The sequence below is a fragment of the Acinetobacter johnsonii CIP 64.6 genome (genome assembly GCF_000368045.1).
Classification (GTDB): domain Bacteria; phylum Pseudomonadota; class Gammaproteobacteria; order Pseudomonadales; family Moraxellaceae; genus Acinetobacter; species Acinetobacter johnsonii.
In genome coordinates this window covers 523,621-576,877 of sequence record NZ_KB849235.1, presented here as the reverse complement: position 1 = coordinate 576,877, position 53,257 = coordinate 523,621, and the positions used below count along the sequence as shown (strand labels likewise).

At 41.9% G+C, this 53,257-nt stretch carries 46 protein-coding genes, 7 tRNA genes and 1 pseudogene; 32 read left to right on the top strand and 22 right to left on the bottom strand.

Annotation, left to right across the window (positions count from 1 at the left end; genetic code table 11):
• The 7 genes from F986_RS08605 to F986_RS08575 all read left to right on the top strand — a co-directional run.
• The coding region (locus tag F986_RS08605; protein ID WP_004694082.1) for a glycoside hydrolase family protein at window positions 1–1,162 on the top strand (1,162 nt) is incomplete at its 5' end.
• Window positions 1,163–1,264: 102 nt separating this feature from the next.
• Window positions 1,265–1,690 (top strand): NlpC/P60 family protein, encoded by a 426-nt coding sequence (locus F986_RS08600; protein WP_004694080.1) that lies wholly within the window; start codon window positions 1,265–1,267, stop codon window positions 1,688–1,690.
• Between the two features lies 1 nt (window position 1,691).
• The gene (locus F986_RS08595; RefSeq protein ID WP_004694078.1) at window positions 1,692–4,235 is read left to right on the top strand and encodes a phage tail protein; all 2,544 of its coding nucleotides are present in this window, start codon (window positions 1,692–1,694) and stop codon (window positions 4,233–4,235) included.
• Window positions 4,236–4,294: 59 nt separating this feature from the next.
• Window positions 4,295–4,576, top strand: a complete 282-nt coding sequence (locus F986_RS08590; protein ID WP_004694076.1) for a holin — start codon at window positions 4,295–4,297, stop codon at window positions 4,574–4,576.
• Complete coding sequence (locus F986_RS08585; protein ID WP_004694074.1) at window positions 4,566–5,075, top strand: lysozyme; 510 nt, start codon at window positions 4,566–4,568, stop codon at window positions 5,073–5,075. Before F986_RS08590 ends, F986_RS08585 begins: the two co-directional genes overlap by 11 nt.
• The gene (locus F986_RS08580; protein ID WP_004694072.1) at window positions 5,076–5,372 is read left to right on the top strand and encodes a ubiquitination-like system serine protease family protein; all 297 of its coding nucleotides are present in this window, start codon (window positions 5,076–5,078) and stop codon (window positions 5,370–5,372) included.
• Window positions 5,372–5,869 (top strand): hypothetical protein, encoded by a 498-nt coding sequence (locus tag F986_RS08575; protein ID WP_004694070.1) that lies wholly within the window; start codon window positions 5,372–5,374, stop codon window positions 5,867–5,869. The genes F986_RS08580 and F986_RS08575 overlap by 1 nt, the downstream gene beginning before the upstream one ends.
• 112 nt (window positions 5,870–5,981) lie before the next feature.
• On the opposite strand, the gene F986_RS08570 is transcribed toward F986_RS08575, so the two are convergent.
• The 3 genes from F986_RS08570 to F986_RS08565 are packed head-to-tail and all read right to left on the bottom strand — an operon-like array spanning window position 5,982 to window position 8,160.
• Window positions 5,982–6,797 carry a hypothetical protein gene (locus tag F986_RS08570; RefSeq protein WP_004694068.1) on the bottom strand — a complete coding sequence of 272 codons (816 nt, stop codon included), beginning with the start codon at window positions 6,795–6,797 and terminating at the stop codon, window positions 5,982–5,984.
• On the bottom strand, window positions 6,788–6,940 hold the full coding sequence (locus F986_RS18235; protein WP_004694066.1) for a hypothetical protein: 153 nt from the start codon (window positions 6,938–6,940) through the stop codon (window positions 6,788–6,790). Before F986_RS18235 ends, F986_RS08570 begins: the two co-directional genes overlap by 10 nt.
• A gap of 2 nt (window positions 6,941–6,942) precedes the next feature.
• Window positions 6,943–8,160: a tyrosine-type recombinase/integrase gene (locus F986_RS08565; protein ID WP_004694063.1), complete on the bottom strand. Its 1,218-nt coding sequence runs from the start codon at window positions 8,158–8,160 to the stop codon at window positions 6,943–6,945.
• Between the two features lie 155 nt (window positions 8,161–8,315).
• Here F986_RS08565 and surE point away from each other — a divergent pair, with 155 nt between their 5' ends.
• The 3 genes from surE to F986_RS08550 all read left to right on the top strand — a co-directional run bounded on the left by surE (window position 8,316) and on the right by F986_RS08550 (window position 11,083).
• Window positions 8,316–9,086: a 5'/3'-nucleotidase SurE gene (gene surE, locus F986_RS08560; RefSeq protein WP_004694062.1), complete on the top strand. Its 771-nt coding sequence runs from the start codon at window positions 8,316–8,318 to the stop codon at window positions 9,084–9,086.
• A 153-nt stretch (window positions 9,087–9,239) separates the two neighbouring features.
• Window positions 9,240–10,058, top strand: a complete 819-nt coding sequence (locus F986_RS08555) for a peptidoglycan DD-metalloendopeptidase family protein (RefSeq protein ID WP_004694060.1) — start codon at window positions 9,240–9,242, stop codon at window positions 10,056–10,058.
• 95 nt (window positions 10,059–10,153) lie between these two features.
• A complete protein-coding gene (locus F986_RS08550) occupies window positions 10,154–11,083 on the top strand; it encodes a LysR family transcriptional regulator (protein WP_004694059.1) in 930 nt (309 codons plus the stop codon).
• A 208-nt stretch (window positions 11,084–11,291) separates the two neighbouring features.
• On the opposite strand, the gene rsmI is transcribed toward F986_RS08550, so the two are convergent.
• Window positions 11,292–12,137 (bottom strand): 16S rRNA (cytidine(1402)-2'-O)-methyltransferase, encoded by an 846-nt coding sequence (gene rsmI / locus F986_RS08545; protein WP_004694056.1) that lies wholly within the window; start codon window positions 12,135–12,137, stop codon window positions 11,292–11,294.
• Window positions 12,138–12,469: 332 nt separating this feature from the next.
• On the opposite strand from rsmI, the gene F986_RS08540 reads away from it, so the two are divergent.
• From F986_RS08540 to F986_RS08530, 3 genes are read left to right on the top strand one after another with little or no spacing between them, the layout of a single operon-like run.
• Complete coding sequence (locus tag F986_RS08540; protein WP_004694055.1) at window positions 12,470–12,877, top strand: YraN family protein; 408 nt, start codon at window positions 12,470–12,472, stop codon at window positions 12,875–12,877.
• Between the two features lie 60 nt (window positions 12,878–12,937).
• A complete protein-coding gene (locus F986_RS08535; protein ID WP_004694053.1) occupies window positions 12,938–13,621 on the top strand; it encodes a BON domain-containing protein in 684 nt (227 codons plus the stop codon).
• Window positions 13,611–14,495: an alpha/beta hydrolase gene (locus tag F986_RS08530; protein ID WP_004694051.1), complete on the top strand. Its 885-nt coding sequence runs from the start codon at window positions 13,611–13,613 to the stop codon at window positions 14,493–14,495. The genes F986_RS08535 and F986_RS08530 overlap by 11 nt, the downstream gene beginning before the upstream one ends.
• Window positions 14,496–14,537: 42 nt before the next feature.
• On the opposite strand, the gene nudC is transcribed toward F986_RS08530, so the two are convergent.
• From nudC to dnaQ, 3 genes are all read right to left on the bottom strand, one after another.
• Window positions 14,538–15,314 carry an NAD(+) diphosphatase gene (gene nudC, locus F986_RS08525; RefSeq protein WP_004694048.1) on the bottom strand — a complete coding sequence of 259 codons (777 nt, stop codon included), beginning with the start codon at window positions 15,312–15,314 and terminating at the stop codon, window positions 14,538–14,540.
• The gene (locus tag F986_RS08520) at window positions 15,314–16,957 is read right to left on the bottom strand and encodes a hypothetical protein (RefSeq protein WP_004694047.1); all 1,644 of its coding nucleotides are present in this window, start codon (window positions 16,955–16,957) and stop codon (window positions 15,314–15,316) included. Before F986_RS08520 ends, nudC begins: the two co-directional genes overlap by 1 nt.
• A gap of 126 nt (window positions 16,958–17,083) precedes the next feature.
• A complete protein-coding gene (dnaQ, locus tag F986_RS08515; protein ID WP_004694045.1) occupies window positions 17,084–18,505 on the bottom strand; it encodes a DNA polymerase III subunit epsilon in 1,422 nt (473 codons plus the stop codon).
• Between the two features lie 209 nt (window positions 18,506–18,714).
• On the opposite strand from dnaQ, the gene F986_RS08510 reads away from it, so the two are divergent.
• The 6 genes from F986_RS08510 (at window position 18,715) to F986_RS08485 (ending at window position 28,883) form a co-directional block, all read left to right on the top strand.
• Window positions 18,715–21,984: a LysM peptidoglycan-binding domain-containing protein gene (locus tag F986_RS08510; protein WP_004694043.1), complete on the top strand. Its 3,270-nt coding sequence runs from the start codon at window positions 18,715–18,717 to the stop codon at window positions 21,982–21,984.
• Between the two features lie 35 nt (window positions 21,985–22,019).
• Window positions 22,020–23,861 carry an extracellular solute-binding protein gene (locus F986_RS08505; RefSeq protein WP_004694041.1) on the top strand — a complete coding sequence of 614 codons (1,842 nt, stop codon included), beginning with the start codon at window positions 22,020–22,022 and terminating at the stop codon, window positions 23,859–23,861.
• Window positions 23,862–23,879: 18 nt separating this feature from the next.
• Window positions 23,880–24,941, top strand: a complete 1,062-nt coding sequence (gene yejB, locus F986_RS08500; RefSeq protein WP_004694039.1) for a microcin C ABC transporter permease YejB — start codon at window positions 23,880–23,882, stop codon at window positions 24,939–24,941.
• Window positions 24,941–25,954 (top strand): ABC transporter permease, encoded by a 1,014-nt coding sequence (locus F986_RS08495; RefSeq protein WP_004694038.1) that lies wholly within the window; start codon window positions 24,941–24,943, stop codon window positions 25,952–25,954. Before yejB ends, F986_RS08495 begins: the two co-directional genes overlap by 1 nt.
• Window positions 25,929–27,518, top strand: coding sequence for an ABC transporter ATP-binding protein (locus tag F986_RS08490; RefSeq protein ID WP_004694036.1), 1,590 nt, complete (start codon window positions 25,929–25,931; stop codon window positions 27,516–27,518). Before F986_RS08495 ends, F986_RS08490 begins: the two co-directional genes overlap by 26 nt.
• A gap of 120 nt (window positions 27,519–27,638) precedes the next feature.
• Window positions 27,639–28,883, top strand: coding sequence for an NADH:flavin oxidoreductase/NADH oxidase family protein (locus tag F986_RS08485; protein WP_004694034.1), 1,245 nt, complete (start codon window positions 27,639–27,641; stop codon window positions 28,881–28,883).
• Between the two features lie 7 nt (window positions 28,884–28,890).
• On the opposite strand, the gene F986_RS08480 is transcribed toward F986_RS08485, so the two are convergent.
• The gene (locus tag F986_RS08480) at window positions 28,891–29,556 is read right to left on the bottom strand and encodes a glutathione binding-like protein (protein WP_004694032.1); all 666 of its coding nucleotides are present in this window, start codon (window positions 29,554–29,556) and stop codon (window positions 28,891–28,893) included.
• Between the two features lie 65 nt (window positions 29,557–29,621).
• On the opposite strand from F986_RS08480, the gene F986_RS08475 reads away from it, so the two are divergent.
• Complete coding sequence (locus F986_RS08475) at window positions 29,622–30,230, top strand: YiiX family permuted papain-like enzyme (protein ID WP_004694031.1); 609 nt, start codon at window positions 29,622–29,624, stop codon at window positions 30,228–30,230.
• Between the two features lie 76 nt (window positions 30,231–30,306).
• Here F986_RS08475 and F986_RS08470 read toward each other — a convergent pair.
• From F986_RS08470 to pyrC, 12 genes are all read right to left on the bottom strand, one after another.
• A tRNA-Glu gene (locus F986_RS08470) sits at window positions 30,307–30,382 on the bottom strand.
• Between the two features lie 47 nt (window positions 30,383–30,429).
• Window positions 30,430–30,505, bottom strand: a tRNA-Glu gene (locus F986_RS08465).
• 24 nt (window positions 30,506–30,529) lie between these two features.
• Window positions 30,530–30,605 (bottom strand) — tRNA-Glu (locus F986_RS08460).
• A gap of 24 nt (window positions 30,606–30,629) precedes the next feature.
• Window positions 30,630–30,705: transfer RNA gene (locus F986_RS08455), tRNA-Glu, on the bottom strand.
• Window positions 30,706–30,837: 132 nt separating this feature from the next.
• Window positions 30,838–31,743 (bottom strand): alpha/beta fold hydrolase domain-containing protein, encoded by a 906-nt coding sequence (locus tag F986_RS08450; protein WP_026056442.1) that lies wholly within the window; start codon window positions 31,741–31,743, stop codon window positions 30,838–30,840.
• A gap of 80 nt (window positions 31,744–31,823) precedes the next feature.
• Window positions 31,824–33,236: an amino acid permease gene (locus F986_RS08445; protein ID WP_004694026.1), complete on the bottom strand. Its 1,413-nt coding sequence runs from the start codon at window positions 33,234–33,236 to the stop codon at window positions 31,824–31,826.
• Between the two features lie 109 nt (window positions 33,237–33,345).
• Window positions 33,346–33,421, bottom strand: a tRNA-Glu gene (locus F986_RS08440).
• Between the two features lie 175 nt (window positions 33,422–33,596).
• Complete coding sequence (locus tag F986_RS08435) at window positions 33,597–35,027, bottom strand: amino acid permease (protein ID WP_004694024.1); 1,431 nt, start codon at window positions 35,025–35,027, stop codon at window positions 33,597–33,599.
• Window positions 35,028–35,152: 125 nt separating this feature from the next.
• Complete coding sequence (locus F986_RS18400) at window positions 35,153–35,305, bottom strand: hypothetical protein (RefSeq protein WP_004694022.1); 153 nt, start codon at window positions 35,303–35,305, stop codon at window positions 35,153–35,155.
• 125 nt (window positions 35,306–35,430) lie between these two features.
• Window positions 35,431–35,506 (bottom strand) — tRNA-Glu (locus tag F986_RS08430).
• A 20-nt stretch (window positions 35,507–35,526) separates the two neighbouring features.
• On the bottom strand, window positions 35,527–36,186 hold the full coding sequence (gene rnt / locus F986_RS08425; RefSeq protein ID WP_080593174.1) for a ribonuclease T: 660 nt from the start codon (window positions 36,184–36,186) through the stop codon (window positions 35,527–35,529).
• The gene (gene pyrC, locus F986_RS08420) at window positions 36,171–37,205 is read right to left on the bottom strand and encodes a dihydroorotase (RefSeq protein ID WP_010326368.1); all 1,035 of its coding nucleotides are present in this window, start codon (window positions 37,203–37,205) and stop codon (window positions 36,171–36,173) included. Before pyrC ends, rnt begins: the two co-directional genes overlap by 16 nt.
• 151 nt (window positions 37,206–37,356) lie before the next feature.
• On the opposite strand from pyrC, the gene F986_RS08415 reads away from it, so the two are divergent.
• Window positions 37,357–38,619: a GGDEF domain-containing protein gene (locus F986_RS08415; RefSeq protein WP_004694015.1), complete on the top strand. Its 1,263-nt coding sequence runs from the start codon at window positions 37,357–37,359 to the stop codon at window positions 38,617–38,619.
• Window positions 38,620–38,675: 56 nt separating this feature from the next.
• On the opposite strand, the gene argG is transcribed toward F986_RS08415, so the two are convergent.
• Window positions 38,676–40,019, bottom strand: coding sequence for an argininosuccinate synthase (gene argG, locus F986_RS08410; RefSeq protein ID WP_004694013.1), 1,344 nt, complete (start codon window positions 40,017–40,019; stop codon window positions 38,676–38,678).
• A gap of 615 nt (window positions 40,020–40,634) precedes the next feature.
• On the opposite strand from argG, the gene lldP reads away from it, so the two are divergent.
• From lldP to F986_RS08350, 11 genes are all read left to right on the top strand, one after another.
• Window positions 40,635–42,302 carry an L-lactate permease gene (gene lldP / locus F986_RS08405; protein ID WP_171057618.1) on the top strand — a complete coding sequence of 556 codons (1,668 nt, stop codon included), beginning with the start codon at window positions 40,635–40,637 and terminating at the stop codon, window positions 42,300–42,302.
• Window positions 42,303–42,334: 32 nt separating this feature from the next.
• A complete protein-coding gene (gene lldR, locus F986_RS08400; protein ID WP_004694009.1) occupies window positions 42,335–43,078 on the top strand; it encodes a transcriptional regulator LldR in 744 nt (247 codons plus the stop codon).
• A 2-nt stretch (window positions 43,079–43,080) separates the two neighbouring features.
• A complete protein-coding gene (gene lldD / locus F986_RS08395; protein WP_004694007.1) occupies window positions 43,081–44,235 on the top strand; it encodes an FMN-dependent L-lactate dehydrogenase LldD in 1,155 nt (384 codons plus the stop codon).
• A 332-nt stretch (window positions 44,236–44,567) separates the two neighbouring features.
• The gene (dld, locus tag F986_RS08390; RefSeq protein ID WP_004694004.1) at window positions 44,568–46,265 is read left to right on the top strand and encodes a D-lactate dehydrogenase; all 1,698 of its coding nucleotides are present in this window, start codon (window positions 44,568–44,570) and stop codon (window positions 46,263–46,265) included.
• 190 nt (window positions 46,266–46,455) lie between these two features.
• On the top strand, window positions 46,456–48,492 hold the full coding sequence (locus F986_RS08385) for an NADPH-dependent 2,4-dienoyl-CoA reductase (protein WP_004694003.1): 2,037 nt from the start codon (window positions 46,456–46,458) through the stop codon (window positions 48,490–48,492).
• Window positions 48,493–48,579: 87 nt separating this feature from the next.
• Window positions 48,580–48,670, top strand: a tRNA-Ser gene (locus F986_RS08380).
• Window positions 48,671–49,089: 419 nt separating this feature from the next.
• Window positions 49,090–49,719, top strand: a complete 630-nt coding sequence (locus F986_RS18695; protein ID WP_080593173.1) for a LysR family transcriptional regulator — start codon at window positions 49,090–49,092, stop codon at window positions 49,717–49,719.
• The gene (locus F986_RS18690; RefSeq protein WP_080593172.1) at window positions 49,677–50,036 is read left to right on the top strand and encodes a LysR substrate-binding domain-containing protein; all 360 of its coding nucleotides are present in this window, start codon (window positions 49,677–49,679) and stop codon (window positions 50,034–50,036) included. Before F986_RS18695 ends, F986_RS18690 begins: the two co-directional genes overlap by 43 nt.
• 372 nt (window positions 50,037–50,408) lie before the next feature.
• Window positions 50,409–51,161 carry a TorF family putative porin gene (locus F986_RS08360; protein ID WP_004693997.1) on the top strand — a complete coding sequence of 251 codons (753 nt, stop codon included), beginning with the start codon at window positions 50,409–50,411 and terminating at the stop codon, window positions 51,159–51,161.
• Window positions 51,162–51,494: 333 nt separating this feature from the next.
• Complete coding sequence (locus F986_RS08355; RefSeq protein WP_004693995.1) at window positions 51,495–52,754, top strand: Zn-dependent hydrolase; 1,260 nt, start codon at window positions 51,495–51,497, stop codon at window positions 52,752–52,754.
• Window positions 52,755–52,835: 81 nt separating this feature from the next.
• Window positions 52,836–53,078, top strand: a complete 243-nt coding sequence (locus F986_RS08350) for a hypothetical protein (RefSeq protein ID WP_004693994.1) — start codon at window positions 52,836–52,838, stop codon at window positions 53,076–53,078.
• Here the strand turns inward: F986_RS08350 and F986_RS17850 are convergent.
• Window positions 53,046–53,257: pseudogene (locus tag F986_RS17850) on the bottom strand (IS5/IS1182 family transposase); the annotation flags it as partial. The gene F986_RS08350 and the pseudogene F986_RS17850 sit on opposite strands and share 33 nt — an antisense overlap.

The window sequence follows — 53,257 nt, the reverse complement described above, 5'->3', positions numbered from 1 at the left end:
CTACACAGCAACAGAAGACTGCTTAATCGGTGTCCAGTCTGTGCATAATGTCAGCGAAGGCTATGATGGTTTAGATGATTATGTAGTGTTGAAAGGTGGAAAAGCAAAGTCTGATAATGCTGATTTTAAAGAATTTGAAAATACAGCATCGGTAAAATGGTTTGATGAAGAAGGGTTTTTAATATCGTATTTCGGTGATAATGATGTTGGTCAAAATCTTTTGTTAGCATACTCTAAAGATGGTATTAATTTTAAAGAGTTTTTAAAGTTTGTGCCTGATAATCTTCATACAATTAGAGACCCATCGATAATTCATCATAAAAATGGCTGGTGGTATGTAGTGCATACAAACACACCTTACGGTCAATCAATTAGCTCTGAAAAGTTCAATATTATTAAGTCACGAGACTTAATACATTGGTATAACGTTGCTCGAATCGGTTTCGATAACGTTAAAAACTGGGCGCCCGAATTTTTTGTCGACAGCGACGGCAGTGTACATATAATCGGTTCGATAAATATGTCATCTGGAGCTGAAAAATTTCAACCTTACATTTTTTCAGCGTTAGATGATGACCTGTCAAGCTGGTCTGATGGTGTTAAGATTCAAGGGGCTTTTAATAGTGCAACTACATCAACTTCTGATTCATGGATTGACGGCTTCATGTTCAAAATCGGCTCAAAATATCATTTTATTATTAAAGATGAAGCTGTCGGACACCGCTGGTTATCAATTTTCACATCATCAAGCTTGAAGACAGGTTTTGATACAATATTGAAAGACGGTAGTGCGTCATGGGGGAGTGTTTCGCAAAAAGTTGAGGCACCTTGTGTTATGGCGCTAGAAAACGGCAATTACCGAATCTATGCCGATGGTCTGCCACAAGACCAAGGCGGGCTGGGCCAATTTCTGATGTATCAAGATTTTGATAGTTCTTTTAATCCAATTTCAAGCGATATAACGAAAATCACATCTGACAGCCCAATGCGCCATGGAACAGTTTTAAGAGTGAAAGGTATACAGAAATATCTATCACAGTCTGAATTTGTCGCTGAAAATGTTTCAGATAGTGCAGTTCCAACAAATATTGAATCTGTGCTAGAGGAAATGCGAGAAATGAAAAAATCTTTAATTAAAGCTGGCTTGATGAAATTATCTTAATCACACAACAAACAACCCGAAGCCGAAGCTGTTGTCTGAAACGAAGATGATGTAAAAGGCCGCATTTAAGCGGTTTTTTATTGCCAAAATTTAGGTGAGTCTATGCAGAAAAACGATCTTGCTGTTGCTGAAGCCCTAACTTGGCTTGGCACCCCATACCATCATCAAGGGCGGGTAAAAGGCGTGGGTGTGGATTGTGGCACTTTGATCTGTGAAGTCTATGAAAAAGTGGGCTTGATGGATCACTTAGATCCGCGGCCATATCCACCAGATTGGCACATGCACCAGCTTGGCCAACGATATTTAGAGCACGTTTTATCAGTGTGTTATGAAGTCGATGAGCCACAGCCTGGTGACATTGTTCTTTATCATTTTGGCAAGTGCATCAGTCATGGTGCAATTGTCGTTGAATGGCCTACGATTATTCACTCCTATATTCATCAAGGAGTAATACTCCAAGATGGCACAAAAGGAAGTCTAGCTCGCAGAATTGCGGGCTTTTATCGTATGAAGAGGCTAAAAGAATAGTATGGGTGGAATATTTGGAAGCACAACGATCAGTACGTCTGATAAGCGCATCAATTCGATGCGCATTCAGCAATCTGCATACGGTCTGACACAGCCATTGGTGTATGGCAAAAATCGCGTTGCAGCCAATATGTTTTGGTATGGTGATTTTAAATCTACTGCCCATACAACGACCACTAAATCTGGTGGTAAAGGTGGTAAAACTAAGACCAAAAACACAACATATACCTATTCAGCATCTTTGATGCTTGGTCTATGTGAAAACAAAATCAAAGACATCGGCATTATCTGGCGTGATAAAGAACAGATCGTCACAGGTAATATGCCGATTATTATTGGTTATAAACGACAAGGATTTAATTCATTAAAACCGATTATTGAATATCGAATTCAGACACCAATCGAGCAATTAGGCTTTGAATTGTTTGATGGCGACCATAATCCTGTTTGGGGTTATTTAGCATCAAAACATCCAGATGAAGCGGTGCATTATCCATTCCTTGGGTATGTGGCGTGTGCTAATTATGATTTGGGTGGTAGTGCAGCATTATCGAATCATAATTTTGAAGTGATCAGCGATATTACCTTTTCAGAAACGATTCATGATGCGAATCCAGCTGACGTGATTGAAGATTTCATCACCAATCCACGTTATGGCGCAGCACCAAGTCTAAACATGGCTGATTTATCCGAATTTCGGACGTATTGTGCAGCCACCAATTTGTTGATCAGTCCTGCTTTGACTGAACAGCGTGAAGCATTTGAAATCATCAGTGAAATTGTGGAAGCTGTGAATTGTGCAGTGGTACCAAGCCCAGATGGTTTGAAAATCCGTTCATACGGTGACAGTGCAGTGACAGGAAATGGCGTGACATTTACGCCAAATCTTGAGCCAGTTTACCACCTGACTGATGACGATTTCTTGGGTGAAGATCAGCCAATTCGCGTGCGTCGTAGCCGTGACACAGATGCATACAATCATTGCCAAATTGAATACGCGAATCGCTTCAACCAGTACAACACTGAAACGGTTGAAGCCAAGGACCAAGCAAATATTGAAATGTTTGGGCTGCGTACACAAGATCCAGTCAAATTTGACTTTTTCTGCGAACCGAAAATTGCCCGTCATGCCGTGCAATTGCTATTACAGCGACGACTCTATGTACGAAATGAGTATGAGTTTGAATTGGGGTGGAAATACTGCCGACTTGAGCCGATGGACATTGTGACCATTACAGATGAATCATTGGGATTAAATCAGTTTCCTGTTCGAATCACACGAGTTGAAGAAGATGAAGAAGGTGTGCTTTCGATTACCGCTGAAGAACTGGCAGTCGGGTCACGTTCAGCAGTTGAGTATGATCTGCAATCATCAAACGGGTACCAAGGTGGCAATGAAGAACCAGGCAACGTCAATGCACCAGCAATTTTTGAGCCTCCTTTAGAATTGACAGGTGGTAAAAATCAAATCTGGGTCGCTGCGTCAGGTGGAATCAATTGGGGTGGGTGTAACGTCTGGACAAGTTTGGACAATACAACATACGAAATGATCGGGACCATTTATGGTTCAGCGCGTTACGGTACATTAGTTTCAGCCATTGATGCAGATGATACCGAGATGCAGATTCAGTTGAATACATCCAGCCAGATGTTCAGTGGTACGGCTGAAGATGCTGAAGTTGATGCAACACTGTGTAAAGTCGGTGATGAATATATCAACTATATCGATGCAACCTTGGATGGATCAGGGCGTTATACATTAAGTAGCATGCTTCGTGGCCGTTTTGATGATGCAAGCTCACACAATGCCGGTGAATCGTTTGTTCGTATTGATCGTGCCATTTTTGAATATGACTTCAATCTAAATATGATCGACAAACAGATTTATCTGAAGTTCACAAGCTTCAACGGACTTGAGCAAAAAGAAGAAACTTTAGATGAAGTGACGGCATACAGTTACACCATCAATGGTGGTCGTCCTACGGGTGTCAAAGGTTTATCATTGCAGTCCGCATTTGAAGCAATGAGCTTTAAAGCTCAATGGCAAAGTGCAGCTGGTGCCACAGGGTATATCGTTCAAATCATGTCAGGTGGTGTATTGCTACGTGAAGTTGAAACGACAAATACCGATTATTCATACAGCATGGATGAAGCAAAAATTGACGGTATTCAGCGTGCTTATACTGTTCGTGTCGCAAGTAAAAACGGTTCGATTGTCAGCACTTTTGCAGAGCTGAATATCAGTAATCCAGTGCCACCTCAATTGTTGAACGTGTACACATCGGCAACTGCAGATTCGATCACAGTGACTTGGATTCCAAGTGAAGTGCCTGATCTGAAAGATTACCAGGTGTGGATCAGTACCAATGCGAACTTTGATCCTGATACAACGGCAGCACGTTGGACGGGTACCGAAAATGCTTGCACGATTACTGGCTTGCAATCAACGACCACATATTATGTGCGTGTTGCTGCGCGGGATGTGTGGAAGCCGACCTCGTGGAACTATTCAAAACGAATCACACAAGCGACTGCGGATAGTTAAAATTTTCAACCATATAGCACCTTCGGGTGCTTTTTTATTACCAAAATTTAGGGGGCGAAATGTCTGAAACAACAGGGCAAGCAATTGCTGAAGCGAGTGCTGCAGTTACATCAATTTCAACCAAAACAGCAGTAGGGGGATCAATTGCTGGCTTGTCGGGGAAGTTATTGGGTTTAGATCCAATCACAGCGATTGGTTTGTTAGTAGCGATTGCAGGCTTATTAGTGAGCTTTATGAGCTTCTTGATTAATTGGTACTACAAGCGCCAAGAAAACAAACGTGCAGATCAACTTCATGAAATTGCGCTACGTAAAGCAAAGGATGAATGCAATGTCGAATAAAACCAAGATAGCTGTAACTATGGCAACTGTGATTAGTTTGGGCGGTGTTGCTTGGACGCAAAGCCGTGAAGGTACTGTACTTAAGCCATATTACGATAGTGTCAAAGTAGCAACTATTGGTACAGGCACTACGGTCTATCCAAACGGCAAAACAGTCAAAATCACAGATCCACCAATTACCAAGAAACAAGCCGCTGAATATCTACAATTTCACATGAACAAGGATGCCAAGATTTTCAATAAAACGCTTGTTGGTATTCCGCTTTCTCAAGCTGAGTATGACTTATATATGGACTTCACATACCAGTTTGGCACTGGCGCATGGTCGCAGTCTTCCATGCTTCGAAACTTAAAATCACGCAACTATGTGCAAGCCTGTAAGTCGCTATTGAAGTGGAAGTATGCAGCAAAGCGCGATTGTTCAATCCGTTCCAATAATTGTTATGGGGTTTGGACTCGACAACAAGCACGATATGACAAATGCATGGGAGCGCAGTAGGTGAGTGAATTTAAAAAAGTTAGCAATGTGCTTCTTGAGTCTAACGGTATTTATTTTATTGAATGCCCTGGTTGTAAAACCTTGCATCCATTTCATGTTGATCCAAAACATAAAATTCGTTGGGATTTTAATGGCAATTTAGAGAAACCAACATTTAGGCCAAGCTTAATGGTGAATCAAGGCCACCCTAGCCAATGTCATTCGTTTGTCACAGATGGAAAAATTCAGTTCTTATCTGATTGCCATCATGGATTGGCGGGGCAAACAGTTGATTTGCTAGAAGTGGAGGAATTCTGATGCCTATACTTTTACTGATATGGAATAACAAGCGCTGGACCTTAATCATTGTGCTTTTGATTTATGCCGTGTTCCAAACATGGCAATCTAATTCACTGACAGGTGATCTGAATAAGGCAAAAGCGAATTGTGACGTGCGTGTCTCGGAAGCAATTGCGCCTTATGAAACTGCAATCACAAAAGCCAAAGAACAGAAAGCCATTACTGAAAAGGCTTGGTCGGATAAATATATTGAGGTAGAACAAAATGCGATTAAAAAAATACAAGATGCGAATGCTGCCGCTCGTAGTGCTGACTTGGCTGCTAGTGGGTTGTCAAAGCAACTCAGTGAAGCAAACAAACGTTTGTCCACAGCTCCCCGCCAAACCATCATTGAGTACACCATTACCAACAGCGAGTTACTCGAAGCGTGCACAGAAGAATATCGAGGCGTGGCAGAAAAAGCAGATGGCCACGCAATTGATGTCGAACGATTGAGTGAGGCGTGGCCTGAGTGAATTATATGCTGTGCATCCTTTTATCAGGTTGCACAGCTCATTCGATTTCGACGAATGTGAGTGTGGGGATATGTGTGAAGGCTCTTTAAGTGGGGGTGTTTTTATATTTAATTTAGCTAGATACCGCAAGTCTATCAATACAATAATTCTCAATTTTGTTATGTAAATTAATAGTTTCTTCCAAAACACAACCATAAGTGACTGTGCGAGTTTGACCCCCAATAGATGCCCTAAGGGCATTTGGTTTAAATACATTTTGAATCTCCATTATATTTATTTGAATTTCTGACAAAGTGCCGCTGTACGGTCTAAAAATATCGTAAGAGCTCAATTGTTTGGAGTTATCATGTTGAGTAAGTGCAGCAATCGCATTTGTATAATAGCTTTTGTATTTTTTATGAAATAAGTCGATATAAAAGTCATTCAATATAAATAGGTGCTTATCGAAAAGGTTATAAAAATCTATAAGTGTGGGGTCTTTTTTTATCTTACTGTAGGCATTTATATTTGCATACAAGCCAATTACCGCTTCATAGAGATTAATTTTTGTGTGATCAAGGTAGTCAGTTTTAATTATTAAATACGAATCTATTTTTTTAAGGTTTTCAGAGTTTGATCTAATCTTATGGAGCTCTATAAATATAGGTTTTAGATCTGCAAGCACACCGTAAAGCAGGGAGGCTTCAAGATCATAGTTTTTTTCATCCCTCCAGTCATTAAATAGATGAGCTGCAACTATTGCAGCACCAAATGTCGTCAATCCACCAAAAAGGCCACCTGAAAACCCCAATGCATCTTTAAATGATTCTCTCGGAGTGTCAACAGGAAAACCTATCCATACAATAAAAAATGAAAGTATGGTTGTGATCGCTATGCCTACAGCAGTACCAAGTAATACAGTAAATGTTTCCTTCTTCACTAACTCCACACCCCACTCAAAACCGCATACTCACATGCACACCCATGCAAATAATCAAAACAACTATGCCAGATACACCAGCCTAATTTCTTATCCCACGGCTCAGACAGCGTCACGCACTGCTCAATATAATACTGTTCCCATGTTTTCATTTTTATTCTTTCCACCCATCCACAATATCAGCCCAGTCTTGGAGCATTTGCCTACGATCATCCAACCATTTTGCATGATTGTATGTCGCCCTTGTTTTATTTTCTTCAACATGCGCTAACTGCTTATTGATCCAATCGGGATTATAACCTTTCTCATTTAACAAAGTGGAAGCGGTCGCTCTAAAATCATGTGTAGTGACTTCCGGCAACCCAATAAAAAACAATGCTCTATTTAGTGTTGTTCTCGCCAACATCTCATCATTTTTAAATGGCGCTGAAAAAACGTAAGTCTCATTTTGAGAAATTTCATACTGCTCTTTAAGTAAGGCACACAGCTGATCCGACATCGGAACTAAATGAATATGATTCTTTTTGTTGCTGCGCTCCTGTTTGCGTCGTCTCGATGCCTTGGGAAACTCAATCACTTTTTCATTAAAATCCACAAAGGACCATTGCATGCGTCTAATTTCAGATGCACGCAACATAGAATACATCATAGCTAGGCAGGCATTTCTGACCGTTGTTGTGCCACCGTACAACTCTAGGCGCGTTCTTAGCTTGATGCGCTCATCTTTCTCTAATGGTCGTGCATGTTCAATTTCAGGCGCTTCTATGGCGCTCCTAACAGCGTATGTGGGGTCGTTATCTGCTCTGAGGGTAACAATGGCATATTTCATTACTAGACTGACAAATCTGCGGTTCTGATTGGCTGCTGCTTCACCTGTGCCGTAGTGACTAAGCTTCTTCACCCTAACCATAGTGTCTTTCATAATAGTGAGCACGTCGGAGGAATTGACATCTTTTACAGGCTTATGGCCAATAACTTTATAAATATCCTTTCGCATTGATCGCTTGAACTGTTCTATGTAGTCCTCACTTTTATATTTCATCTGTTCCAAAGCGTATTCTTCAGCTACAGCCTTAAAAGTATTGGTCGTGGCGGTCACAGCCTCAATCTTCTTTTTCTTCTTATCGTCTACAGGGTTAATATCATCCTTTAATAGCGCCTTAGATTCGTCTTTCTTTTTACGCGCTTCAGCAAGTGAAACGATAGGGTATTCACCAAAACTTACGGTTCCCTCTTTGCCATTCAGAGTGTATTTAAAGCGCCATATCTTCTTGCCAGAGGGTCTTACTTCAATGTATAACCTTTCTGCATCAAGCACTCTGTACATTTTTTCTTTAGGCTTTAAAGATTTTATCTTGGTATCTGAGAGCATCAAGTTACCCGTTCAATTAAATAAGTTACCCGCCACAGTACCCGTTTTTTTGACAGATTAGTGCGAACCAATACAGACTAAAATAGATTAAAGAAATAGATAAATAAAGGGGTGTAAAGGATTTTTTAGACTAATGTAGATTTAAGTAGATTATAGTGAATATTTTAATAGCCAATGACGATGGTGTTTTTGCACCAGGTATTCAAGCGCTCGCACATGCTTTACGTCCATTAGGTCGCGTGGTGATTGTAGCACCTGAAAGTGAACGCAGTGGTTTTTCCAGTGCTTTGACTTTAGATCGCCCCTTACGCCCAATCGAAATTGCACCCGACATGTGGGCAGTCAATGGTACACCCGCGGACTGTGTCTATTTGTCCATGAATGGCTTATTTGACTTTGAGTTTGATCTGGTTGTTAGTGGCATTAATAGCGGGGCAAACTTGGGTGATGATGTACTCTACTCAGGTACTGTGGGAGCAGCCTTTGAAGGGCGTCTAATGAAACAGCCAGCCATTGCGGTATCACTTGCGGGCCCTGAAGTGCGTTCGTACAATCGCCCAGAAGATTATCATCATGCTGCACAGTGGGTGCATGACTTTGTGAAACAAGGTTTGCCAGCACTGCCACCACGCCATATTTTAAATATTAATATTCCTGATGTAGCTGAGTTACAAGGCGCTAAAATTACCTATCAAGGACGTCGTCGTCAGTCTAAGCCGATTACCAGTCATGTTGACCCACGTGGTCGTCAAGTGTACTGGATTGGGCTTGCAGGTGAAGCTGTGGCGGAACCGAAAAGAGGCTATGATGAGGTGGAGTCAGACTTTTTCGCTGTGGCAAATGGTTTTGTCAGTATTACGCCTATTCAGATGGATGCAACCAACTATGAAGTTTTGCATGCATTACAAGGGCAAATAAGTTCTTAAAAGTCACTACAGTTGAGCAATACAAGGAATGTATTCAGCTGTTTGTTATAACTTTGTGAAAATACGCGCAGAGATACTATTTTCACATACTTTTTTGCTAATCTTAGCGCAAATTAAACTGATTATTTTTTGTATTTTTAGAGAGTAAGATAAATGTCTGTGTTGTCTCAAATTCGTTTTATTGCAATTCCTACAGCACTACTGAAAAAAGTCGTGTTATCTACTGCTGTAGTTTCAACTGTTATTTTGAGTGGTTGTGCTTCTAAACCACAGGTTAACAATGCAACACGTTTTGCGAAAGCACCAGACTATTATACAGTTCGTTCAGGCGACACGCTGAGCGGTATTGCAACTCGTTATGGGCTGAGTTACACCTCTGTTGCAGACATGAATGATATTGCTGCGCCGTATCGTATTTATGTGGGGCAGTCATTACGTTTAAAAGGCTCGGGTAGCCCACGTACAACTACGACGCAACCTATTACACAAACTGCTCCAATTCAACGTCAAAATGTTGGTCTCCCGAGTCAAAATACGACCACCACAACCACAACAACTCCTGCTAAAGTACCGACCGCACCTGTTGCGAGCTCGAAAAGTTCAACTTTACGCTGGGTAAAACCAAGTAATGGCGCTGTTTTGCAAGGTTATAATTTAGCAAATAATGTGAAAGGTATTCGCTATGCTGGTAACCAAGGTGATCCAATTTATGCAGCAGCAGATGGCCAAGTGGTGTATGCAGCAGACGGATTGAAAGAATATGGAAACTTAATTTTGATTAAACATATTGATGGTTATATCACAGCATATGCACACAACAGTGCAATGAATGTGAAGAGCGGTCAAAATGTGACGGCAGGGCAGAAAATTGCAGAAATGGGCTCCACAGGTGCAACACGCACCATGTTAGAGTTCCAAGTACGCTTAGATGGCAAGCCAATCAATCCGACTATAGTTTTACCATTAAATTAAAAAATCTGGATGCAACGCAAAAAATTCACCGTATAATACAATGAGTTGTTTTTATCAAATAGATGAAAACTTCTCATGAATCCAGAGAGAATTTTATGTTAGATCAACTACGGGCAATGGGTGTTTTTGCTTGTGTTGTCGAAAAGAGTTCATTTAGTGGTGCCGCGCGTGAGTTAGGCATCACTACAAGTGCTGTGAGTCAGCAAATTCGTTCTTTAGAGCAAGAGATGGAAGTTGTTCTTTTACATCGCTCGACAAGAAAGTTGAATTTAACTGAAGCAGGCCAGGCTTTTTTCCACAGCTGTCAAGAAATGCTCGCCGCTGCTGAACGTGGCAAAATACGTATCAATGAATTGCGCGATGATCTCGTGGGTGAGCTGCGAATAGCCACTACGCCAGAGTTAGGTGCCAATCATGTGATTCCTGCTTTGTCGCATTGGATGTCTGCACATCGCGGATTATCTATTCATATTGAAGCAGATAATCATTATGTGGATTTGATGAATGGGCGAATTGATATTGCGTTAAGAATGAGTCCAACGGTTGACGATCAAAGCGTACATGTCGTGCCATTGGCGCGCGTGGAACAGATTTTGGTTGCTTCACCGAGCTATTTGAATCAGTCTGCACCAATTTCACGACCTGAAGATTTGAAAAATCATGATCTTATTCCGATCACGATTATGAAGAACAATCATGATTTTGATTTTAAAAATGTGGTGACAGGTGATGCAGTTAAACTTGAGATGAAATCAAGAGTAGCCAGTAATAATATTTTAGTAACAAAGACTTTATGCCAACATGGGCATGGAGTTGCACGTATTTTATATTTGGATGTGCAAAAAGAATTGGTTAACGGTTCTTTAGTGGAAGTTCTTCCAGAGTGGAAGCTCCCTAACTTTACGCTATATGCCATCATTTCAAAGCATGAACAACAGCCGATGAAGATCCATCGTTGTCTGGATGCCTTGAAACAATACTTTTGCCAACTACCCGGCGGTCGTATTTACCAAGAAGTAAGCTAATTCGATAGAGATTGTAACTGGCGATCAGTCAACCCATACACATGCTTATAAATTTTAAATGATATAACTACATAATTTGAGTTAAGCGGTTCGCATGGAACCGCTTAACATGGAGAGCAGCAGAGAAAGACCAAAGCACTTACGTCTGTTGCTCTTTATTTTTTTTATTCACAATAAAAACAATACTTTTATTCTAAGCTATCGAAGCCTATTCAGCCTGATCTTGTGTTAATTCTAAAGCACGTTGGTAAGCAATTTTCTTTTTAATGCCGGTCAAATCAGCCGCTAACTGTGATGCAGCTTTCACTGACAAATCTTGTAAGAGACGTGTTAAAAGCTGGTCGAGTTTTTCTTGCGCGATATCTTTTTCAGTGGTCGCACCACCGACAACCAGCACAATTTCACCTTTTTGTTGATGATGATCGTTTGCAATAAATTCAACCAACTCACCTAAAGTCATCTTCTTGATGGTTTCAAAGGTTTTGGTAATTTCACGGGCAAAACCGACAGGGCGGTCAGCACCAAAGACTTTGGCCATGTCACTGACACTATCTACAATACGATGTGGTGCTTCATAAAAAATTAGGGTTTGCGTTTCGTCTTTAAGTTTTTCCAGACTTGCCAGTCGTTGGGTTTGTTTAGAAGACAAAAAACCTTCAAAGCTGAAACGATCACTTGGTAAGCCCACTGAGCTTAAAGCGGCAATGGCAGCACAAGCGCCAGGAACAGGGATTACGCGGATATTATGCTCTTGTGCTGCACGAACCAATTTAAAACCTGGATCACTGATAAGAGGCGTTCCTGCATCACTGATAAGCGCCATATCTTCACCTTTCAACAAACGCTGAATAAGGATGTCAATTTTGTTGCTTTCATTATGATCATGGCATGCAGTAAGTGGAGTTTGAATATTAAAGTGTTTCAGTAATTGTGCTGAAGTTCGTGTATCCTCAGCAGCAATGATTTTGACTGATTTTAGTACATCAATTGCGCGGTAAGTCATGTCATCTAAGTGCCCAATAGGGGTTGCGACTACAAATAACTGGGCACTCATGGGTTTTCTCCGCGCTGCAAAATAATAAAAGGATGGGGGGTGAGTCGTGTGCTTTGGTACATTCAACCGATACCGCGATAAGCATTCTACCTGAATTGTCCGTCGTGGCGTGAGCTAGAATGTTGTCGGCGATGCATTTGCAGGAGTCGGGAAGACATTCGATTGAAATCTAAACGCCAAGAAAGCTTTAAAACACGGAATGAAATGAAATGGTTGGCTTGAGAGATTCACAGCAGTGGTTTTAAACATCAAGACGTGAGATTTTTGATCGAAATTGAGCTTTTCAAAATGCACTGATTAAAAAATAAAAAGAAGTGGGGGAAGATAAAGAGATGAAGCTGGGACAATGGGCAGAGCAACAAGCTTTGAGTGTGCTAGAAGAACAGGGGTATGTTCATGTACGGTCCAATTATCACTCGCGCTTTGGCGAAATTGATCTGATTGTACAAAAAGGGCAGGAATTGGTTTTTGTTGAGGTCAAAGCACGCTCAAAAACGCGTTTTGCGCAGGCTATTGAAACAATTTCCTATTCAAAACAACGCAAAATAGCAAAAACGGCCATGTTATTTTTACAAGATCATCCACATTTCCAGCAATATTATTGCCGCTTTGATGTGATTTGTTTTGATTTTTTTAAAGAAATTGCAAAAACCATACAGCAAGATTTTTCAAAATTCACTTATGATCAGCAATGGATAGAAAATGCTTTTACTTTTGATCAAGACTTTATTAATCTTTGAACAAAATCAAAGCTGAAATGCTGAATTAAAATAGTTTGAAAAGTTGAGGAGTCTTGCTGAGTGTTCAATCGTATTGCAATGACCGTATTATGCGTCGCAAGTTTATCTGGATGTGCAAGTTTCATTTCGGGTGGGACAGGAACAGCCGCTGTAGGAACAGAAAGCGGTGCACGTTCATTAGGGCAGGTCTTTATTGACTCTTCAATTGAGCGTACTGCAAAAATTAACTTATATAAATTGGACAGTCGTTTTAAACAGTCACGTGTCAATATCGAAAGTTTTCATGGGAATGTCTTATTAACAGGACAAGTACCTGATCAACACTTACGTCAGTTAGCTGAAGACAATGTACGTGCGATGTCGGATGTCAAAACCGTGCATAACTACATTACAGTTGGAAATCAAATTAGTTATAGCACCATCATGCAAGACACCTCAGTTACGGCAAATACACGTGGCTTGATCATGAAAGCTGCTGTTGTTTCAGATGCGAAAGTGCGTATTCACACCGAAGATGGCGTGTTATATGTGATGGGACGTTTAAATGGTGCTGAAATTACCGATTTAAACCAAGTGTTACAGCAAGTGGGGAATGTGACTAAAATTATCACACTGGTGGATAATATAGATCAACAGTCGCAAACGACCAGTGCATTTGCGTCACCAATGATCAATTCAACACCGACAGAGCAAACGCCTGTTGCGATAGACCCAGACCAAGTTGAGCCAAATAATGTTCAATAAGCTTCATCCTTTTGTTCAAAGACTGAATCGTTCGGTAGAGTATGCAAGATTACTCTATCGTGACTTTCGTATTTATGATGTCGGTAGTTATGCCTTAAACCGTTTAACACCGCGTAAGGGTTATTCAGTCCAAGAAAATGTAGCCTATGGGTTACGTGCGCGACATCGTTTAGATTTGTTTCGTACACAAACACCGCGTGAACACCGTCCTCTGATTGTATTTGTACATGGCGGTGCATGGATGCATGGCGATAAAAAAGATTATCGTTTTATTGGAGAAGCCTTTGCCAAAGAAGGCTTTGATGTGGCGGTGATTAACTATCACTTGGCGCCTGAGCATATTTTTCCTGCCTCTATTGATGATCTCAGCTTGGCTTTAAATTATCTCAATGTGCATCAGCTTAAATATCAAATTTCGACTGAAAAAGTGGTGTTGATGGGGCATTCTGCGGGCGCGTTTAATGTGATGTCTGCGCTCTATCATCCGAAACCGTATGAAATACAATGCCGTAGTCAAATTAGCGCCATTATTGGTTTGGCAGGGCCTTATCATTTCGACTATAAAGGCGATCCAATTTGTGCAGATGCTTTTGATCAGAACAGACCCTATCAGGAAGTGATGCCGTATTATTTCGTCGAGTCAAATACGGTTAAACATTATTTGTTGGTTGCAGAGAATGATGATGTTGTTGGGTTAAGCAATGCTGTTGATTTGGATCGTAGGCTGAAAGAGAAAGGCAACTACAGTCAACTTTGGACAGTGCCGCGTATCGGTCATATTTCAATGATTGGTTCAGTATCGAGTTTGTTTAGTCGTTACTTCACGACCAAGCAAAAAATTATGCAGGCGCTTGAGGATGCGCTTAAGCACTAATTGGCATTTAACGTGTATTTGTTGTAGAGATGGTGAGTGAGCTTAGAGCCACTCACGTGTATCATCTGCGACTGTTGTGCCTTCTGTCGCATGCATGATCATGGCATGTGCAATGCTGCCTTTGAACGGAATTTCTGGCAATTGATCAAACTTAAAGAATTGAGCATCGCTGATTTCGTCTTCTTGTAAGCAAAGCTCACCCGATGCGTATTCTGCTTTAAATGCAATCATTAAGTTACTTGGAAAAGGCCAAGGCTGACTCGCCAAGTATTGAACATTTTTGACTTGAATGCCGACTTCTTCCAAGGTTTCGCGGCGTACCGCTTCTTCTAAAGTTTCACCGACTTCAACAAAGCCTGCAATCAAACCATACATATTGCTACGGGTATTACGTGCATTTTTTGCCAACAGAATTTCATCTTCACCTCGTGTAATGACGGTGATGACACAGGGTTGTACTCGTGGATACTGATGATAACCGCAGGCAGGACAGATCATGGCATATTCGCTGGCATGTGCTTCTGTGGCATGGCCGCAATGACTACAAAATTTATGATTACGACGCCATTCTAGCAGTTGAATAGCTCGGCTGGCCTGTTCAAATTGTTTGGTGCTCCAGAGTGGAAGCAACTGGCGAATTGGGATGAGTTCTAAGCCTTCAGGAATCGGCTCATTGTCTAGCAGGTCTCGGGCAATCACTTGATCACCCGAGTGAAAACTTAAATCACTTGCTAGCTTTTCTACACGAGGCAATTGAAAGTTATGGTCCACCAACAATTGTTGTTGGTGGAAAATATAAGCAAGTGAAAGTTCTGACATTAGGCAACAGTCTTTAGTTTTTGGCTACTGTCCAATGCTACATCAAACATACTATGTAATACAGGCTGTTTGTTTTTTAAGTTATCAATCAGCATATCTGCACTTGCAAGAGCGTCAAGCACATGATTCACCTGAGCAGCAGTGAGCGCAGTTTCAGCCGTGATTTGTTGTTGCACAAAATCTGCTGAAAGATTCAGAGCAGTTTGACCATTTTCAGCGCCTAAGAACAGCATTGCGCCAGCAACTTCACGTAGTTGTGCAGGGGTGTTCTCAAGTGTAGCTAAATCTTGCTCTTCCTGATATTGCGCCAAAGCTTGACTACTTAAGTCAATAGACGTTTTAGCCTCAGTCAATAAAGCAGCATGGGCTTCATCTAAACGGTCTAGTGAAATATTCATGTTGTTGACACGCAGCTGTAGGCGGCTTGAAGTATGGTGACGTTCTAACACGCCAATCGAGTTCATTGCCGACAAGATCACGTTCATCAACTGCTGCGCAAAACCTTCATCTTTCAGCATATCTGGTTGACTAAGTGATGCTGCTTGACGGTTTAAGTCATTATGCGCTTCATTTAAGTTCAATACTTTGAAAATGTTCGCCAAATCGACCAGTTTTGCTTGGAGCTCTTGGGTCTTTTCAGGGGTCATGTTTTGGTAGTTGTACTCAATGTCATTGCGGATTTGCGACATTTCGGTGGTTACCAAATCACTAATGGTATGCATCGTGTCGAAATCTGGGCCATACAGATGACGACTGAAAACTTGCAGCTGCGTATCTGTGAGTAAGTCATCGCCAATATTGAGTTTGCCACGGATGTGTTGAGAAACTTCGTCTTCTTGGCTGATACATAGGCTGAGAATGTTGGCAAGATCGGTGAGGCTGGCTTTGAAACGTTCAGGTGCAGTAAAGAACTGTGCAATGTTACGTTCGATGCTAATCAGAGTGCGTAAACGTGGTTCATTAATGAGCAATTGTTCAATTTGATTGAGTGCAACATAGACCAAGTTCCAATACTGTTTACTCGGTGTTTGTTCTGCTAGACCTGCTAAATAAGTGCCCACCAATTTCATTGCTTGTAAATCAAGTTCGCTTTCTTCTTGTTTCAGCATTTGACTTAAAGACAGCTTGTACAGGCGATGAACATATTGAGATTTTTCAAGACTTGGTGCTTGAGGGAGGCTGAAATCTGGGGTGATACAGTCTAGTAATGACTCGATGTGCTGACCTTCTTGCGTTAAAGGCTTTGCTAATGCAATTTCAAGACGGTTTAAGGTATCGAGTAAAAACTGTGGAATTTTCACTTCTCTTAAACAAATGAATTCAATATAGCGCTTCAGCATGGTCGTGCCTTCGCTGAGAGCAATCACATCTTGCGTATTAATCTGTGCAGGATTCCCCATGATCTTGCGCATAAGCTCTGCGGAATATTCAGCAATTTTGGCCAAGCTCGACATATCAATCAATGCAAGCACTTGAGCACATTGCTCAAATTGGTTTAATGCATCGTCAATCCCAAAAGGTAAAGTCTGATCTTCTGCTAAGGTGCTCACAGCTGATTCAACCAGCTTAATGGAGTTATCCACTTCATTTTTTATTATCAGCAGCGCCGTTGGATCAAAATGAATAGAGGTTTGGTAAGACATTGATCTGCACCTATCCTAGTGTTTTATCGTGTTTATATGCGGCCCAAAGAAGGCATAGCAACTTGTTCATCACTATAGCCTAACTGAAAAATCTTGTAATACAAAAGTTAACAAAAACTTTAGAATTTATTTGGCAAAAAGGCAGGGTGTGCCATGTTTTTCTTGGTATTGTTTGACCCAAGTCTCATGTGCTTCAAGTTCTTCGGCTGAAGGGTGAATTACCGCCAGTTCAATATCTAGTGTTTGACGCTGACTTTGCCCATTTTGTTGTTCACTATGTGACAGGGCATCCATATCAAAGGAAACCTGACCACCTGTCATAGCCAAGTAAACGTCGGCTAGAATTTCAGCATCCAGTAAGGCCCCGTGGAAGGTACGGTCACGCTGTGGAATTTCGTAACGGCGAACTAAGGCATCGAGTGAGTTTTTTTGCCCCGGATGCTTAGATTTTGCCATCGCGAGGGTATCTGTCACTGCACAAACTTCAGAAAGCGCAACAAATCCTGCACGCTTGAACTCCATGTCTAAGAAGTTCATATCGAAGCTTGCATTATGCGCAATGATTTCCGCACCTTTGAGATAGGCAAATAAAGTGTCTGCAATCTCTTGATACAGCGGCTTATCTTTTAAAAAGTCATCAGAGATCCCGTGGACATTTTCAGAATCGCCCACAGGTTTTTTTGGGTTGATGTAGATATGAATCGAGCTGCCTGTGAGCTTTCGATTGACCATTTCAATCGCGCCAACTTCAATAATGCGATCACCATCTTGATAATAAAAACCCGTGGTCTCTGTATCGAGGATGAGCTGTCGAGGTCCAAAGACCTCAACCTTACGTGGAGTAATCACAATTTGTGGATGTTGTTTGAGTTGTGTTAAATCGACACTTGCCGCAACTTCAGGCGTTTGTTCAGTAGAAGCAACCGTTGTGCCAAGTTCTGGTTCAGCCATTAAACTTGGCTCTTGTTCTGCAACGTGTATTTCACTTTCGGCTAAATCTTCGCTGTTATCAACTTCTTCGTCATCGAAACCCAAACCAAAAGGGTCGTTTAACAACCAGTCTGGTTCAACTTTTTTTTTATCTATGGATGGTTCTGTTGTCGTTGTTTTAGACTGACGAAGTTGAGCCTGTGTTTGATCGGCACCGAGGTTTGCCAATTGATCTGCCATTTCATTACCTTCGTGACCTGCATGGCCTTTGACCCAGTGCCAGTCGATATCACGGCCTTGGCAGGCTGCATCGAGTTTTTTCCATAAATCTGGGTTTTTAACGTCTTTCCAGTTTTTCTTTTTCCAACCCGTAATCCACTCGGTAATGCCACGTTTGACATAGGTTGAATCTGTCCAGACTACCAACTTCGCATCGGTTGGGCAAAAAAGAATGCCTTCAATGGCCGCGGTGAGTTCCATACGGTTATTGGTGGTGTTGTCTTCACCGCCACACAGTTTATGTTCTTCAGTTTCTGTAATAATGTACGCGCCCCATCCCCCAAGACCAGGGTTTCCACGACAAGCACCATCGACATACAGGGTAATTGTTTGTGACATACACAACTTCCGTAAACTGAAAATTAAAACTAAGCGGGCACCATTGTATAACGCAAATGCACTAGAGAAGTGTATAAGATGCAGCTTTTTTAATTTCTTGTAACATTTATACTGATTTCAAGTTAAATTAACGCCTTGTGTCTGCGGCGTGCTTTACTACAATGGCAGATCTAAAAAATAAATTTTATACGAGTTGTTTGGATTTTCTTATGTATAAGTCAGCTGCCATTTTTGGCCAACCGATGTTACCGACATTATTTAAAATTACAGTACTCGGTTCAGCACTTGCGACACTTGGACTGGCTGGTTGTTCCTCGACGCAAAGTGCAACGCAAACATCTAAATCCAAACAAGTCGGATCGAACTACCTAGATGCAAACAGCCTAGATTCTTTAGAAGATTTACTTTCTGCAACCGACATGCGTGCGGTGGAAGGAGACCGACTGTTGGTGTTAAAGCACGGTGACGTTTGGAAGCGTATGACCGTTGGCTTTAAAATGAACACCGATCATTGGAATCCGCGTATTGATGCTCAGCGTGGGTGGTTCATTTCACGCCAACCGTATTTGGATCGTTTAAGTGCACGTGCTTCACGTTATTTGTATCACACTGTTAAAGAAGCCGAGCGTCGCGGATTACCAACAGAGCTGGCTCTTCTGCCTGTGATTGAAAGTTCGTATGACCCTGCTGCAACCAGTAGTGCTGCGGCTGCGGGCTTATGGCAGTTTATTCCAAGTACGGGCCGCATTTATGGCTTAAAACAAAGTAGCCAATACGACGGTCGCCGTGATGTGGTCGAGTCAACGCGTGCTGCATATGAGTTCTTGGGCAGTTTATATAACCAGTTTGGTTCGTGGGAACTTGCACTAGCGGCTTATAACGCAGGTCCGGGCCGTATTCAACAAGCGATTAACCGTAATAAAGCCGCAGGTTTGCCGACAGATTATTGGTCATTAAAACTGCCTGAAGAAACCATGAATTATGTGCCACGTTTCTTGGCGGTTGCACAGATCATTAAAAATCCAAATGCCTATAACATCAATTTACCGCCGATTGCGAACCGTCCGCACTTTAGAGAAGTGACTGTGGGTGCAGTGAGTTTAAATGAGGTGGCATCGATTACAGGTTTAAGCCGTGCCGAGTTATACCAGTTAAACCCCGGGCACAGAGGCGAGTCAATTGACGGCACGAGTCCAATGCGGATTTTAATTCCTGCGGATTTGAGTCCTTCAGTGGATGTACGTTTGAAAAAATTACAGGGTGGTTCAGGCGGCTTGTGGGCATCTGCAAATACCAAACTGCCTGAAAATAACCAAACGATTCAACCAAGCAAAATTGAACCGCCGACCTTAAACACCAAAGCGATCACACCGTCGAAAACTACACCACCTGTTTTAGCGACGACAACAACAAAAACCACAACAGGAAAGCCTGCCACTTCGTCTACAGTGACGTCGTCGAGCAGTACGGCTATTGCGACGCCTACCCGTGGTTCAACGCCTAAAGGGTCTAATGCACTGGCTGCTTTTGCTGCTAATAGCGATATTCCAAGTGCGCCGCGTATTCCAGTTGCGGTTACGCCAGCGACCCCAGTGAAACCAGTTTCCGTTGAACCACCAATTTCAGCGGCAGAGCGTGAACAGTTAACCGCAGCAATTCAAGCCGAAGGTCAAAGCAAAACTGTCGATGAAGTTCTGAAACCCGTTGCGACGAAAGCAGAGCAAGCTGAAGTGGTAGCTGAAATTCAAGCTTTGGCCCCTCAAGGGACAGAAATTGTAGATCCTTTGGATGGTAAAATTAAGCTCACCGCAATTCAAACCAGTCAGTCTGTGGCAGAGCTGCAAGGCAAAGAGTTAACCAAAGGTTTTGCTTATCCAAAATCTGTGGCTGACAATACCCGTTTAGATTCAGATGAAGTGAAACGTAATCAAGGCAAAAACTTTGTTAAGACTGACTCTGAAATTGTGATTGTGCCGCCAAAAGGTAAACGTTCAACTTATACCGTACAACCGGGTGATACTTTAGCGCTGATTGCTGCCAAAAATGGGGTGAACTGGCGTGATGTGGCGAAGTGGAACCAAATGGATGCCAATGCCACACTTTATGTCGGTACATCGATTTATTTATATGATGCAAAACCACAAGCTGAAAAAGTTGAAGTGCGTTCTACCGTGAAAGCTGAGACTAAACCCGAGAGTTATACCGTTCGTGCCAATGATACTTTAACCGGTATCGCGGATGAGTTTGGTTTAAGCTTAAAACAGTTGGCTGACTATAACGGTTTAAGCGTAACGAGTGGCGTACGTGTGGGGCAAAAGCTTTCTTTAAAAGAAACGGCTCAATCCCGTGCTAAAGTCAACGATGAGAAAGCTACTAGCCAAACTAAAGTTGCAACTCAGTCTTATACGGTGAAACGTGGTGAATATCTGAAATTGATTGCAGACCGCTATGCGCTGTCAAATCAAGAATTGGCAGATTTAACACCGGGTTTAAATGCGGGCAGCAACCTGTTAGTTGGACAAAAAATTAATGTGCCACTTAATGATGTTAAAAGCTTAGCGACAAGTAGTGCTAAAACGCCTTCAGTTAAAGCTGAGCCACAGTTCAAAGTTGAAAGCTATAAAGTACAACGTGGTGATACATTGTATAGCATTGCATCACAGTCGAAGATGAGCCTGTCGGAGCTGGCTGATCTCAACAATCTTTCAAGCAATAGCGGCTTGCAAGTGGGTCAAAGTATTAAGATCCCTGCGGGTTCAACCGTGCCAGAGACTTATACCGTTCAGTCGGGGGACTCATTAACTGCAATTGCTTCGAAATATAATTTGGGTATGGATTATATTGCTGACCTCAACAACATGAGTCGTACAGCGGGCTTACGTGCAGGTCAAAAACTCAAATTAACGGGTGAAGTGCCTACTGTTGAAACGCCGAAAATAGTCGAAAAACAAACTACTGCAAGTAATAACTCAACCGATATCCATGTGGTGAAATCGGGTGAAACCCTAAATAGCATTGCGCGTAAATATCACTTGCAACTGAACTATTTGGCTGAATTAAACAACCTAAGCCGTACGGCGAATGTTCGTGTTGGTCAGCGTTTAAAAATTGAAGGTGATGTTGATTCAGCTCCAATCAAAACAGAAACAGTGGCAGCAAAGCCACAAGCAACTTCTAGCCGTGCAACTGAAGCTTATAAAGTGAAGTCAGGTGAGTCGTTAAACTCAATTGCAAACCGTGCTGGGATGTCTGTGTCAGAGCTTGCTAGTTTAAATAATCTGAGTCCGCGTGCGGGCTTACAAGTTGGGCAGACCATTCAAATTCCAAAACTGATTTCACAGTACACAGTGAAACGTGGTGATACCTTAATTGGACTGGCAAGCCGTTATGGTATGGATACTTCGCAATTGGCTGAGCTCAATGACATTAAACCGAATACGCAGTTGCGCATTGGTGATGTAATTAAGGTGCCGAACTAATATTGAGTTGAAATGCAATTTCAGAGAAAGCTCCGATGACGGTTAGAACAACACTCTTGCTGTTCAGCCTTGTCGTGATTCCTTTAAAGGCATGGTCTGCACTACAGACCATGCCTTTTATTGCACCTTATGGTACGCCGAAATACAGCCAGTCGGATCATCTGCCTTATGCCAATGTGCAGGCGCCAAAGGGTGGTGAATTAACACGTGCAGTCATTGGGAGTTTTGATAACTTAAACAGCATGAATGGTCGCGGTACTGCGGTTGAGGGAACCAACTATTTATTTGACTCACTTATGAGTAGTTCTTTGGATGAGCCCGCGGTGATGTATCCATTGCTGGCAGAAAAGGTCAGCTATGACCCGAAAAACTTTAACGCGATCATTTTTCATTTAAACCCAAAAGCACGCTTCAGTGATGGCAGTTCTGTTACCGCAGCCGATGTAAAGTTCAGTTTTGATATCTTTCAAAGCAAGTCCAATTTTGGCTTACAGATGTATTTGTCAGATTTAGCCAAGACAGAAGTGTTGTCCAAATACAGCGTCAAAATGCATTTTAAAACCCGAAATAATGTGGAAATGCCTTTGATTGTGGCCAGAATGCCAATTTATTCCAAAAAAGACTGGCAAGGCAAAGACTTTAGTCAAACTTCGGTCAAACCGATTTTAGGTTCAGGCCCTTACCTCTTAGAGAAAATCAATGCAGGGCAGCGGGTTATTTATAAGCGTAATCCAAAGTATTGGGCCAGAGATTTAAAGGTCAACCAAGGGCGTTATAATTTTAACCGCGTGGATTATGTGTACTATCGCAGCAAAGATATTGCTTTTACTGCGTTTAAGGCCGGTTTATATACCTTGCATGAGGAAGAGTCTGCACGACAATGGGTGACAGCCTATAACTTTCCCGCAGCGAAACAAGGTCTCGTCAAAAAATATAGCTTTAAGCATTTCAATCCGATTCCAACGCAAAGTTTTGTATTTAATACCCGTCGTCAGCCTTTTCAAGATATTTATTTTCGCCAAGCTTTGACTTATGCCTACGACTTCGAGTGGCAAAACAAAGCGATGTTCTATGGGCAATATCAACGCTTGCAAAGTTATTTTTCTAATAGCGAACTAGAGGCGAAGGGTGCGCCTTCGGCTGCTGAAATCAAAATCTTAAAGCCTTATTTGGCGAAATTGCATCCCGTACAGCGAGATGGCGTTTTAAAGAACTGGCGTTATTCAGCTTCAGATGGATCGGGCTATAATCGAAATAATTTACTCATTGCACGACAGATTTTATTAAAAAATGGCTATACATATAATGCCAAAGGGCAATTGTTGGATCGGAAAAATAAGCCGATTCAGTTTGAATTTCTGATTCAGCCGAGTGATGCTGTACGTGAAATTACGCCTTTTGTTCGCCATCTAAAGCGCCTAGGAATACAGCTGAACATTCGACAGGTTGATACACCGCAGTACTATGAGCGTATGCGGACTCAAGATTTTGATATGACCCTACAAACGATGCCACAGTCTTTGACACCGGGCAAAGAACAGGTGCAACTGTGGGGCAGTGCTTCAGCCCATCAGGTGGGAAATTATAATTATTCGGGTATTCAAAATCCGGTGATCGATCAGATGATCCAACAGTTGATTCAAGCGCCTGATCGTAAGCAAGTGGTGGTGCAAACGCGTATTTTAGATCGCTTGTTGCGTGCAGGTTATTATCAAATACCGACCTATGGTAAAGCGGATCAATGGTATGCCTATTGGAACATGTATCAAAAACCGGCACGGAGTCCACAGTTGCATGTCGGTTTGGATTATTGGTGGAGTGATGCCAAACAGGCGAAAAAGGTGAGTCAGTACTTAGGTCAGGCAGCCAAGCCATAAGCTGGCATAGGGGGTGAGATGCGTATGTATATATTCAAAAGGCTGTTGCTGATCGTTCCGACCTTATTTCTGATTTTGCTGATCAATTTTGCTGTGATTCAAATTGCACCCGGTGGGCCTGTTGAGCAAGCCATTCAACAAGCGGAAGCTATGCAAACTTTGGGTAATTTGGGCGGTGCAGGTGGAGGCTCAAATGTCTATCAAGGCGCGCAAGGACTCAGTGATGAAATGCTCGCAAAGATCAAAGCACATTATGGTTTTGATCAGCCCATGCATATACGCTTTTTTGAAATGGTGAAAAATTACGCGCAACTGGACTTCGGCACGAGCTTTTTTAAAGACCAGCCCGTTACAGCACTGATTAAGGATAAATTACCTGTATCCGTGTCCTTTGGGCTGTGGAGTGCTTTGCTAATTTATCTAATTTCCATTCCTTTGGGCATTAAAAAAGCCCGATTGCACGGCACGGTGTTTGATCAGTCTACATCGCTACTGTTGGCAGTGGCTTACGCGGTTCCTGCATTTATTTTTGCAATTCTCCTGATTGTCTTTTTTGCAGGCGGTTCTTATTTCCAATGGTTCCCTTTACAAGGTTTGGTCTCGGAAAATTTTGCGGACTTGTCGCTATGGGGCAAAATTAAAGATTATTTTTGGCACATGGCTTTACCGCTTTTGGCGATGGTGATTGGTGGCTTTGCCACAGTGACTTATCTCACCAAGTATTCGTTTATGGAAGAACTCAGCAAGCCTTATGTGCTGACGGCACGTTCCAAAGGCCTGACCGAGTCTCAAGTGTTGTATGGTCATGTGTTTCGCAATGCGATACTGATTGTGGTGGCAGGTTTACCAGAAGTTTTAATCGCTTACTTCTTTGTGGGCAATTTATTTATTGAGATCATATTTAATCTGGATGGTTTAGGCCTATTGGGCTTTGAGGCGATTGTGCAACGAGACTATCCTGTGATTTTTGGCACATTGTTCATTTTTACTTTGTTGGGCTTGCTGCTGCGTCTGATTGGCGATGTGTTGTATCAGCTGATTGATCCGCGAATACATTTTGATTCGCAAGGGAGAGGCTGATGTCACCCATTTTACAGGCAGGTTTCAAACGATTTAAGCAAAATAAGCTCGGTCTTAGTTGTAGTATTTTATTTATCTGTGTTTTTGTACTGTCTTTAGCCTCAGAGCTAATCGCGAATGATAAACCACTATTGGTTAAGTATGATCAGACCTTATATTTCCCTGTATTGAAACACTATCCTGAAACGACTTTTGGCGGTGTTTTCGAAACTGAAACTGAATATAAAGATCCAGTGGTACAGCAGCTGATTCAAGCAAAAGGTTGGGTTGTTTGGCCGTTGATTCGATATTCATATCAAACCCCCAATGTTGATTTGACAGTCCCTGTACCGTCACCACCCACAATGCAAAATTGGCTCGGGACAGATGACCAAGGTCGTGATGTCTTGGCACGCGTGTTGTATGGTTTACGTGTCTCATTGCTGTTCGGTTTTGTTTTGACTTTCAGTTCAGCTGTACTGGGCATAGTGATTGGAGCAATACAAGGTTATTACGGTGGTTGGATCGATTTAATCGGGCAGCGCATTTTAGAAGTGTGGGGCGGGTTACCCATGCTGTTCATGGTGATGATTTTAGTCAGCATGTTCAGCCCAAATATTTACTGGTTGTTTTTAATCATGCTGTTATTCAGTTGGACAATTTTAGTTCCACTGGTACGTGCTGAGTTTTTAAGGGCCCGCCAGTTGGACTATGTCCGTGCCGCGCGAAGTTTAGGTGTCACTAACCGAGCTATTATTTTTCGGCATATTTTACCCAATGCGATCAGCTCTAGCTTGTCACAACTGCCTTTTATCTTAACAGCCAATATTACAGCGCTAACAGCACTGGATTTCTTGGGTTATGGCCTACCGCCTGATGCGGCATCATTGGGTGAGCTTTTGTTACAAGGCAAGAATAATTTAAATGCACCATGGTTAGCTCTGTCTGGCTTTTTTAGCTTGGCTATTGTGCTTGCGTTGCTGATGTATATCGGGGAGGCTTTGCGCGATGCATTTGACCCTAGACGCCAATAGAACAGCTCCGATACTTGAAGTGAATGCCCTGAGCATTCACAGCTCAGAACGGGTATTAGTCGATCAGCTCAGTTTTGAACTGCGTGCTGGGCAGACTTTGGCGCTGGTTGGAGAGAGCGGTTCAGGAAAATCGGTCAGTGCTTTATCCTTGATGGGTTTGTTGCCGAAAGTTTTACAAGTGCAAGGCTCCGTACTGTTAGACGGAAAAAATCTCTTAAAGTTGAGCGATGCGCAACTTAGGTCGATTCGTGGGCAAAAAATCGCGATGGTTTTTCAAGAGCCAATGACCGCTTTAAATTCTTTGCATCGGGTGGAAAAGATCATTGCCGAGACTTTATGGTTACAGGGTTGGTCTAAAACACAAGCGCGGCAACGAGTAATTGCCTTGTTAGAAGATGTGGGTATTCCAAATCCTGAAAGTGTGTTGCAGCGTTTTCCTTATGAGCTGTCTGGCGGCCAACGCCAGCGGGTCATGATTGCCATGGCACTGGTGCAAGAGCCTGATATTTTGATTGCTGATGAGCCCACCACGGCACTAGATGTCATGCTGCAAGTTCAAATTTTAGACTTGCTGAAGTCTTTACAACAGCGCCATAACATGGCCATGATTTTGATTAGCCATGACCTCAACTTGGTGAAACACTATGCTGATGATGCCGTGGTCATCCATCAAGGTAAGGTCGTAGAGCAAGGGGCGGTTGCGCAGATTTTTGAGCAGTCGCAGTCTACTTATACTCAAAACTTACTCAATCATTCTTTTGGTCAAGCCATTAATGTACAAGATGCAGCACCTTTGCTCCGCTTAAAACAACTTGAGGTTAAATTTCCGATTAAAAAAGGCTGGTTTAATCGCACGACACAGTATCTTGCTGCGGTTGAAGCTTTGGAGTTGAGCTTGGCTCAAGGGTATTCTTTGGGAGTGGTGGGAGAAAGTGGTGCAGGCAAAAGTTCTTTGGCACTGGCTGTAGCAAGGTTGATTGAAAGTCGAGGACAGATCCAGTTTGGAGAACATGATTTAAACCAACTCTCGCAAAAGGCATTACGTCCGCTTCGCGGTGATTTTCAAATTGTCTTTCAAGACCCGTTCGCAAGTTTGAACCCACGCATGAGTGTTGAGCAAATTATTGCAGAAGGTTTGACTTTAAAGCCTTTGTCTTTGCTTGAGAGGACACAGCGTGTTGAGAATGTCTTAACTCAGGTGGAGTTACCTGTCACATTTAAAAACTATTATCCACATGAGCTATCTGGTGGGCAAAGGCAGCGTGTGGCTTTGGCACGAACCTTGGTACTTCAACCTAAGCTATTGATTTTAGATGAACCAACTTCGGCCTTAGACCGAAGTACGCAGCGTTCGATTGTGGCGTTATTACGCCGGCTACAACACGAGCAGGGTATGAGCTATTTGTTTATTAGTCATGACTTACAAGTGGTACGAGCACTCTGCCAACAGGTTTTGGTCTTGCGTCATGCCAAAGTGGTGGAATTGCAAGCCACTGAACAACTTTTTGAGCAACCGCAGTCTGACTATACGCGTCAATTGATTCAAGCCAGTCAGTATCAGTAAAATTTATTTTGCTAAATAAAAATTTAGAGAATTTGACAAAATGAATTGTCAAATTCTCTTGACTGTAGCCAAAAAATACATAGAGTAAAAACACTAAAAAATATTAAAGGATGAATTTTCATGAGCCAGCTTGCAAGCGCAATCGACATTGGGCAGGTCCATTTTAAAAATAAGATGATTAAAGGGGCGATGAGTGAAGCACTCGCCAATCATGCCGGCCAGCCGAATCATTTGCACTTAGGCTTGTATGAGGCTTGGGCAAAAGGAGGCCTAGGCTGCGCCATTACAGGCAATGTGATGGTGGACTTCCGAGCTAAAAATGAGCCAGGCGTGGTGGTGATTGAAACCGAGCGTGACTTAGAACCACTAAAACAATGGGCTACGATTGGTAAAAAACATGGCATGGTGCAATTGGTACAGTTGTCACATCCAGGCCGTCAATGTCCTAAGGGTTTAAATAAGGAAACGGTTGCACCTTCAGCAGTACCGTTTAGTCCCGCTTTATCAATGAGTTTTGGAACGCCGCGAGCGCTTCGTGAAGATGAAATCCTTGATATTATCCAGCGCTTTGCAACTTCAGCTGCCATTTGTGAGAAAGCAGGCTTTGAAGGCGTGCAATTACATGGTGCGCATGGTTATCTTATCAGTCAGTTTTTATCGCCGTTGACCAATAAACGCCAAGATCAATGGGGTGGCTCTGCTGAAAACCGTATGCGTTTTTTATTGGAAATTTATAAAGCGGTACGTGCGGCAACGTCAGAGCAGTTTATTATTTCGGTCAAACTTAATTCAGCAGATTTTCAGCGTGGTGGAATCTCGGAAGAAGATGTCATTGCGACATTTAAAGCTATTGATGCGGCCGGGATTGATTTGATTGAGATTTCAGGGGGCAGCTATGAAGCACCTGCGATGGCAGGGGTGAAGCAAGAAAAACGTAAGGCATCGACTATTGCACGTGAGGCTTACTTCTTAGAGTTTGCTGAAAAAATTCGTGAACAAGTCCAGTGTAAGTTGATGGTGACTGGCGGTTTTCGTACTGCTGCGGGTATGAACGCAGCCTTAGAAAGTGGCGCGTGTGACTTTATTGGGATGGCGCGTCCATTTGCGGTAGAACCCGACGTGACCAATCGTTTAATTGCAGGGCAAGATGTACGTTATGCAGTCGATAAGATCAAAACAGGCATTTCAATGATCGATAAAATGGCGATTATGGAAGTGATCTGGTATGCCGCGCAATTTAAGGATATCGCAGAAGGTAAACAACCAAATCCGAAACTATCCCCGCTCAAAGTATTTTTTAATTATTTAAAAGGGAATGTGAAGGCGGTGATTAAAGGGCAAGTCAACTCTAGAAAGTCTGCCTAAGTAGAACCTACTGTGTGATAGACCAATAGTGTTCAAAATAAGAAGCAGACCATTGCCCGCATGTCATAGCAGCATTAAAGGCAGGTCTGCTTTGTATTTGAGTGAAATAGTGTTGAATAGACTGATACTGAGCAAACTGCGGAGTGGCATAACTGGCTGCATAGAGTGGAAACCACATCAAGATATCCGCATAACTAAACACATCGCCTGCAAAGTATGAATGCGTGCTTAAGTGGGTATTAATTTCTTTAAGTTGCCGATGTAGCTCAGGGTTTAAATAAGCACGATTGAACGCGCTTTGAAAGGCCAAACTCACAAAACGTACAAGCAAAGTTGTTTGTTGTTTAATGTGTTGGAAAACTTGTTTCAATGCCAAGTTAGGCATGAGACTGGCATCGCTATAATGGCTATAAAAACAGAAGTTCCAATACTGTGTATGCTTATGAGGAATAATCAACTTCTGGCACAGTTGGCATAGGTATTCTACGATTGCGCTGCTTTCCGTAAGTCGTATCGTCTGAGTATCATGTGGAATGTCGAGCGTTGGAAATTTCAGATTCGTTTGTCTAGCTTGTGTTGCATCATACAGCTTGAGCTCATAAGACAGCTCAAGTTCCTCAAGTAACCAAAGAATACGCTGTGAACGTGAGTTTTGAAGATGATGTAAGATCATAAATATTTTATAGTTTTAAAAATGATAGGTCGTATCTATAAAAAGAAGAATAAAGGAAATCTAGGATGAAAAGTAGAAATGTTGTGATTTTAAGTGCTGTTTTACTGTTGGTAAGTCCTCAGCTGCTATGGGCGAATATGTCCTATCAAACGGGCGATATTATTTTTCACGTCTCGAAGTCGCAACAAAGTTTAGGGATACAAAAAGCGACCAAGTCTCGTTATAGCCATATGGGTTTAATTGTTAATAAAGATGGAAAAGCATGGGTTTTAGAGGCAGTTCAGCCTGTGAAATATACGGCACTTCAGCAGTGGATTGATCGCGGGGTTGAGCGGCATTATGTGGTGAAGCGCTTTAAAACGAATTTGACTGTTCAGCAAAAGCAGCAACTGATCAAGAACGCAGAACAATACTTAGGCCAGCCTTATGATCTTTATTTTGAGTGGGACAATCGTGCTTTATATTGCTCAGAAATAGTCTGGAAGGCCTATCATGATGCTTTGGGTATTGAGTTGACTCCGTTATCCAAACTGGAGCAATTTGATTTAAGGTCGTCTGAAGTCAAGCAACTCATGCAACAGCGATATGGGCAGAACATTCCCTTGAATGAAACTGTGATTGCACCACAGGCTATTTTTGCCTCGACCGCTTTAATTGAAGTTGATCGTAAATAGGCAGGCAATAAAAAAACCCAAGTCATAATGCTTGGGCTTTTTTATGAGATAACTTTAGAAAAATCAATCTCAAATATGGCGTCCCTACGGGGATTCGAACCCCGGTTACCGCCGTGAAAGGGCGATGTCCTAGGCCTCTAGACGATAGGGACAGTACAGAAGTGATGTTTTAAAACCGATTACTTTTGATCTTAAGTAATGGCGTCCCTACGGGGATTCGAACCCCGGTTACCGCCGTGAAAGGGCGATGTCCTAGGCCTCTAGACGATAGGGACTTAATAAAACTTTACTTCTGAAATTGGCGTCCCTACGGGGATTCGAACCCCGGTTACCGCCGTGAAAGGGCGATGTCCTAGGCCTCTAGACGATAGGGACTTAATAAAACTTTACTTCTGAAATTGGCGTCCCTACGGGGATTCGAACCCCGGTTACCGCCGTGAAAGGGCGATGTCCTAGGCCTCTAGACGATAGGGACGTTTCAGAGGTGGGCGTATATTAGGGCGAAAATAGAGGGGTGTCAAACGCTTTTCTCTAAATAATTCTAGTTTTAAGTGTTGAGTGCATAAATTTAAAACAATCTAGATAAAATGATTAAAAATCATATGATTTAAGCCGATTTTTTAAGCAACTTAAGCAAGTTGTTGATGAACTCGGGATGGCGTAAATAGCCTTCGATCAGATGAGGATGAGCAAGATCAGTGGTGATTTGCTTGTTGATAATGGCGGGAGTAAAAGCAAACGGTTTTTGGTTCAGTGGAAAAGCACTCAGAAAATCGGCATCTGAATAAAAATTGATCCAATCGCCACATAAAGCTGCAGGCCGTTGAATAGGTTGCTGTAAATGGCACTGAATAACACGAAAGGCAAGTGGTGAACCGAGGGTAATCAGTGTTTGAATCTTAAGTTCAGGGTGTTGAATTAAATAATTATAGGCAATCACGCTGCCTAGAGAGTGGGCAATCACAATTTTGGGTTTCGTACCGTGTAAGTGCTCATGCAGACGCGTATGCACGGTGTGGATGAAGTGTGGATTGGATAAATATAGATACGCTTCCATCAAAAAACGATGAATAAAGCTGCTATGTAACTCCGGAAAGTGATTGATTAAACTGGCTAAATCACGTAAAGCCAGATCTTTGCCGAGGAGGCTGATGTATTTAATTTTATTATTGAATGAGAGTTCATCTGAAATTGTGAGCTGAGGGTTTTTAGAAATTTCAGCTTGATGTTCGATATTGGGTGCAGCGGTGTGCGTCAGGTGAATAGGATGCAAAAAGGAAAAAGGAGACCAATGTTGTGGCATGAGGGTGCTGGCGTTGAGGGTGTTTTCTAAATGCTGACGTGTTAGGAGATCTCCGTAAAAGGCCAGCCGACTGTGCCGCTGAAGATAAGGAAGGTCATCTGCACGGCCAAGTTTACTCAGTACCTGTTGTAAGATCACAAGCCAATGTTGAAGCAGGGTACGCGCAGTCTTGTGCTGCTGATTCATCCCATGAATCCATACAATATTCATCAGGCATGCACCGATGATGTACTTGATAAAAACAGTATAAAAAAAAGAGCGACCGAAGTCGCTCTTTTTAACAATACGGATTAAGTTTTCTTGTGATAAAAGGTGTAATAACTCGCATAACATACTGCAATAAACAGTAAACAACCAAAGAAGCTAATACGCATACTTGGATCAAACACCATGCTGACGCAGGTGATAAAGCAGAAGATAAAGCCAAGGATTGGCACAATAGGAAACAGCGGCGCTGCAAAACCTAATTCTTCTTTTTTACGTCCTTGTTTATACCATTGGCGACGGAAGTTAAATTGGCTTAAGCAAATACTCATCCAAACGACGACCATGGTAAACGCTGCTATACCCAGTAAATTGGTAAAAATGGCTTCAGGTGCAAACTGCTCAGACAGTAAACCCGGCATACCGCCAATCATGGTCACGGTGACTGCCACATAAGGGACACCACGTGCATTGATTTTTGAGAAGACTGCTGGTAATTGCTTTTGGTAAGACAGCGACCACATCATACGTGAAGCAGCAAATAGTCCAGAGTTCGCAGCAGATAGCAACGCAGTGATAATCACAAAACGGATGATATCTTCAGCATAAGGAATGCCAATATGTTGGAATACGGTCACAAATGGACTGCTACTCACGCCTTCAGCCGCTAAACCTGCCTCTTGATGCGGAAGGAGTGAAGTCACGACCAAGATGGTACCCACAAAGAAAATCAATAAGCGAAAAATCGCAGTATTGATGGCTTTGGGTACATTCTTAGCAGGATCTTTGGTTTCACCCGCAGCAACACCAATCAGCTCTGTACCAGAAAATGCAAAGTTCACGATCAACATGGTGGTAAAGATAGGGAACAAGCCTTCTGGGAACCAACCCTGAGCCGTTAAGTTGCTAAATAAAGGTGCAGCTTCATAGCCTCTGTAGCCAATCACGCCAAAAATAGCGAGTAGGCCCAGTAAAATAAAAATAACAACGGTGATAACTTTGACTAAAGCCAACCAAAACTCAGATTCTGCGAACCATTTGGTCGAGATCATATTTAAACTAAATACAAAAGCACCAAAAATTAGGGTCCACATCCACATTGAACTATCTGGAAACCACTCCTGCATGAGCAGTGCGGCAGCTGTAAACTCGGTTCCTAGCGTGACGGACCACGTCAGCCAGTACAGCCATGTGATGGTATAACCTGTACCTGGTCCGATGTAGCGTTTGGCATAAGCGCCAAATGAGCCAGACTCAGGCATATGAACAGCAAGTTCCCCTAAACACAGCATGACCATATATGCAATGATCCCGCCGAGGAAATAAGAAATAATGGCACCTACAGGCCCCGTTTGTGCAATGACTTCACCCGACCCTAAAAATAGGCCAGTCCCGATTGCGCCACCAAGCGAAATCATAACCAGATGTCGAGTACTCATAGCGCGTTTTAAAGGCGCAGAATTGCCCTGATGCGAAGCATCATTCGGAGATGAGTGCATAAGCGTTAATAAGTTCAGGAATGAAGCGGGCTATTGTAGTGAAAAACTGCAAATCTGCAATGAAATAATAATAATTATGAATAAGTGTTGATCGGATAAGATCAAGATATGGCGTCCCTACGGGGATTCGAACCCCGGTTACCGCCGTGAAAGGGCGATGTCCTAGGCCTCTAGACGATAGGGACGTTGCGAGGTGATGCGTATATTAAGGATTAAAGGCCTATTTGTCAAAAGGGTTTTTGCTCTGTAATGGTTGAAAGTTCAAACATTAGGCAAAACAAGTAATTAAATTGAATGAATTTTTTATTGTTGCAAAAGTGAGCTCAAAAAATAAGCTTGAGCTCACTTTGCTGAAGATGCTTAGTTCTTATTGTGATAGAGCCAATAGTAACTGGCATAGCAAGCGGCCATAAAGAGCAAGCAGCCAATAAAACCTGAAAGCATTTCAGGGTCGGCCGCCATACTTAAGCCTGTTGCTGTACAGCAAATAAAACCTAGGATCGGAACCAACGGATACCAAGGGGTACGGAATTTTAATTCCGATAAAGCATGGCCTTGCTTTAACCATTGGCGACGAAAGTTAAACTGACTCCAGCAAATACTCATCCAGACAATCACCATGGTAAAAGCTGCAATACCCATTAAGTTCTTAAAAATGACATCTGCACCAAATTGCTCAGAGAGTAAGCCCGGCAAGCCACCAATCATGGTGACCCAAATGGCAATATAAGGCACCCCAGATTTACTCACTTTAGCAAAAAGCTTGGGCAATTGGTTTTGTGAGGACAGGGCCCACATCATGCGTGATGCTGCATATAAGCCTGAGTTCGCGGTTGATAATAATGCCGTGATAATCACAAAACGGATAAAGTCTTCAGCATAGGGAATGCCCATTTGGGTGAATACAGTTACAAACGGGCTGCTGCTTAAGCCGCCATGTCCGCCCACTTGTAAACCTGTGTTGGTGTAGCTGAGCAGGGAACTAATGACAATGATAGTACCAACAAAGAAAATAATCAGGCGCCAAACCGCGGCATGAATGGCTTTGGGTACATTTTTTTCTGGGTTTTCAGTTTCACCTGCGGCAATACCAATCATTTCTGTGCCATTAAAAGCGAAATTCACAATTAATAAGGTGGTAAACAACGGAATAAGACCATTCGGTAGCCAGCCTTGCGCAGTCAAGTTGTTGAATAAGGGTGCAGACTCATCCCCCTGAAAAGGGATGATACCGAAAATACAGGCAAAGCCTAAAAGAATAAAAATGAGTACAGTTGCGACTTTGATCATGGACAGCCAAAACTCAGACTCTGCAAAAGCTCGGGTTGAACTGAGGTTTGAAATCAGTACGCCACTGGCAAAGATTAACGTCCATAACCAGATCGACGTTTGTGGGAACCATTCCTGTACCAAAATGGCTGCTGCGGTAAATTCGGTGCCGAGTGTTGCCGACCAGCCGAGCCAATACATCCACGACACCATATAGCCTGTGCCAGGGCCAATATAACGTGTTGCAAAGGCACCAAATGAACCAGAAACAGGTAAATGTACTGCAAGCTCGCCGAGGCAAAGCATGACCATATATGCGATCAACCCGCCAATAATATAAGCCAGTACAGCACCGAGAGGGCCTGCCTGAGAGATCACTTCGCCTGAGCCCATGAACAGGCCTGTGCCAATGGCACCACCAAGCGATAACATGATCAGGTGGCGTGTGCTCATGGCACGTTTTAATGAGGTATTTTGCGGTGAATCAGTTGAGGATTGCGAAGGCGGCGTTGCAGATTGCATAGAAAATCAAACAATGGGCTTAAAGTTATATTCTAGTTTTTAATAAGATGAAAAATCACGTGAATTGAAATTTTCTGATGAACTATCGGTATCAATTTAAAAAACAAATGCTTAAAGACTATCTTTTAGTGGTCAGGTGTTGGGTAAGAAGGGCTGTTTTCAGCACTTGAGTGGATTTCTTGTGCAACAGGGGCTTGTTTGGTGCCTTGTTGGACAAACCATAGATAAAAAATAGAAGGTGCTAGAATCAATAAAAAGATTAAAAATTTCTTAAACATAACAATCAACCTTGAAAAACACGAAGCATCGTATAACGAGCGCATGGTTAAAATTGAAATGAAATATCGGTGTTCAATTAGAACCGATTAAATGAAAAGTGGTGTTTTCTAGAAATAGAATAAGATGGCGTCCCTACGGGGATTCGAACCCCGGTTACCGCCGTGAAAGGGCGATGTCCTAGGCCTCTAGACGATAGGGACGTTGCGAGGATGGCGGTATCTTATTGATCCGCCACCAGAGTGTCAAGTAGGTGCGGCGCGAGTTTGTTCAAAATATAACAGAACAGTTCAGCGGTCTTTTGAGTGTCGTATAAAGCCGAGTGGGCCTCTCTACCATCGAACTCAATCCCTGCTTGAATACATGACTTCGCAAGAACGGTTTGACCAAACATCACAGCACTTAAGGTGACGGTGTCAAATACAGAAAAACTGTGAAATGGGTTTTGATTTTTAGTCCCTGTACGTGCAATCGCTGCCTGTACAAAGCCTAAATCAAAGTGGGCGTTATGACCGACCAAGACCGCATGTGTACAGTTCTGTTGGCGACGGACTTCATTGACGGCTTTAAAAATACGTTTTAATGCTGTTTTTTCGTCTTCAGCCATAGCTATGCGCATGGGGTTAAAGGGATCAATACCAATAAAGTCCAATGAGCGACGGTCTAGATTTGCACCTTCAAAGGGGTTGATATGCGCATGATGTGCAGGACCCGGTACAAATTGACCTTCTTCATTATAAATAATCGGAATTGCGGCAATTTCCAATAAGGCATCGGTCTGTGCATTAAAACCTGCTGTTTCGACATCGACAACAACAGGTAGAAAACCACGGAAACGCTGACCAATTATTGGCAATGTTTCATTTGTCACACTTTTCTCCATTGAATGGTTTTACCCGCATACAGCGGAATAATTTGTTCACCATCCAAATAGTCTAAACTCTCAGGGATGACTTGGTCTTCTTTTACGAGTGTAATTGTTGAAGTATTGCGCGGTAGACCGTAGAAGTCTGCACCAAAGTGGCTGGCAAAACCTTCAAGGCGTTCAAGTTTACCCACTTGATCGAATGCTTGAGCATAAAGTTCAATTGCCGTTGGTGCGCTGTAGCAGCCTGCACATCCACATGCATTTTCTTTGGCATTTTTAGAGTGTGGTGCACTGTCTGTGCCTAAGAAAAACTTAGGGTTGGCACTGGTTGCAACTTCGAGCAAAGTTTGCTGATGGGTTTGACGTTTTAAAATGGGTAAACAATAGAAGTGCGGTTTAATGCCACCAACCAACATATCATTACGGTTAAACAGTAAATGCTGTGGAGTAATGGTTGCAGCCACATTGCGGTCTTGCTCTAAAACAAAGTTAGCCGCTTCACTGGTTGTAATGTGTTCTAAAACCAATTTTAGTTTTGGAAATTGTTTTAGCAACGGAGAAAGAACTTCGTCTAAGAAGCGCTTTTCACGGTCGAAAATATCAACATGATTGTGTGTGACTTCACCATGCAACAGTAATGGAACCTGATGTTCTTCAAGTTGCTCAATAACGGCATAGACTTTACGAATATCGCTTACACCATTGTCTGAGTTGGTGGTCGCGCCAGCAGGGTAGAGTTTAATGGCATTTACAAACTCAGAATTTTTAATTTTCTTGACTTCTTCAGGCGAAGTTGTGTCAGTAAAATACAATACCATGCGTGGGTCGAAGGCATTGCCTTCTGGTACATGCGCCATGATGCGTTCACGGTACGCATTCGCTTCCTCAACCGTTTTAACAGGCGGTACTGTATTTGGCATACAAATAGCGCGTGAAAACTGTTGGGCTAAATCGGGAACCGTACGTTGTAATGCAAGACCATCACGAAGGTGAGCGTGCCAATCATCTGGCTGGAGAATCGTAATCGTATTCAAGGCGATTTCTGTCAAAGAAATAAAACAGATGATAATGCATATGCGCCAAAAATGGTAATGACAAATAAAGGCATCTTGTCTGATTATTATGATTTATCTTTGTAATTTTGTGTTATTTTTAGGCAACTACAAGAATTAAATCTGGTCTGGTATGGAATATAAATACAACCTCGCCAAACTTCAGTACGATAAAGAAAAAATGGAAGAGCTGATTACACGACACAACCGTCGTATTGGTCAGGTTTTTCCTCAGAAATTAGAACAAGAGTTTTGGCGATTAAACTTAGAGCGCGCGCGTCGCAATATTAATGACTTTCTTTGGTCTGGTGTTTTGGCTTATTTTATTTTCGCCATTTTGACGATTCCGGGGGATTACTGGATTATTGAACAGTCTCACTTTAAACAAGATTTTATTCATTGCTTGCTGGGGCTGTTAAATGGTGCGGTTTGTCTTTTGTTTCTTTATATTTTTTCACATTTTGTCAAACTGAAGCCTTTTTTTGCCTATGCCGCCATGTTTGCGGTGTTTTGGGCTGTGGTCTCGACGACTTGGTTAACCATGTCAGTACATACCGAAGCTTTGCGCCATCAAGCAATGATGATCATTTGCATGATTTATGTCTTGGGGTATTTGCTGACTGGGGTAAAACCAGGATATGTTTTTATGACTGGTATGGCAGCCGCTGGGGTTTCATTTTTAGTCCTGATTTCAACGCTGGTCAAGTTTGATGCGATCGTGATGGGGCGTGTGATGTTTGGTAGCTGTTTGCTGGGTTTTATCATCAGTCGTATGATTTACGCCCGCGAGCGCATCATTTTTTTAAATATTCGTCGCGCTAAAATTAGTGAAAAAATACATCGAATTCATACCTCAGAATTGCTGCATTTGAGTCAGAATGATGAGCTGACGAAGATCTCAAATCGGCGTAATTTTGATGAAATGATGGATACTTATTATGAGCAATCACGTCAGGATGAAACACCCTTGTCGATTTTGTTTATCGATGTTGATTTCTTCAAAAAATATAACGACTGTTATGGTCACCAAAAGGGTGATGATGTGATTTCATCGATTGCAAAATCTATTAAAAATGCGATTCGGCATATGGATTTTGTGGCGCGTTATGGCGGCGAAGAGTTTGTGGTGTTATTACCTGAAACCGATGCACATGGTGCTTATGCGGTGGCTTCGAATATTTACCGAGCGATTGAGCGGTTGGAAATTCCGCATGAAATGTCTGAAGTGTCTCCATTTGTCACCATTAGTTTAGGGATTACAGTCTTTAAAGGCGAGGTGGATTTGAGCAAAGTCGAGTTGCTGGGTATCGCAGATCAGGCGTTATACCGTGCCAAGCAATTGGGGCGTAATCAGATTTATTATCAGCCTTTAACCACATCGACGTGTATAGAATGAATCGCTAAAATAAAAAAAACCGCTCTTATGAGCGGTTTTTTTGACATTCAACAAACTTATTTGTTTTTGTCTTTTAACTGTGGAACAGCAGAACCAGTACCTACAGCTAATAAACCAGTATTGGTATAAATACCAAGTTTTGCACGAGTATCGGTAATGTCCAAGTTACGCATAGTTAACTGACCAATACGGTCCATTGGCGTAAACATTGAATCACCTTTCTCCATCGTCAAACGCTCAGCTTCATAAGTGAGGTTTTCAGACTCAGTATTCATGATGGTGTAGTCATTACCACGACGTAGTTCTAAAGTCACAGTACCAGTGATGGCTTTCGCAACCCAACGTTGCGCAGTTTCACGAAGCATTAATGCTTGAGAGTCGAACCAGCGACCTTGGTAAAGTAAACGACCTAAACGTAGACCATTAATACGGTACTGTTCAATCGTGTCTTCGTTATGAATACCTGTAACCAAGCGTTCATAAGCAATATGTAGCAGTGCCATACCTGGTGCTTCATAAATACCGCGAGATTTTGCTTCAATAATACGGTTTTCGATTTGGTCAGACATACCTAGACCATGACGACCACCAATACGGTTGGCTTCAAGGATGAATTCAACAGGGTCTTCGATACGTTGACCATTGATTGCAACAGGGAAGCCTTCTTCAAAAGTAATCGATACTTCTTCAGCTTTAACTTCTACGTCGTCTTTCCAGAATGCAACGCCCATGATTGGGTCAACAATTTTGATCCCTGCGTTGAGATATTCAAGATCTTTTGCTTCGTGTGTCGCACCCAACATGTTTGAGTCAGTTGAGTAAGCTTTTTCTTTTGACATTTTGTAGTCAAAGCCGTTGTCGATCAAGAATTGCGACATTTCAGCACGGCCACCTAATTCATCAATAAACGTTTGGTCTAACCAAGGCTTATAGATTTTAAGTGCAGGGTTGGTCAACAAACCATAACGGTAGAAACGTTCAATATCGTTTCCTTTATACGTTGAACCATCACCCCAGATGTTGACATCATCTTCTTTCATTGCGGTAACAAGCATAGTCCCTGTTACTGCACGACCCAACGGTGTCGTGTTGAAATACGGTACACCGCCAGTTGAAATGTGGAACGCACCACATTGAATCGCAGCAATACCTTCAAGTGCAAGCTGTAAACGGCAGTCAACTAAGCGAGCTTTTACTGCGCCATACGCTTCCGCTTTTTTTGGAATCGCATCGTAGTCGTCTTCATCAGGCTGACCTAAGTTTGCTGTATAAGCATAAGGTTCTGCGCCTTTTTGTTTCATCCACAAAAGTGCAGCTGAAGTATCTAGACCACCAGAGAAGGCAATACCAACTTTTTTGCCAACTGGGACATTCTGCAAGATAGTTGCATTATCAGTCATTGTTAATCCTAACGATATAAATATAGGCACCGAGAATGGGTGGCCTGAAAGAATACATATGTTCGCGATTGTAGCACTTTTCCAAATGGTTTTTCTAAAAAATCATAGGGCTTTAAAAATATTAAGGCTCATGTGCATATCGATACTGTTGAAAAAAATCTGGATAAAATCGGTTTCTATATTGTGTGCTCAATTTTTGTCTTTTTAGAAGATGTTTAGGCTGTAAATTAATCAGAAAAGTGGTGAAGTTGGTTTGGTTTTAAATTGGTATTACCAATATTGTGTGATTTTTCCATTTTTTGAGTATTAAGCTGGATGATTATTTTTTATATTATTAGACTAAAGTCTATAATTGGCATTATTTTCATAAAAATATAAGTAAAAACAATAATATGAATTTGATTGAAATATGATCTAGTTTATAAAGGTGGCTCATATTGGTCATACCAATATTAACTTTTAATTGAAGTTTTACTTCATTTTAAATCAAAATAAGCCAAGTATAAGTCATTATTGGTTTGTTTCTCTTTACGGTTGCTCATATTGGTCTGTCCAATATTGGTAAAAGTACCAATAATATGCTCAAAATTAAATCTTAGTAAGCATTTCAAGGAGATGACAATGCTTCAATGGCAGCAAATGTATGACCCGATGGGGAATATTTGGATTTCAAGTCTAATAGCACTGATTCCGATTATCTTCTTCTTTTTGGCGCTCGCGGTATTTCGTTTAAAAGGCAGTGTGGCAGGTACGATTACCGTTGTACTTGCACTTCTTGTCTCTTTATTTGCCTATAAGATGCCGGTGCTGATGGCATTTGCATCGATGGCTTATGGTTTCCTCTACGGTTTATGGCCGATTGCATGGATCATTATTGGTGCTGTATTTCTGTATAAAATTTCAGTGAAGACAGGCCAGTTCGACATCATTCGTTCTTCTATTCTCTCAATTACTGAAGATCAGCGTTTACAAATGCTGTTAGTGGGTTTTGCTTTCGGTACCTTCTTAGAGGGTGCGGCAGGCTTTGGTGCTCCTGTGGCAATTACCGCTGCGCTATTAGTCGGTTTGGGCTTTAAACCTTTATATGCAGCAGGTCTGTGTCTAATCGTAAACACTGCACCTGTGGCTTTTGGTGCAATGGGTATTCCAATTATTGTTGCTGGACAAGTCTCTGGTGTCGATACGATGGAAATCAGCCAAATGGTTGGCCGTCAGCTACCATTTATGGTGCCAATCGTATTGTTCTGGATTATGGCGATTATGGATGGCTGGCGCGGTGTTAAAGAAACATGGCCAGCAGTTGTTGTGGGTGCAAGTAGCTTTGCAATTGCACAATACTTAACTTCTAACTTTGTCGGTCCAGAATTACCTGATATTACGGCTGCAATTGCATCCCTGATCTCTTTAACAATTTTGTTTAAATATTGGCAGCCGAAGCACATTTTCCGTTTTGCAGATCAAGATGCAACGATGAATGAAGATGTGGCTGCACAAAAACAGCAAAAATACACTGTAGGACAAATTGCAAAAGCATGGTCTCCATTCGCGATTTTAACCGTGATGGTGACGATCTGGAGTGTGAAACCGTTTAAGGATTTATTTGCCAAAGATGGTGCATTGCATGATCTCGTGATTTCAATCAAAGTGCCATTTTTGCATCAAATGATTCAAAAAATGCCGCCTGTAGTTGCTGAAATTAAAGATTATGACGCGATTTATAAGTTTGATTGGATTTCAGCAACAGGAACTGCGATCTTTATTGCAGCATTGATTACCATTGCCTATTTGAAGATGAAACCGAAAGATGCTGTGGTAACTTTTGGTGAAACCCTGAATGAGTTAAAAGTTCCAATTTATTCAATTGGTATGGTGTTGTCTTTTGCTTTTATCGCAAACTATTCGGGCATGTCTTCGACCTTGGCTTTGGCCCTTGCACATACAGGTTCGGCATTTACGTTCTTCTCACCTTTCTTGGGTTGGTTGGGTGTATTCCTCACGGGTTCAGATACTTCTGCCAATGCACTGTTTTCAGCGCTTCAAGCCACCACAGCTCAGCAAATTGGTGTGCCAGAAGTTTTACTGGTGGCAGCCAATACCAGTGGTGGTGTGACTGGTAAGATGATTTCACCTCAATCGATTGCGATTGCGTGTGCGGCGGTAGGACTGGTTGGTAAAGAGTCTGATTTATTCCGTTTTACCTTAAAACACAGTATAACGTTCACAATTATGATGGGTATTATGATTACTCTACAAGCCTATGTGTTCCCATGGATGATTCCATAACACAAATTGTGTATCAACGTTAAGGAAAGCAGATGAAAGTCTCCGATAAAGCTGTACAAAGCCTGCGTGTATTGATTGAACAAAGCAATATGCAAGTTGGAGACCGTCTGCCTGCTGAAAGAAAACTGTGTGAACAGCTTCAAGTCTCTCGCTCTTCTTTAAGAGAGGCCATTTCGCAGTTGACCAGCATGGGTATGTTGGTCAGCAAAGTAGGGGCGGGGACTTTTTTAAAACAATTACCAGCAACTTGGTCCAGTTATCAAATCGTACAACCGATTAGTAATTTGATGAGTGAAGATCCTGCCTACCGATTTGATGTGCAAGAGGCGCGCATTATTTTAGAAGGTGGAACAACTTGGTATGCAGCACAACGCGCAACTCAAGAAGATCTGGTGAACATCCGACATCATTATGATCAGATTAACCATTTTCAAGCTTTGGGGAATGATGACGAAGCGGCTCGTGCAGATGCGAAATTTCATTTAGCGATTGCTGAAGCCTCTCATAATTTGGTCTTGATTCAGATGATGCGTGGTCTGTTCGATTTGTTGCAGTTCAACGTCGCTTTGGGACGTCGAAAAGTCTATAGCGAAGCACACCGTTTTGATCAATTGCATGATCAGCACTTTCAAGTCATGAATGCAATTGAACGTCGTGATCCAGAAGCTGCACGTAAAGCAGTCTGTGGACACATTGAGTTTGTAGTACAACAGGTGCGAATGATTGATGAGGAAGAAGCTCGTCGTCAGCGCGCCAGTCGATTAAACAGGATATAAGCATGATTATTTCTTCTGCCAATGACTACCGTGAAGCGGCACGACGTCGTTTACCGCCATTTTTATTCCATTACATCGATGGTGGTGCGTATGCAGAATATACCCTGAAGCGTAATGTAGAAGATTTATCAAAAATTGCTTTGCGCCAGCGTGTACTGAACGACATGTCACAGTTAAGTTTAGAGACCAAACTGTTTGATGAAACTTTGTCGATGCCTGTTGCATTATCTCCTGTGGGTTTAACAGGCATGTATGCACGCCGCGGTGAAGTTCAAGCTGCGGTCGCTGCAGATAAAAAGGGTATTCCGTTTACACTGTCTACTGTTTCAGTGTGTCCAATTGAAGAAGTTGCACCTGCGATTCAACGTCCAATGTGGTTCCAGCTCTATGTACTACGTGACCGTGGTTTCATGAAAAATGCCTTGGAACGTGCTAAAGCGGCAGGTTGTTCAACCTTGGTATTTACCGTGGATATGCCTGTTCCGGGCGCGCGTTACCGTGATGCTCACTCAGGTATGAGTGGCCCAAATGCAGCAATGCGTCGTTATATGCAGTCATGTTTCCACCCACACTGGGCGTGGAATGTCGGCATGATGGGACGTCCGCATGACTTGGGCAATATTTCTAAATATTTAGGGAAACCGACAGGTCTAGAAGATTATATTGGTTGGCTAGGTTCTAACTTCGATCCGTCTATTTCGTGGAAAGACCTTGAGTGGATTCGTGAGTTTTGGGATGGCCCAATGGTCATTAAAGGAATTCTGGACCCTGAAGATGCCAAAGATGCAGTGCGTTTCGGTGCAGATGGGATTGTGGTTTCAAACCATGGTGGTCGTCAGCTCGATGGCGTTTTATCTTCTGCACGCGCACTTCCACCAATTGCAGATGCAGTCAAGGGTGATATTAAAATCCTCGCGGATTCGGGTATTCGTAATGGTTTAGACGTGGTACGTATGCTGGCTTTGGGTGCGGACACGTGTATGCTCGGTCGTGCCTTTGTTTATGCTTTAGGTGCGGCAGGCGGTGAGGGTGTTTCAAATCTGCTTGATTTAATTGATAAAGAAATGCGTGTGGCAATGACTTTAACAGGTGCAAAAACCATTGCTGATATTACTTCAGATTGTTTGGTGAAGTTAGAGAAAGAATTAGCTGAGTAAGTTTTTAATAATTTCTATTGTATGAAAATGGATAGTGTGAAGTTGTTTTAATTCACAATGTAAATCTCCCCTAACCCCTCTTTATAAAAGAGGGGAATGTTGCAAATTAATTGATTGTAAAATTTGCAATATTCTCCCTTTGTAAATGGAGGGGCTTGTTTTTACTTGAATTGATCTAGGTAAAAGAAAAGTCCGCCTTTGGAAAAGGGGGGATATAGGGGGATTTCAAATATGGAATTTATCTTTGCACTTTGAATTCGAATATAAGAAGTTAAATAAATGAATAAATAAACATTATTCCTTAATTAAAATTTGGAATAGGAAAACTCCTTATGCAAACTCAATTATCTCCACAGCAAACTATTCAAAAACTCATCACTATTGTGGGTAAACAACACGTTTTAACTGACGATAAAGACACACGTTTATACCGCCAAGGTCGTCGTTACGGTGCAGGGAAAGTACTGGCTGTTGTTGCACCAGGGTCATTACTGGAACAGTGGCAAGTATTGCAAGCGGCTGTTGATGCAGATTGTATTGTGATTATGCAAGCAGCCAATACAGGTTTGACCGGTGGTTCAACGCCTTTTGGCGATGATTATGACCGTCCTGTGGTTCTGATCAGCACGCGTCGTTTGGTTGGCATTCAGGTCATTAATGACGGGCAGCAAGTGATTTGTCTACCCGGTGCAACACTAGATCGACTTGAAAAAGAATTGGTGCCATTTAATCGGGAGCCACACTCGGTGATTGGTTCATCGTGTATTGGTGCTTCGGTTTTAGGTGGTGTCTGTAATAATTCGGGCGGTGCTTTGGTGCGCCGTGGTCCTGCTTATACTGAGCTGGCATTGTACGCTCGTGTCAATGATGATGGTCAGTTAGAGTTGGTGAATCATCTAGGGGTAAATCTTGGAGAAACACCTGAAGAAATTCTAAGCAAGCTTGAAACGAAAAATTATCAAATCGGCGATATTATCAATAACGCAGGTTGCTGCGCATCGGACCATCGTTATGGACATGATGTTAAACAAGTTGATGAAAATACGCCTGCACGTTTTAATGCCGATCCATCTCGTTTATATGAAGCATCGGGTTCTGCAGGTAAAGTGTGTGTTTTTGCCGTACGTTTAGATACCTTTGAAAAAATTCCAAGTCAGGTGTTCTACGTGGGTACAAACTCACATGATGATTTGACGACAATTCGCCGTTTTTTATTGAAAGATTTGCCGCGATTACCGATTGCAGGGGAATACATTCACCGAGTAGCTTATGACATTGGGGCGGAGTACGGCAAAGACACTTTTATGTTCATTGAAAAACTCGGTACAGCCAAAGTACCTGCTGCATTTGCAATGAAAGATAAGGTCGACGCGTACTTAGAAAAATTTGGTATGAAAGGACTGTCAGATAAAGTTTTACAGCTGGTGACCAAATTTTTGCCCAATCATTTACCGAAACGGATGAATGCTTTCCGTGATCTATATGAACATCACTTGGTTATTCGGATTGAAAATCAAGATGTCGAGCAAGTTGAAAGCTTTTTAAAACGTTATTTTCAAGATAAAACCTCAGGTGATTTTTTCCACTGTACCGAGGAAGAAGGACGTAAAGCATTTTTACATCGCTTTGCCGTTGCAGGTGCAGCAATTCGCTATCGGGATACGCACCGTTCAGAAGTTGAAGATATTGTGGCTCTGGATATCGCATTGCGTCGGAATGATCGAGAGTGGGTGGAAACCCTACCCAAAGAGATGGATGATCTGATTGTTCATAAACTCTATTATGGTCACTTTTTATGTCATGTGTTTCATCAGGACTATATTGTGAAAAAAGGCGTGGATCCTTTGGCGATGGAACATCAAATGTGGCATTTACTGGATGCTCGTGGGGCAGAATACCCAGCTGAGCATAATGTCGGACATTTATATGTAGCAAAACCTGCGCTACGAACACATTATGAAAAGCTTGATCCAACCAATAGTTTTAATGTAGGTATTGGACAAACCAGTAAGTTGAAGCATTGGCAGTAAAGGATATTGGTCTAAAAAAACTAAACCAGTGACGGCAACATCACTGGTTTTTTTATTGCCCTATGTTTTTGAGAGCTCAGCTGAATTGACCGGAGATACCAAGAATTTTTTATAAATTGTCATCCCAATATTTTAAAAAACAGCTAAAGTAGTATGCAACAAGTTGCAAAGCCAAAGATAAGGATTCATGATGACAACCAATAGCTATGCACATATTTTAAAACCCTTGCATTTGGGTTTTACCACCATTAAAAACCGTGTGGTGATGGGCTCCATGCATACGGGCTTGGAAGATCGTTTTTATAATTATCCAAAATTGGCAGCATACTTCGGTGAGCGTGCTAAAGGTGGTGTTGGTCTGATCATTACAGGCGGGATTTCTCCAAACCGTCAAGGTTGGCTTCTTCCTGCGGGCGGGACGATGAATACGCTGGGGGATATTGCTCCGCATCGTTTAGTGACCCATGCAGTACATAAACATGGCGCAAAAATTTTAATGCAAATTTTGCATGCTGGACGTTATGGCTACCAACCTTTTGTTGTTTCTGCCAGCCCAATCAAGTCGCCGATTTCGCCTTTTAAACCGCGTCAAATGTCTGAAAAACAAATCTTGAATACCATTGATGACTACGTCAACTGTGCAAGTCTTGCAAAAAAGGCGGGCTATGACGGTGTAGAAATTATGGGTTCAGAAGGTTATTTACTGAATCAATTCTTAAGCCGTCATGTGAACCAACGTGAAGACCGTTGGGGTGGGCCGATTGAAAACCGTATGCGTTTTGCGGTCGAAATTGTCAAAGGGATACGTGCACAAGTCGGCGAGAAATTTATTATTTGCTTCCGTTTGTCATTGCTCGATTTGGTGCATGATGGCAATACCATGCAAGAAGTGGTTACGATTGCGCAAGCACTAGAAAAAGCAGGCATTACCTTATTGAATACAGGAATTGGCTGGCATGAAGCGCGGATTCCGACCATTGTGACTTCGGTACCACGTGCTGCTTTTGTTGACTATACTGCGGAAGTGAAAAAGCACGTGGCTGTGCCAGTGATTGCTTCAAACCGCATTAATATGCCAGACACGGCAGAAGAGATTTTGGCATCGGGCAAAGCTGATATGGTGCAAATGGCACGTCCATTATTGGCCGATGCTTTTTGGGTGAATAAAACAGCGACCAATCGTGTCGATGAAATCAATACGTGTATCGCCTGTAACCAAGCATGTTTGGATCATACTTTTAAAAACCAACGTGCTACTTGTTTAGTCAACCCGCGTGCGGCGTTTGAAACTGAGTTGGTTTATTTGAAAGCGAAACAACCGAAACGAGTTGCGGTTGTTGGTGGTGGCGTCGCAGGTATGTCAGCCGCGACGGTTGCAGCCAGTCGTGGACACCAAGTGACTCTGTTTGAAGCAAGTCATGAGGTTGGTGGACAGTTCAACTTGGCAAAAGTTGTACCCGGTAAAGAAGAGTTTCATGAAACCATTCGCTATTTCAAAGTACAGATTGAAAAAACTGGCGTCGACTTACGTTTAAACACCAAGGTGAATCGTGAGCAGCTTGAGCGTGAAGGCTTTGAAGAAATTATTATTGCAACAGGCGTTGTGCCACGCGCATTACGTATCGAAGGGAGTGATTCACCGCAAGTCTTGTCTTATGCAGAAGTGTTACGCGGCGCACCTGTCGGTCGAAAGGTTGCAGTGATTGGTGCTGGAGGGATTGGTTTTGATGTGTCTGAGTATTTATTGAAACCAGAGCATCAACCTCAGCCACAACCGCTTGCAGATTGGCAACGTGAGTGGGGTGTAGATCCAAACCCGAATTATGTCTCTGAAGGAGGCACGCAGGCCGCAGAAGTTCATCCGCCTGTTCGTGAGATTTATTTATTACAACGTAAAACCTCTGCACTTGGAGCTGGTTTGGGCAAAACTTCGGGCTGGGTACACCGTGCACAGTTGAAAAAGCATGCAGTACGTATGTTACGTGGGGTTCAGTACAAAGCTGTGACTGATGAAGGGCTTTGGGTGGATATGGCAGGACAAGATCAATTGCTACGTGTTGATACCATCGTTGTGTGTGCAGGACAGGAGTCTGTGAAGGATCTGATGCCAAGTGCTGAGCAAAATACACTAGCGAATTATCACATTATTGGTGGTGCTAAACTGGCTGCTGAGCTAGATGCGAAGCGTGCAATTCGTGAAGGTGCTGAAATCGCTTCGAAATTATAAACTTTTGATGAAACAATATGCAGTTGATTGCTTTGATGGTAAGTTTTACTTGTCATCAAAACAAAAGCTCCGTATGATGGCGCACATGGAAGCGTGGCAGAGCGGTTTAATGCACCGGTCTTGAAAACCGACGAGGGCTTATACCCCTCCGTGAGTTCGAATCTCACCGCTTCCGCCAAATTTGAAAAGCCCTCTGTAGTTATAAGGGGCTTTTTTATTTGTTGTTTTCCTCACAAGCTAATCCATATTACTAATAAAAATCTAGAGCTGTGATCTAAAGATGCAACCTAATAAGAGGCAGACGGTATTATTAAGGTCAATATAATTGGCTCTGATTGTGTACGTCCAAATGACTCTCGTCTATGAACATAAAAAAGGGCAAATTTTGCATAGCCTTGTTTTTCTGCAAAGTGGACGAATACTTCAACGCCCTTTTAAGAGCTTCTTTGAAAAACAATGGGATTCAAAATTCTCTAGAAACTGGTTTATACAATGCACTGGGAAAAACTGGCATCCAGTGCAAGCAAAATAAAAAATTAGATTTTTGTATTTTTGATATGATCAAAATGAAGTTTATGAAATCGCAGAAGATGAGGTATGGGTATGAGACCAAATGTATTACTAGACAAATGTAATTGGTCTTTGCTTCGTATCTTCCGTGTGATTGTTCAAGAAGGCAGTTTGAACAAAGCCGCAATTAAGTTATTTTTAACCCAATCAGCCATTAGTCAAAGTTTAAAAAGACTGGAGGAGCAGATTGGTGAAACATTGATTATTCGAACGGGGGGGAAATTCTATTTAACCGCGACTGGAGAGATTGTATTTGAAGCAAGTATGATGATTTATAGTCAATTAATGGATTATGAGGAACGGTTAAATACAGAGAAAAATAGCTTATCTGGTACGATTAAACTTTTGGTTCTAAGTCGTATTGAGTCCACACGTTACGACCAATTACTACATGATTTTCATCAAAAATACCCATTGGTAGATTTCCAAGTGGATGTTTTGAAAAGTAAAGAAATCCAACAGTTATTGTTGCAAAAAATCCCAGCACTTGGGATTGGAATTAATCAGTCACAGCATTCGAAATTAAAGTATCAAACTTTAATTAATCAAAAATATGCATTATTTTGCAGTGATAAACACTCACTTTATACGAAGATGTTCAAAGTGTTGAACAAATTAAAGGTCATGGATTTATTTCTTTTCAGAGTGAGCAATTAAATGATCCATCATCGCCATTAAATGAAGTTAGAGAAATTATTTTAAAAAATAATCGATTATTTGTCACGACAAATAATATGGATGAAGTAATTCGATTTATTCAAAATGGTATTGGTATAGGTTTATTACCAAAAAACATTATTGAGAAAAGCAGTAAATATCATTTATTTAAACAACTTCCACCTTTTCCTCACGTTTCTATTATCCCTATTTCATTAGCATGGCATAAAGATCGTGAGTTATCTTTACTGGAACAGTATTTTATAAATGATCTCAGAAGTGTATTTAATGTAAATCATTCAAAGAATAATGAATAAGAGAGTTCGACGCAGATTTGAATATATATCTTTTACGTAGGCAAAATCAGATTCTTGATAGCAAGAAAATTACTGTTTTAGTGATCAAATTTTTTTTATCCAAGAAACAGGGTTTAAGATGTGAAAAACGATCAAGTGATAGTGGCAGATTAAGCACTATTTGTGGTTTTATCACCTAAAAAATAATAAGAATTTATGTGTATTTGTACTAAGTTTAGCTAGCTGTATTTTCTCTTGTTGTATGAAAAAAGCTTGAGTATTGAGCGGAATGGTTCCTTCCGATTTCCAAGAATTGGTTCTATGTTTTTGTAAAAAAAGAACAACAATAAAAATGCAACAATAAAAATCATGGAATTGATGGGAAACAACACGATGAAAAACAAGCTGGTCTATGCTTTATTGGCAACACTCGCCATTTCTTATGCACACGCAGAAACGACTGAAGAATCAAGCCTCTTTAACGGTTTCTCTACAAGCGGGAGCGTCGCTTTTTTAACGGATTATTATTCGCGAGGTTATTCGCAAACGGAAGGCGATCCAGCAGTACAAGGGTTTTTAAGAGTTGATCATGATTCAGGCTTATATGCACAACTTTTTGCTTCAAACAGTGAACTTGATATTGGCAGTAGCATAGAGCTAGATTATTACTTGGGCTATGACTATCTCGTGAATGATCGATTTAAATTGAATGTTCAATATGCTGATATTAATTATCCAGGCGCAGACAAGTTTTTACCCGATACTGATTATGAAGAATATTCTGTTGCTGCAACGGGAACGGGTTTGTTAAGTGCTGAAGATACATTGAATTTTACTTTTTATTATTCTCCAGAATATTTTTTCCAAACTGGAAAAATGCTTCGATATGAAACCACTTACAATTATCCATTTGCTGAAAAGTGGACTGCATATGCGCAAGTCGGTTACAACCAGTTTTCAAGTCATGCCGCTTATGATGTTTTATGGGCACCAGATCAAGAAGATTCATATTATGACTATAAAGTAGGCGGAAATTATAATTACAATGACTTTATTTTTGATCTGTATTATGTCGATTCGAATATTAATAAAGCATTATCCAGTGCAGATGATGCTGTCATTTTTAGTTTAACAAAGGCTTTTTAAGGGCTGTTTTTTTATTCGTTGGTTTTGAAACTTAGAAAAGTATAAAAGGGATTACTTTAGAGCATTAGGGTAATCCTTTTTTTTAGAGAAAATCTTTTATAGAAGGCAATTTAAAAATGTCATGCCCAGCATGTGTTTAGGATTGAAGTGCTTATATTTTAAGGTGATTAGGAAAGCGATTAGGTCGTGAGTTATAGGGTATAAGTTTTACTAATACGGTAGTTTAAAATTTATCACTTGTTGGTGTTGTCCTTTTTTTTTAGAGTGAATTTACAGAATGAGGTGTTACTCAACTCCCCATAAAAGTATTTCTAAAATGGATGTTGCTAAGAAATGAAAGCGAATGCGGAACGATTGTGGCAAATGCTAATGGAAATGGCAAAAATTGGCGCAACAGATAAAGGCGGAAACACACGGTTAGCTTTATCTGATGAAGATGTTGCTGGGCGCTCTTTGCTGATTGAATGGGCAAAAAAGATTAATCTTTCAATCCATTATGATGAAATTGGTAACTTGATTTTAAGACGCGCAGGGCTTTCGACGACGGCATTACCTATCGTTATGGGGAGTCATTTAGATACCCAGCCCAAAGGTGGACGTTTCGATGGCATTTATGGTGTTTTGTCGGGCATGGAAGTGTTACAGCGTTTGACGGAAGAAGGCATCCATACCCACCATCCTTTGGAAGTGGTGGTGTGGACCAATGAAGAAGGTGCACGTTTTACTCCAGCGATGATGGGTTCTGCGGTATTTACTGTGCTTTTACCGAAGCAAAAAGTCTATGAGAGTACAGATAAACAGGGTATTTCGGTTTATTCAGAATTGGTCCGTACAGGCCAACTAGGAGAAACACCTTTAGCGCGTCCATTTAAAGCATATTACGAAGCACATATTGAGCAAGGTCCTGTGTTGGAACAGAGCCAAGTTGCGATTGGGGTCGTTACGGGTGGACAAGCCATTTTATGGTTAGATGTTGAAACCAAAGGTAAAGCGGCACATGCAGGCACAACACCAATGCATATGCGTAAAGATACCATGGTGGGTTCGGCGGCGATGATTGTGGAATTAGAACACAATGTCCGTAAGCGCTTTCCAGAGGGCTTGGTCACCTTTGGTGAAATGCAAGTAGCAAACTCTTCACGTAATACCATTCCAGGTCAAATTCAATGGACCATTGATTTGCGCAATCCGAATGATGCTGCACTGAAAGATATGGAAGTCGAGACACGCAAGATTTTGCAAACACTGGCAGAGCAGCATGATTTAGACATTAGTATTTCACAGCATTGGTTAAGCCCTGCGACTTATTTCGATAAGGCATGTGTCGAGACAGTACAACAAGCTGTAGATACGCTGGGCTATTCAAATCAGACCATTGTAAGTGGCGCAGGACATGATGCCATTAACATTGCAAAGCATTGTCCAACGACGATGATTTTTATTCCATGTATTGATGGTTTAAGTCATAACGAGGCGGAAGATGTGTATGCATGTGATGCTGCACAAGGTGCCGATGTGCTTTTGAATGCCATTTTAAATTATGATGCCATGCAGGCGAAGACATCAGAAACTCAGTGTGCTCAAGCAGTTTAAAAGACTATTGAGATTGATGAATAAACCGTAAAATGCCGCCTCCAGGATTGGTGTGTGGCGAAGTGTTAAGGAAGGACAAAAATGAATTCTAAATTACCAGTAAATGTTGATATTCAAGATATTTGGCAAAAAGACAAAGACCATGTGATTCACCCATGGACAGATTTCACCACATTTAAAGAAGAAGGTTCTTTAATTATGTCAAAAGGTGAAAATGTCTTTGTTTATGATGTTTATGGGGCTTTGTTGCACAAAGTTTTGAAATGCAAAGCGCCCCGAATTGAGCCAAATTTAAGGCGTAACTTGGGTAAGTGGTCGACCTAATTCCGTAAATCTGTTAAGGACTGCTACACGTGCATGGATCTCATTGACTTGGCTATCAAAACTCCTTGCACTGAGTTTATCTCCTAATAATTTGATGCAATGCATCTTAGTTTCAACCAAACTTCGCCGATGATAGCCTGACCATTTTTTCCATAGTGTCCTGCCTAAACGTTTAATTG

What these genes read in the sequence shown, in the direction of transcription:
- F986_RS08600 (WP_004694080.1), top strand. Translation starts at nt 1,265, where the DNA reads ATGCAGAAAAACGATCTTGCTGTTGCTGAAGCCCTAACTTGGCTTGGC.
- F986_RS08595 (WP_004694078.1), top strand. Translation starts at nt 1,692, where the DNA reads ATGGGTGGAATATTTGGAAGCACAACGATCAGTACGTCTGATAAGCGC.
- F986_RS08590 (WP_004694076.1), top strand. Translation starts at nt 4,295, where the DNA reads ATGTCTGAAACAACAGGGCAAGCAATTGCTGAAGCGAGTGCTGCAGTT.
- F986_RS08585 (WP_004694074.1), top strand. Translation starts at nt 4,566, where the DNA reads ATGTCGAATAAAACCAAGATAGCTGTAACTATGGCAACTGTGATTAGT.
- F986_RS08575 (WP_004694070.1), top strand. Translation starts at nt 5,372, where the DNA reads ATGCCTATACTTTTACTGATATGGAATAACAAGCGCTGGACCTTAATC.
- F986_RS18235 (WP_004694066.1), bottom strand. Translation starts at nt 6,940, where the DNA reads ATGAAAACATGGGAACAGTATTATATTGAGCAGTGCGTGACGCTGTCT.
- F986_RS08565 (WP_004694063.1), bottom strand. Translation starts at nt 8,160, where the DNA reads ATGCTCTCAGATACCAAGATAAAATCTTTAAAGCCTAAAGAAAAAATG.
- F986_RS08555 (WP_004694060.1), top strand. Translation starts at nt 9,240, where the DNA reads ATGTCTGTGTTGTCTCAAATTCGTTTTATTGCAATTCCTACAGCACTA.
- F986_RS08550 (WP_004694059.1), top strand. Translation starts at nt 10,154, where the DNA reads ATGTTAGATCAACTACGGGCAATGGGTGTTTTTGCTTGTGTTGTCGAA.
- rsmI (WP_004694056.1), bottom strand. Translation starts at nt 12,137, where the DNA reads ATGAGTGCCCAGTTATTTGTAGTCGCAACCCCTATTGGGCACTTAGAT.
- F986_RS08540 (WP_004694055.1), top strand. Translation starts at nt 12,470, where the DNA reads ATGAAGCTGGGACAATGGGCAGAGCAACAAGCTTTGAGTGTGCTAGAA.
- F986_RS08530 (WP_004694051.1), top strand. Translation starts at nt 13,611, where the DNA reads ATGTTCAATAAGCTTCATCCTTTTGTTCAAAGACTGAATCGTTCGGTA.
- nudC (WP_004694048.1), bottom strand. Translation starts at nt 15,314, where the DNA reads ATGTCAGAACTTTCACTTGCTTATATTTTCCACCAACAACAATTGTTG.
- F986_RS08520 (WP_004694047.1), bottom strand. Translation starts at nt 16,957, where the DNA reads ATGTCTTACCAAACCTCTATTCATTTTGATCCAACGGCGCTGCTGATA.
- dnaQ (WP_004694045.1), bottom strand. Translation starts at nt 18,505, where the DNA reads ATGTCACAAACAATTACCCTGTATGTCGATGGTGCTTGTCGTGGAAAC.
- F986_RS08510 (WP_004694043.1), top strand. Translation starts at nt 18,715, where the DNA reads ATGTATAAGTCAGCTGCCATTTTTGGCCAACCGATGTTACCGACATTA.
- F986_RS08505 (WP_004694041.1), top strand. Translation starts at nt 22,020, where the DNA reads ATGACGGTTAGAACAACACTCTTGCTGTTCAGCCTTGTCGTGATTCCT.
- yejB (WP_004694039.1), top strand. Translation starts at nt 23,880, where the DNA reads ATGCGTATGTATATATTCAAAAGGCTGTTGCTGATCGTTCCGACCTTA.
- F986_RS08495 (WP_004694038.1), top strand. Translation starts at nt 24,941, where the DNA reads ATGTCACCCATTTTACAGGCAGGTTTCAAACGATTTAAGCAAAATAAG.
- F986_RS08490 (WP_004694036.1), top strand. Translation starts at nt 25,929, where the DNA reads ATGCATTTGACCCTAGACGCCAATAGAACAGCTCCGATACTTGAAGTG.
- F986_RS08485 (WP_004694034.1), top strand. Translation starts at nt 27,639, where the DNA reads ATGAGCCAGCTTGCAAGCGCAATCGACATTGGGCAGGTCCATTTTAAA.
- F986_RS08480 (WP_004694032.1), bottom strand. Translation starts at nt 29,556, where the DNA reads ATGATCTTACATCATCTTCAAAACTCACGTTCACAGCGTATTCTTTGG.
- F986_RS08475 (WP_004694031.1), top strand. Translation starts at nt 29,622, where the DNA reads ATGAAAAGTAGAAATGTTGTGATTTTAAGTGCTGTTTTACTGTTGGTA.
- F986_RS08450 (WP_026056442.1), bottom strand. Translation starts at nt 31,743, where the DNA reads ATGAATATTGTATGGATTCATGGGATGAATCAGCAGCACAAGACTGCG.
- F986_RS08445 (WP_004694026.1), bottom strand. Translation starts at nt 33,236, where the DNA reads ATGCACTCATCTCCGAATGATGCTTCGCATCAGGGCAATTCTGCGCCT.
- F986_RS08435 (WP_004694024.1), bottom strand. Translation starts at nt 35,027, where the DNA reads ATGCAATCTGCAACGCCGCCTTCGCAATCCTCAACTGATTCACCGCAA.
- F986_RS18400 (WP_004694022.1), bottom strand. Translation starts at nt 35,305, where the DNA reads ATGTTTAAGAAATTTTTAATCTTTTTATTGATTCTAGCACCTTCTATT.
- rnt (WP_080593174.1), bottom strand. Translation starts at nt 36,186, where the DNA reads ATGGAGAAAAGTGTGACAAATGAAACATTGCCAATAATTGGTCAGCGT.
- F986_RS08415 (WP_004694015.1), top strand. Translation starts at nt 37,357, where the DNA reads ATGGAATATAAATACAACCTCGCCAAACTTCAGTACGATAAAGAAAAA.
- argG (WP_004694013.1), bottom strand. Translation starts at nt 40,019, where the DNA reads ATGACTGATAATGCAACTATCTTGCAGAATGTCCCAGTTGGCAAAAAA.
- lldP (WP_171057618.1), top strand. Translation starts at nt 40,635, where the DNA reads ATGACAATGCTTCAATGGCAGCAAATGTATGACCCGATGGGGAATATT.
- lldR (WP_004694009.1), top strand. Translation starts at nt 42,335, where the DNA reads ATGAAAGTCTCCGATAAAGCTGTACAAAGCCTGCGTGTATTGATTGAA.
- lldD (WP_004694007.1), top strand. Translation starts at nt 43,081, where the DNA reads ATGATTATTTCTTCTGCCAATGACTACCGTGAAGCGGCACGACGTCGT.
- dld (WP_004694004.1), top strand. Translation starts at nt 44,568, where the DNA reads ATGCAAACTCAATTATCTCCACAGCAAACTATTCAAAAACTCATCACT.
- F986_RS08385 (WP_004694003.1), top strand. Translation starts at nt 46,456, where the DNA reads ATGACAACCAATAGCTATGCACATATTTTAAAACCCTTGCATTTGGGT.
- F986_RS18695 (WP_080593173.1), top strand. Translation starts at nt 49,090, where the DNA reads ATGGGTATGAGACCAAATGTATTACTAGACAAATGTAATTGGTCTTTG.
- F986_RS08360 (WP_004693997.1), top strand. Translation starts at nt 50,409, where the DNA reads ATGAAAAACAAGCTGGTCTATGCTTTATTGGCAACACTCGCCATTTCT.
- F986_RS08355 (WP_004693995.1), top strand. Translation starts at nt 51,495, where the DNA reads ATGAAAGCGAATGCGGAACGATTGTGGCAAATGCTAATGGAAATGGCA.
- F986_RS08350 (WP_004693994.1), top strand. Translation starts at nt 52,836, where the DNA reads ATGAATTCTAAATTACCAGTAAATGTTGATATTCAAGATATTTGGCAA.